The following is a 57,671-nucleotide window of genomic DNA, read 5'->3' as shown; positions in this document are numbered from 1 at the left end:
ATAATCCACGTAAACCGCCAGCGGATAGAGGATTCATAATCATCATTTGTGCAACGGCAGGATGCTCCTCAATCGCCTGAAAAGGAATACCCTTAACATAGTTCTCAATTTTTCTTAATGCCATTGCTAAGGCTTCTGGATCACCACTTATTTCTCCACCGCCTCGGTCTGCTTCGTATTCTCTGGCTCTTGAAATAGTCATTTGTATTAGACTAGCGGCCAAAGGCGCTAAAAACATGACTAATATTCCAGCAATTGGATTCGACCTTCCTTCACTGTCTTTAGGACTAAAAAACATTGCAAAGTTTGCCAAGCTTGAAATGGCTCCCGCCATCGTTGCAGCAATCGTTGAAATGAGAATATCGCGATGTTTAACATGGGAGAGTTCATGTGCCATGACACCGCGAAGCTCCCGTTCTGTCAAAATACTTAAAATCCCCGTAGTTGCCGCTACTGCAGCATTTTCTGGGTTTCTACCAGTGGCAAAAGCATTCGGTGCATCCTCTTCGATAATATACACCTTCGGCATTGGTAAACCAGCCTTTTGTGATAACTCTCTGACCATTTGATAATATTTTGGATAATTTGATTCATCAACTGGGTTCGCTCCCACCATTCGGAGAACCATTTTGTCTGAATTCCAATAACTAAAGAAATTCATGCCAACAGCTAATAGAAAAGCGATGATCAGCCCTTGACCACCTCCTAATACACCCCCAACAAAGATAAACAATGCAGTAATAACTGCCATTAATATCGCCGTTTTAGCTAAATTAAACATTGCCTCTCCTCTCGTTTTTGTAGATCAATATTTAACAATATAACAAATTTTTTTAATTGAATATCTCGCCAATCTGAATTGTATTAGTTAAGATAAATTGCTTTGCGCTCATTCTTTTTGACCCTGCTTTTTGGAGTTCTATTATTCTCAACACACCCGTACCACATGCAATTTCAATTCCGTAATCATTGATTTCTAGAACCTCTCCCGGTTTGCCTGTTTGCCGCTGCGCCCAAGTTTGAGAAACGTCTTCGCACAACCATAGCTTATAAAGCGTCGCCATCAAATGAGTAAATGCTACTGGGCTTGGATTTAAAGCACGAACTTTACGATCGATAATTTGTGCATCCAGATTCCAATCAATTAACGCTTCCTCTTTGAGTATTTTTTGAGCGTAAGTAACGCCTATTTCTGATTGATTCTGTAAAAATAAATCTTGTCCGCTTGCAATGAGGTCCAAAGTTTCATTCAATAACCTTGCTCCCTGCAATGCCAAGCGATCATGCAATGTTTGGGTTGTTTCGAAGTTTTGTATTGCTAAACTTTCTTGTGCAATGATAGGACCAGTATCTAAACCCTCTTCCATTTTCATGATGCATGTACCTGTTTGCTTATCGCCACTCCAAATTGCACGGTGGATCGGTGCTGCACCGCGCCAACGTGGCAATAAAGATGCATGGACATTAATACAACCTAACGTTGATTTTGACTCTACTAAATCTAGTAACCATTTCGGCAAAATCAGACCATAGGCAGCCACAACCATTACATCAAAGTCTAAAGCTTCTAAAACCGTCTTTGCTTGCTCTGCTTCCTCTGGATATTTACCGTCGAGTTTTAAAGAAGTGGGTTGTAATAATGAAATATTCTTATCAAGGGCGACTTCTTTTACTGGACTTGGATGAATCTTTAGGCCTCTACCAGAGGGTCTATCTGGTTGGGTCATAACAAGAACCACTTGGTGCGGCGTATTTAAGATTCTGCTGAGAATGATTTTTGCAAACTCTGGCGTCCCCGCATACACTATTTTTAAAGGCCTCAAGGCTCCTCCGCACTCGGCAAAATTGCCCATTGTACTTTGAGTGGAAGGGCATTGTTATTACTTGTCCAAGGAATAGAAACAACACCCTTAACGGGGGCTTTTGCAAATAGCTCTTTCACCTTAGCGGAGGGGGGGTGTCCACCGCGCCACCACTTACCAGAATGAGTTGGAGCAGAGTCCATCAGGATCAACAATGGGGCGTTTTTATCGGCTTTAGTTAACCATGGTGACTCTAAATCATTGGCATCAATCCAAGCTTTAATATTTCTACCACGAGAAACAGTATCATTAATAATCACATTGCCAATAATCCAAGTATCGCCAGCAATTAGTGTGATTGGTTTGCCTTGGGTAATGGCACTATTTTCTTGCCAACGCAAATGAATTTCTTCGCCAAGTTTTTTACTAGGAAAATTTCCTCGACCTTGTTTTCCTAAATAATCAGCTCCTGGTCCAACGATGAGGCCGTAGCCCATTGCAAATATCAAGTGTAACCATAGTACTTTTTTAATAAACGACTTTAAATCAATCTCTCTCGCAACCAAAGCTCCAATAATACCAAACCCTAAATAAAAAGTGACCGCCCACTTTGCCTCAATTTTCTGCCCAAATAAAATTCCTATTAAAAGGGCTACGACGGTTGGTCCTATCGCAAAAAAAACTAAAAATATTCGATCCTTTTGTGAGAATAATTCCCACCAGGTTGGTTTTAAAACCCGTTCTAGCTGAAGTGTTTGTTGCGTTTTATCCTGATTGTTACTTAATCTAAACAACAGGTAAATGGCTAAGATGACTGGGGCGACTCTTAAAGCCTGCGTCAATAAAAAGCCGTTAAATAGTTCAAAGAGCTTGGCGGCATAAGTTGAGGAGTCGGCCAATGACTCTCTAGCGTAAAATAGAGGTCCCTGATTGAGAGATGTCTGCTCGTAAAGCCAATACAAATGTGGGCACATGATCAATAGGCAAGATGCAATCGCCATCAAAATGCCTATTAGTGCATTCTTTTTTAGAAATCTTTTTTCAAACAAAAAATGTACGAATAAAACAGTAATTTGCACGATGGCACTGTACTTACTTAAAAGTGCAAGACCTGTAAAAAGTCCTAACAATATCCAATAAAAGTAATACGTTTTCTCATGGTGGGTTTCGAATTCAGTCTTGCGATCAATAACCCAGCTTGAATAATAAAAATAAAACATGGCAGCAATTGACCAAAGCTGCATACTATTATGGTTGTAATCTCCACCTCTGACTGTGTAATAGAGAATAAATGATCCAGTTAAAACAAACACAAGAGGTGCCCAAGGTGGTACTAATTCTTTCGTTTGCTTGCAAATTTTTATGAATAAGTTATACACAATCCATTGAGATAAAACGACGCTAGTAAAACCTAAAACAAACGGAAGCCAAATTACCTTCCCAAAAAGCATCGTTAAAGGGTAAATGAGCCAAGAGGGTAATGGGGGATGTTTTTGATACCCCCACTCGTATGAACTTGCCCAAACCAACTCTTCCATATTGTCCCATTCGGGGGCTTTACGGATTAATAGGGTGGTGAAAAACCAAATACAAGAAATTAGCAAAAAAATTTGCCAGGCTTGCATCGTGACTTTTTGATTTTTTACCTTTTCCAACATTAGGAAGGGGGGCTTTCTGTTAATAATGATTTATAGTCTGTAATTATAGGTTTAACTGTAAAATTTGAATATGACTAATAATTCTTCTCGCCTAAAAAACTTTTCTTTAAGCGTTGTTGTTCCTGCTTACAATGAGTCGACGAATTTAATCAAGTTTGTAGAAGCTTTAAGGTCAACGATTACCGCCATTACCTCACGTTATGAGATTATCATTATTAATGACGGGAGTCGGGACAATACTGATGAAGTGGGGATGGAATTAGCCAAAGAATCGGGCATTCGTTATCTCGCTTTTTCAAGAAACTTTGGTAAAGAAGCCGCGTTATCTGCTGGGATTGATTATTCTCGTGGTGATGCGGTTTTATTGATTGACGCAGATTTCCAACATCCAATGGATAAATTATCTGAGATGTGTGCACTTTGGCAAAGTGGTTATGACATGGTTTATGGTGTCATTGTTGACCGCGGTAATGAGTCTTTCTTAAAACGCTTTGGTACCCGTTTCTTCTATTCCTTGATGAGTGCTGGTACAGATGTCGCTATTCCCCAAAATGCTGGAGATTTTCGTTGGCTAGACCGTAAGGTAGTCGAGGCTCTTAAAACCTTGCCCGAACGCAATCGTTTTATGAAGGGTTTGTATGCTTGGGTTGGTTTCAAGTCTGTTGGATTGCCTTTTGTTCCTGCCGATCGCTTTTCCGGAGTTTCTAGTTTTAAAATTACCAGCCTTATTAAACTAGCCCTGTCCGGTATTACAGCATTTAGCACTTTACCTTTAAGACTATGGACTTTTATTGGAAGCTTTATTTCCTTAGTTGCCATTTCTTATGGCATTTTCGTGGCTTTTGACACACTGATTAATGGTAACCCCGTCGGTGGCTGGCCAACCATTACGGTAGCTTTAATGCTGTTTTCTGGTGTGCAACTATTATCAATTGGTATTCTCGGAGAATACATTGGACGTATTTTTGATGAAGTAAAACAAAGGCCTCTTTATTTGGTCGCTAAAGATAATGACAATAGTTCCTTGGATTCGTAGACTCCCTCAAGTAAGTCTTTTTGTTTTAGTCGGAGGGGGGGCTGCAGCAATTCATTTTATGAGCGTCATTTTATTTGTTGAACTGTTTGCAACGCCTGCATTAATTGCCAATATTTTTGCTTTTCTTATTGCCTTTTGCTTTAGTTTTTCAGGGCAACGTTATTTAACTTTTTCTGACTCAAATCAAACTTTTTTTTATTCCCTTAAAAGATATTTTTTAGTTTCTGTATGTTCTTTTCTATTTAATGAGTTTTTTTTCTACATTGCTATTTATCTCTTCCATATTCCGTATTACGTTGCCTTGCCAATTATTGTTTTATTAGTTGCGATTGGAACTTTTGTTGTTTCAAAACGTTGGGCTTTTAAATTAACTTAATGAATACGATTCAACTCTGCGCAGATGATTTTGGCCAGGATCCTTTAATTAATGAAGCGGTCTTTAGTCTGTTCTATCAACAACGCTTATCTGCCACGAGTGTTTTAATTGATGGTCCTCATGTTGCTTCCTCAGTTTTGACTTTACAAAATGCCCATAAGGAAGGTCTTGAAGTCGGTTTACACTTTAATTTAACCCTCGCCTTTCCAAAGGCCACTCAACAAAATATCAAGCCTCTTTATCATTGGATTGTTTTAAGTCAACTTGGTTTATTAAATCCTATTGAAATTAAGCAAGCTTTTCAATTACAACTCACAAGATTTGAAGATACTTACGGTTTTATGCCAGACTATATTGATGGACATCAACATGTTCACCAATTTCCTAAGATTGGGAAAATCGTCCTAGATGAAGTATTAAAACGTTATTCAAGTCGTTCCTTACCTTGGATTCGTAATACATTACGTCCAGATAATAGCAGCAACATACCTCAAGTCTCTAAGGCTTTTGTTCTAGAAGTGCTGGGTGGAAGGAGTTTTTACTCTTTACTTAAAACCTATAAATTGCTTTCAAACTTTGGCTTTTTAGGTGTTTATGGTTTTAATGCAGTGAATGAGGCAGCCTACCGAGAATTAATGCGAGCCTGGCTCATGAATGCTAAAAGTAACACTCTAATTATGTGTCATCCAGCAATAGAAGTAGTCAATAATGATCCGATTGGTAGTCAGAGACCAATTGAGTTTAGCTATTTTTCCTCAGATGCTTTTCAAGAAGATTTAAATCTGCATCATCTGACTATTGCCAAAATGAAGACTTCCGTTGAACAATAGTTTTGTATTGTCTAAAAAAGAATTACTTACCGGAAATCTTCTCTCTTTTTTTCATTTTCCCTTTGATTCGCATCCTCTTTAAAGGGGAAAGATAGTCAACAAATACTTTGCCAACCAAGTGGTCCATTTCATGAAGAATACAAACGGATAAAAGCCCCTCTGCTTCTAATTCGAAATCATCACCATTTTCATCATAGGCTTTGATACGGACTTTATCCGGCCTCTCCACTTCATCAAAATAGTCTGGCACGGACAGACAACCTTCACGCCAAGATTTGACTTCTTCACTTTGCCAAATGACCTCAGGATTAATCAATACTTTTAATTCCGCTCGGCTATCCGATACATCAATTACGATGATTCGTTCGTGGATATCTACTTGTGTTGCTGCAAGTCCAACGCCTGGAGCTTCATACATAGTGTGGGCCATATCCGCCACAATTTTCTTAAGACGATCATCAAACTCTTTCACCGGCTTTGCAATTTTATGGAGCCGTGGGTCTGGATAACAGATGATTGGGAGTAAGGCCATATAAAGAACTTAAGTTAGAATTTCTCATTTTACCTAATTGAATTTAGTATAGTGTAGAAAATTTGATTTTAAAACCTTGTTTTTGATCAAAATAACTCCAAAACTCATCAAATTAAAGTTGTTTAACATCAACAACTTATAATTTTATTTACAAATTTTTAAGGTTGTTAGTGGAAATTTTTACATATTTTTATCATCTTCGGGTAATAATAAAAAAAGAGAAATTAAATTCTAAGGTATGAAATTGGCCAAAAAACCGAGTAGTTCCCCTGTCGATTCTGAGCAGTTAAAAACATTAATCATTGCTGAAAAGCCTTCGGTTGCGGCTGATATCGCCCGTGCTTTAGGTGGTTTTACAAAACATGAAGATTATTTTGAAAGCAAGGACTTTCTTATTTCTTCTGCAGTTGGTCATCTCTTAGAAATTACTGCCCCTGAAGAATTTGAAGTGAAGCGTGGCAAATGGTCTTTTAATAATTTACCCGTCATTCCGCCTAGATTTGAATTAAGGCCCATTGTTAAAACGGAGTCTCGCTTAAAAGCTTTGCAAAAATTAATTAAGCGTAAAGACGTATCAGCACTTATTAACGCCTGTGATGCGGGACGAGAGGGTGAGTTAATATTTCGACTAATTGCGCAACAAACGAAGGCTTCACAACCAATTAAACGTCTGTGGTTGCAATCGATGACACCAAACGCCATTCGCGAGGGGTTTGCTAATTTACGTTCTGATGAAGAAATGTTACCTCTTTCAGATGCGGCAAGATGTCGTTCAGAAGCGGATTGGCTAGTAGGTATTAATGGCACTAGAGCCATGACTGCCTTTAACAGTAAAAGTGGCGGTTTTTTTCTAACGACAGTAGGTCGTGTACAAACTCCTACTCTGTCTATCATGGTCATGCGTGAAGAGAGTATTCGGAAATTTATATCCCGCGACTACTGGGAAGTTAAAGCTCAATTTATTGCTGCTGCTGGAATTTATGAAGGTCGTTGGTTTAATCCCGAATTCAAGAAACAAAGTAAAAATGATATCGTCGACCCTGAATTACGGGACAGTAGATTATGGTCTGAATCCGAAGCTAAAAGTATTGTTGTAGCCTGTAAAAACAAACAGGCTTCGGTTACTGAAGAGTCTAAACCCTCCACTCAACAAGCTCCACAATTATTCGATTTAACGAGTTTACAAAGAGAAGCCAATGCTAGATTTGGGTTTTCAGCTAAAAACACCTTAGGACTTGCACAGGCATTGTATGAGCGCCACAAAGTATTGACTTATCCAAGAACGGACTCACGTGCGCTGCCTGAAGACTATATTCAAACCGTAAAAGATACGATTGAGTCTCTTGGACAGGTCTCTGATAATTATGTTTCGTTCGCCTCGGAAATTCATAAAAATAATTGGGTAAAGCCGAATAAAAAGATTTTTGATAATTCTAAAATATCAGATCACTTTGCTATTATTCCGACCTTGCAAGAAGCTCCAAAAAACCTTTCAGAGCCTGAACAAAAACTTTTCGATTTAGTGGTTCGCAGGTTTCTATCTGTCTTTTATCCTGCTGCTGAATTCCTGATTACAACCCGTATTACAAGTGTAAGTGGTCACTCTTTCAAGACTGAAGGTAAGGTTTTAGTCAACCCTGGTTGGTTGAAAGTCTATGGACGTAGTAGTCAAGATGATAAAGAGTTGGTAATGGTTGAACCCGGTGAAAAAGTCCAAACTGAATCGATTGATCTAGTTGCTTTAAAAACAAAACCTCCCGCGAGGTTTTCAGAAGCAACCTTATTATCAGCAATGGAAGGTGCCGGAAAGCTAGTAGAAGAAGATGAGTTCCGAGAAGCGATGGCTGAAAAAGGCTTAGGCACCCCAGCAACTAGAGCCTCCATTATTGAAGGCTTACTTGCTGAACGTTATATATTTCGTGAGGGCCGAGAGCTCATACCAACTGCGAAGGCTTTCCAGTTGATGACTCTATTAAGAGGTTTAGGCATTGAAGAACTTACCCAACCTGCCTTAACTGGAGGCTGGGAATTTCAATTGTCACAAATGGAAAAAGGTCTGATTCCTAGATCTAGCTTTATGCAAGAGATTTCTCAAATGACTCAACGGATTGTGAAACGCGCAAAAGAGTTTGATAGCGACACAATCCCTGGTGATTACATCACTTTAGAAACTCCATGCCCTAATTGTGGTGGCCCTGTAAAAGAAAATTATCGTCGCTTTTCTTGTGAAAAATGTGGCTTTTCTATCAGTAAAATTCCAGGTGGTAAAGCTTTAGAGTATGTTGAAGCTGAAGAACTGATACGTGAGAAAAAGGTGGGGCCTCTGCAAGGATTTAGAAGCAAAATGGGTAGACCATTTGCTGCAATTATTAAATTATCTGAAATTCCGATGGATGATAAAGATTATCCTAATGCAGGCTATAAGCTAGAGTTTGATTTTGGTCAAAATAGCGCTGACAACGATGAACCCGTCGACTTTACTGGACTTCAAGCCTTAGGGGCTTGTCCAAAATGTTCTGGGGCTATTTACGAACACGGTATGAGTTATATTTGCGAACGCTCTGTCGGTCCTGACCGCACTTGTGATTTTTCTACAGGGAAAGTTATTTTGCAACAGGAGATTTCTCCAGAGCAAATTCAGAAACTTTTAGGTTCTGGAAAAACTGATTTATTAACTAATTTTAAGTCCCAAAGGAATGGTCGAATTTTTAAAGCTTATCTTTCTTTGAATCCTGAAGGGAAAGTTGGTTTTGAATTTGAAGTTCGAGCACCTAAGGCTCCTGCAAAAAAACGTGATGGTGAAACGGCAGATGATAGTTCTACTTCTAAAGTTGTTAAATCTTCACCAGCAAAACCTGCTGTTAAGAAACCAGCCGCTAAGAAATCAGTTCCAGCAAAGAAAGTTGCTAAATAAGCGTTTATTAATTCAGCTCCAAGCGTTGCCCAAATTAATCCTCGGGAGCCATAAGCGGTAGCTAAAAATAGTCCGCTTTGCCCGTTAACTGGCCCAATGAGAGGTAGTCGATCTTTGGAGGCACTGCGTATGCCAACGAAATTCGATTGTTCTAGGAAGTTGTATTCTGGTCTTTCTGCTATGCCTAATAATGCAAAGCCCTTCTTTTGATTTGCGCTTGCACTTTCTTTGGATGGCATTAGGACATCAATGTCTTCATCATAACTTGATCCGACTTCCCAAAGCCAGTTTTCAGGGTCCCATTCCTTAGCAGGAGAACAATAACCGTCGCCTCTTGTTGCGGACCAAGGTAAGTGCTTACCAACATAACTTTCTTTCGGAATAATAAATCTACTTAACTGTCCTCTTACTGGTCGTAATGGAAGTTCAACCTCAATTGAAGCTAGTAATTCTTTAGTCTGATAATTACTCGCTAAAACTAAAGCGTCGCCTTCACAAATTTTTTCATTCTTGTTGTTATAAAGCTGCCATAAGTCATTGTTTTTTTGAATTCGGATTACTTTTTCACCCCAAATGATTTCATGATGCGTTAATGTCTCAATTGCTTGGGTAGATAATTTTTTCAAGTCATAGATACCTGAAGTGTTAAACCAGAGACCGGGGCGATTAATATTTAATTTTTCTAAAGCGGCTTTTGATTCCAATGGCTCAATTTCAGAAAGATTAAATCCAAGTGTGAGTATTAACTCACTTAATGTTTCGCAATTGACCCAATCTTCTTTTAGTATTGGTTGATAAACACCTGCGTATCGAATACTTGGTTGAAAATTTTGCCAAACTATTCGATTTGCAATTTGAGTGAACCTTTGAAGTTTTGTACTTTTTTTACTTACCTGTGGGTGTACTAAAGCGAGTTGATGGTCAGAAGTTTGAGTAGCTGGACCGTCAGCTTGATCAACTACAGTAATTTGATAAGAAGTTGCTCTTGCTAGTTTTTGAGCAATGAGTGATCCTGCAATTCCTGCTCCCAACACGATTACATGCATTTTTAGATTTTTCTAATAACTTTGTGATTAACGATTTATAATTTTAGTTTAGTACATAAAGACTGAGCCATGCTTGATCCAATTAACGATGAGCAATCCAAGCTATTCCTTCATATAAGAAAAAAAAACCTTCTAATAGGTCTTTTATCTGTCATAGGATTCATTGCATGTGCTTTTTTTTATTTGTCTCATATTGGCCTTTACATTGGATTTACACCTCCGGTAAATCAAGCTGAACCCTTAAGCCCAGAGTTAATTGCAAGATTTGAACAAGTCCAATCTAAAATCAATGATGCAATTTCTCAATTTAAAGATCTTTCCACTCTTCAGCAAAAGCTCGAATTACAAACACAACCCAAAATCAAACCAAGCTCAAAAGAACCTGGCAAAGGCGGTTCTTATCCAACAATACAACCTATTTATTTTAAAGATAAGGATTATGAAATTAATTCCTCTTTTGAATCTATCGATATGATTTTGGATATTTTTGAAAATACTATTCCCTCTATCAAAAGTGCAATGACTTTGGCTTTTTATAAAAATACTAATTTGCCCAGCGGCGTTCCTTTGTTGGGCGATTATATTTTTTCAAGTGGTTTTGGAATAAGGCCAGATCCTTTTACTCTTAAGGATGAGTTTCATGCCGGGCTTGATTTTGCTGCTTTAAAAGGGACTTATGTAGTTGCTTCCGACCCTGGCGTAGTGATTAACGTGGTGAATAATACCGATAAAACAGGTCTTGGAAACTATGTTGAAATTAGCCACCCCAATGGTGTAACTTCCAAATATGGTCATTTAGATCGGATTCTTGTAAGTCTTCATCAAAAACTCAACCGTGGGGAAATCTTAGGCACAGTTGGGAGCACTGGAAGGTCCACCGGCCCTCACCTCCATTTTGAAGTAAATATCGCTGGTACTGCAGTTGATCCATTAAGTGGTGTATCTGCCCTCAAAGTCAAGCCAAGTCCAATAGCAATGGCATCCGTTAATGCCGAAGCAAAATCTAGGTGTGCTGAATTATTGTTGATTGTTGTAGATGAAAACGCTGCCTTAATGAAAGAGTGTCTTCTTTCTGGTGGCAAAAAGGCAAAAGACTTATTAATCTCACGTTTTCAAGAGGGTAGAAGTCGAGCGATCAAAGATAAAAGTGTTCTTCTCGATGACTGTACCTATGTGGATCAGGATCGAAAACTACAAAGCAGCACTCGTGAAGAGTGCCGCTCTTTAAGCAACAATTAACAATTAATTTAAAGAATCTTCTAATTTTGCTTTAGTAGTTCTCAATATTTCAGGTAAGTTATAAGAGAGTTGATCGAACAACTCTTCGTGTAACTTGAGCTCCTCTTGCCAAGACCGCTTATCAACTGAAATAACTTGATTAAACTGCGCTTCAGTAAAGTCAACACCATTCCAATTAAGATCTGTAAAGCTAGGAGAGTAACCGAAAATATTCTCATTAGCTTTTGCGCTACCTTCAATGCGGCCAATAATCCAGGCCAACACACGCATATTTTCTCCATATCCAGGCCAAACAAACTTACCATCGTCACCTTTTCTGAACCAATTTACGCAGTAGAATTTCGGTAATGTTGCATTTGTAGCAGTTAAGTTATCACCAATGTTTAACCAATGTTGGAAATACTCACTCATGTTGTAACCTGCAAAAGGTAACATCGCAAACGGATCTCTTCTAACAACACCAGTTTTACCTGTTGCAGCAGCAGTTGTTTCTGAGCCCATAGTTGCGGCCATGTATACGCCTTCAACCCAATTTCTTGCTTCTGTGATCAATGGGACCGTAGTAGATCTTCTGCCACCAAAGATAAATGCATCAATTGGAACGCCTTCTGGATTGTTCCACTCATCATCACATGCTGGATTATTAATGGCAGCAACGGTAAATCGTGCATTTGGATGAGCTGCTTTTTTGCCGGCAGCACCATCAGCAGGAGTCCAATCATTACCTTGCCAGTCAATTAAATGCGCTGGGGCCTCTTTCGTCATGCCTTCCCACCACACATCGCCATCGTCCGTTAATCCGACGTTCGTGAAGATGACATCTTTATCTAGGGAAGCCATACAGTTTGGATTAGTAACAGAGTTTGTGCCTGGTGCAACCCCAAATAATCCAGCTTCTGGGTTAATTGCGTAGAGCTTTGTTTTGCCGGTTACTGGATCAATTCTTGGTTTAATCCATGCAATATCATCGCCAATAGTGGTCACTTTCCAACCATTAAAGCCTGCAGGTGGAATCAACATCGCAAAGTTTGTTTTTCCACAGGCGGATGGGAATGCTGCTGCTACGTGATGCTTCTTCCCCTCAGGGGTTGTTACACCAAGAATCAACATATGTTCAGCCTGCCAACCCTCATCGCGACCCATAATGGATGCAATACGAAGTGCAAAACATTTTTTACCTAATAATGCATTACCACCGTAGCCTGAACCAAATGACCAGATTTCTCTAGTTTCTGGATAGTGCACAATATATTTGGTTTCGTTACAAGGCCATTTAACATCTTCTTCACCAGCAGCTAAAGGCTTACCTACTGAGTGGACACAAGGTACAAACTCACCTTCATTACCCAACACATCAAAAACAGCTTTACCCATTCTTGTCATGATTCTCATGTTTACCACAACAAATGGACTATCCGTCAACTCTACGCCGATATGTGCAATTGGCGATCCGAGAGGACCCATAGAAAAAGGTACAACATACATTGTTCTACCTTTCATGGCACCCGTCATCAAACCATTCATGGTTGAACGCATTTCTACAGGATCAATCCAATTATTTGTAGGTCCTGCTTGCTCTTTCTTTTCCCAACAAATAAACGTTCTGTCTTCAACTCGTGCTACATCAGTTGGATCAGAACAAGCCCAGTAAGAGTTTTTTCTTTTTTCTGGGTTTAGTTTTTTCATTGTTCCCGCATCCACCATTTGTTGGCAAAGGCGATCGTATTCTGCTTCACTACCATCACACCAATAAATTTGATCTGGTTGTGTTATTTTGGCAATTTCATTTACCCAATTAATGAGTTTTTGATGCTGAATATAGTCAGGTACATTCAGTTGTGTTTTTTCCTGCTGGTTGATAATAGTCATAGATAGTTTCTTTGAAGTTAATTAATTTTTTAGTATTTTCTCATTTTTTCTGAATTAATGATGTTGCAGTGCAACGGACACTGTAATTACTTTCCGATGCAAAAAGACCCAAATATTTTTCCTAATAAATCATCTGCCAATAATTTGCCAGTTATTTCACCTAAATTTTCTTGTGTTAGTCGGAGTTCCTCCGCAAATAACTCCAATGCGCTATTGCCTCTAGAAAGGTATTTTCCTGATTCTTCCAGGTGAAATTGTGCTTTCTTAATTGCCTCAATATGTCTAGTTCTAGCAATGAAAGTATTTTCAACTTGGTCGGACCAGCCAAGTTGTTTCAATATTGCTTCTTTGAGTTCTTCAATTCCGATGCCTAATTTGGCACTTATTTTGATACCACTTAAGTTTTCGCCCTGGTTGGAGAGGTCAATTTTGTTCCATACTTCAATAATTGGAATCGAATTATCAAAGTTATTGATTTGCTCCCGTATCTCGCGCTCTAGTTTGTAACCGTTGTCATTACTTTGTTGTGTGGCATCTTTTACATGAATGATAAGGTCTGACTCTTTGATTGCTTCCCAAGATCGTTCAACCCCAATTTTCTCCACTGTATCCAAGGTATCGCGTAGCCCTGCGGTATCAATAATTTGTATAGGTACCCCTTGGATTTGAATCGTTTCTTTGATTCTATCCCGAGTTGTACCCGCAATAGGAGTAACAATAGCAATCTCGTTTCCTGCAAGTTGATTAATGAGGGAGCTTTTGCCAACATTGGGCTGTCCCGCTAAAACGACTAATGCGCCATTTCTTAGGATAGATCCTTGTTTTGACTTTTGGAGTAACTTGTTAATCGCTAAGTTGATTTCTTGCCACTGCTCTTTGGCTTTCGCATTTTCCAAAAAATCAATTTCTTCTTCAGGAAAATCTAAAGTGGCTTCAACCAGGATTCTTAAATGAGTTACTTTTTGAACAACATTATTGATTGCATTTGAAAACTCTCCAGATAGTGTCCGATTAGCACTTTTAACCGCAACCTCTGTAGAAGCTTCAATTAGGTCAGCAATAGCCTCTGCTTGGGCCAAATCAATTTTATTATTTAAAAAAGCTCTTTCGCTAAACTCTCCGGGTCTTGCAACTCGCATTTGAAGTTTTTGACCAACAACCAAGATTCTTTGCAAGACCAAATTCAAAACAACGGTTCCACCATGACCTTGAAATTCGAGTACATCTTCGCCAGTAAAAGAATTTGGGTCTGGAAAAAATAACGCTATACCGCTATCAATTACTTGCTTTTGATCGTCAAGCACTTTGACGAGTTCCGCTTTTCTGGGGTCAAGCAATTTTCCAAATAAATCTCGTGAGAGTTGTGAGAGATCTTTTCCAGATACCCTCACAATACCTATGCCGCCTAGACCTGATGCAGTCGCAATAGCTACAATTGGTTCAGAACTAAAGCCCATCAAAATGATTACGCTTGATTTTTTACTCTATAAAGCCGATTGATTTGCCACTGTTGTGCAATCGATAATAAATTATTCACAATGTAATACAGCACTAATCCTGATGGGAAAAAGAAGAACATTAGAGAGAATGCTAAGGGCATAAATAGCATTACTTTCGCCTGAACTGGATCTGGTGGTGCTGGATTTAATTTTGTCTGAACGAACATTGAAATAGCCATCAGTATAGGCAAAATCCCGATAGGAATACTCAAACCGACTAAGCCACTTAAAGAAGTGTCAGGTGCTGACAAATCATGAATCCACAAGGTCCAAGGCGCACCCCGCATTTCAACACTTAACAATAAAACCCAATATAAAGAAATAAATACAGGAATCTGTATTACTACAGGTAAACAACCACCCAAAGGATTGATTTTTTCCTTTTTGTACATTTCCATCATTTCTTTGTTAAGACGTTGTGGATCGCTTTTATATTGTTCTTTCATTTGAACGAGTCGAGGTTGAACCTCTTTCATACGCGCCATTGATTTGTAACTTGCGGCAGATAGCGGAAAGAATGCCAACTTAATCAAGACCGTTAAGATAATGATTGCCCAACCCCAGTTTCCGACTACGCTATGAATCTGGGTCAAAAACCAAAATATAGGTTTGGCTATGATTGTCAATCGACCATAGTCTTTAATTAACTCAAAGCCTGGTGAAATAGGTCTTAAAATGGTTTCATCATCTGGGCCAATAAACAATTTAACAGTTTGAGTTTGCGCTGTTCCTGGAGCAATCATCTCCAAAGATGAAGTCATTCCTACTCGATATAAATTTTTATCTAAATTATCAAAGTAAAACTCACGCTTCGTATTTATCTCCGGAATCCAAGCGCTTGCGAAATAATGCTGCACCATTGCAATCCATCCTGGCTCATCGGTTCCTAATGGTGCTGGGACGGTTACCTTTTTGTTTTCAATGTCTTTAAAAGAAACTTCTTTGAACTTTTCTTTATCAGTAAAAATTGCAGGTCCAGTAAAAGTACTGTAAAACTGGCTTTCGGAAATACTTGTTCCGTCTCTGACTAGCTCAGAGTAAATTGTTGACGAAATTGGATTAGGGTTTTTGTTAGTAACTGTGTGTTTTACCTCTAAAACGTAGCTGTTTGGCTTAAGTGTGTAGGTTTTTTCATAAAGAACACCACTCTTCTCAGCAACCTGAACAAGTGAATGCCCATCTGTACTGAGTTTCTGGGTAAAAATATCATTATGATTTGGTACATCTAAGCCTTGGGATATTAGTCCGTTTCTAGCAATGTAAATATGGCCATTCTTATTTTCCATTAAAACAACTGGATCACCCGTATTACCCTTATCGAGGTGTTTTTTGAGGGATGATTTAATTATCGTTCCACCCTTTGCACTAATTTCTAAGTCTAATACTTCGTTTTGCAATCGAGTGGTGGTAACTATTCCTTGATCTGGTGAGATCTTTGCAGATTCACTCGGTACGATTTCTTGTTTTTGGTTTAAACCAGCAGTGTTAGGTAATTGTGCAGTTCCTGAGACGTCCTTTACTGTACCTTGATTAGTACTTTCAGAAGCGGGCGGTGGTGGCGCAAGAAATGGTAGAGGCTTATTTCCATGGGCGATTTGCCAATTATTAAATAGCATAATGCCTGAGACAGAGAATACGACCCAAAGTAAGGTTTTTTTAATTTCCATTTTGATGACTTTACAAAATTAGTGTGATGTTAGATTGTAGTGCTTGAATATAAATTTATAACTTAATCTTTTTTTGAGGAACTGGATCATAACCACCGAGACTCCAAGGTGCACATCGACAAATTCTTTTGACTCCTAAATAGCTTCCGTGCGAAGATCCATGCAGTTTTACAGCTTCTTTTAAATAATCTGAACAACTCGGATGAAAACGACAACGATTTCCCAATAGGGGTCTAACCGTAAACTGATACAACTTGACTAGAAAATAAATAATATTATTCAAGATTATTCGTCAGATGCAGTTGAATTTGTTTTCGAATAGAAACTCTTTCTTTTTCTCTTAAACGTCCTCTTGTTTGCATACCAACCGCCCGGTTTAACTTTACGACTATATCGGACAAAGGTGTAATTGCTGCTTTTCTAAAGTTTTCTCGAATTAATCTTTTAATTCTGTTTCTATCTATTGCACGTCTTGCCTTTTTTTTAGGAATAGCCAAGCCAAGTCTAGAATTCATCTGATCAGTAGACTCTTTTATATGAAAGGAAAGATGCGAGGTTTTTGGGCCTGGCATCTTAAGAGTTTCAGCTATTTCTTTAGGCAGTAATAGCTTGTGAGGTTTTGAGTGTTTATGCATACGCGGAGAAGAGTTTTACACTTTCCCGCAACAACTTAACTGTAAAATTTAAACAGCTAAACGTTTACGGCCTTTTGCACGGCGACTGTTCAATACCTTACGTCCGCCTTTAGTTTTCATGCGAACAAGAAAGCCGTGAGTACGTTTACGGCGTGTTACGGAAGGTTGATATGTACGTTTCATTTGATTTCACCACAGTTAAAATACTAGAGAACCGACTATTTTCCATTATTTTATTTGTTCTGTCAATTTAGAATTTATTTAAATCTACACATTAATTATTTTATTTTCCATAATTGTGACTAAATTACTGAATTTTATCAACTTAAAGATGTTATTAACAAGTTATCCACAGGTTTTTCACAGGCTTAAAGGTTGTTGATAAGTACTAAAATTCGATACAATCTAAAACTCTTAAAGTTCTATTTATTACATCTATGATTAACCACTTAGGCAGCAATCTTAATACGGATGCAACATTAAATGTTGAGTCTGTCTCTGAAAGATTTTGGAATACCTTTGTCCTGAGTATGGAAAGGGAGATGCCAAGTTCGCAATTTAGGACTTGGATTAAACCTTTGGCACCTATTGGCCTTGATGTTTCGGGGAGTAGTTTTGTTATTGCCGTTCCAAATCAATTTAAGTTGGATTGGATAAAAAACCAGTTCACTAACAAAATCAATGATATAGCTAAAAATTTTTTACCCGCAGGCACTCAAATTAAATTTATAGTTGACTCACAAGCGTGTTCAATAAAAGAGGCTGACGACTATCAACCTAGTAATTTTATTAACAAAAGTCCTGAAGCTGAAATCCTTATTAGTGATTCTGATGATGATATTGACAGTATTGAAAGTATTAATTTCAAAATTAATGTCGAGGACTTTTCTAAGCTTAATCCTATTTTAACTTTTGATACCTTTGTAAATGGAAAAGCGAATCAATTAGCTCGTGCTGCCGCTATTCAAGTGGCAAATAACCCTGGCACCTCATACAATCCCATGTTTTTGTATGGTGGTGTAGGCTTGGGTAAAACACATTTAATTCAGGCTGTTGGTAATTATCTTTTAAAACAAAAGCCCAATGCCAAAATAAGATATATACATGCAGAACAATATGTCTCAGATGTTGTAAGGGCTTATCAACAAAAAGCTTTTGAAAAATTTAAATCTTATTACCATTCTTTAGATCTGTTACTCATTGATGATATCCAATTTTTTAGCGGGAAAAATCGTACGCAGGAAGAGTTTTTTTATGCTTTCGAAGCATTGACCTCTAATAAATCTCAAGTAATCATTACATCTGATACTTATCCTAAGGAAATTGATGGTATTGATGATCGACTGATATCAAGGTTTGACTCCGGACTTACGGTTGCAATTGAACCGCCAGAGCTTGAAATGCGGGTTGCAATCTTGATGAAGAAGGCACAAGCTGAATTTGTTCCTATGTCTGAAGATGTTGCTTTTTTCATTGCTAAACACCTAAGATCTAATATTCGTGAGTTAGAAGGTGCTTTACGTAAAATTCTTGCTTATGTTAGGTTTCACGGTAAAGAAGTAACCATTGACGTAGCCAAAGAAGCTCTAAAAGACTTATTATCAATACAAAATAGACAAATTTCGGTCGAAAATATTCAAAAAGCCGTTGCGGATTTTTACGGTATTAAAGTTGCTGATATGTATTCGAAAAAAAGACCCGCTAATATTGCTAAACCTCGTCAAATAGCAATGTATATTGCAAAAGAGTTAACTCAAAAGAGCCTACCAGAAATTGGAGAGCTATTTGGTGGACGAGATCATACTACTGTTTTACATGCTGTTAGAAGAATAAATGAGTTACGATCGTTAGATAGTCAACTTAACCATGAATTACACGTACTTGAGCAAACTTTAAAAGCCTAAAATAGCTGTGGATAACCGTGTTAGCAAGTTGTGAGGAAGTATGTTAACAACTAATGTATAAGTTGTTTAAAATTTGTGGATAATTTGTAATGTTCATGCAAAATAGAGTTATAACCGTAGTTATTCATTATTTATTCTTTAGTTATACCGAAGTTATCAACAACTTTTAATTTTATTAAGTTATTGTTTTAAATAGTTTTATTGATTTATCCACAGAAATTTGATTCCCTATTATTACTACTAAACAAAAAATTATCATTCAGGAAAATGAATATGCAACTGGTCAGTACAACAAGAGATAGTCTTTTAAAACCCTTACAGTTCGTAAGTGGAATTGTTGAAAGACGTCACACATTACCAATTCTTGCTAATTTACTTATACGTAAGAATAAAGACTCAATTTCTTTTATCTCTACAGATATTGATATCCAAATAACGACTATTGCTGATTTTGGAGTAGGTGATGACGAATTTAGTACAACTGTTGGTGCCAGAAAACTTTTAGATATTCTTCGTGCGATGCCTGAAGGACCTATCAGCTTAACAATGAAAGACAACCGTATGGTTGTACAAAGTGGAAAAAGTAGATTTTCTCTTCAAACTTTGTCCTCAGGTGAATTTCCAATCATGTTGGAGAACAATCAAAATGTTCGTACATTTGAAATTTCTCAAAAAGAATTCAAACAGTTAATTAGCCAGGTTCATTTTGCAATGGCTCAACAAGATATCCGCTATTATTTAAATGGTATGTTGATTGTTTTAGAAGGTGATAAATTAATTGCTGTTGCTACAGATGGTCACCGCTTAGCTTATGGTCAAATTATTCTTAAAAACCCGCCAGTTGGTGAATCCAATAAGATAGAAGTGATTGTTCCTAGAAAAACGATTTTAGAATGCCAACATCTCTTAGAGGATATTGATGCCCCTTTAAATATTTCTATTAGTCCAACTCAAATTAAATTTGAATTTAGTACGATAGAACTTTTATCTAAACTCGTTGAAGGAAAATTTCCTGATTATCAAAGGGTCATTCCAAAAGGTCATAAAAATTCTTTTGTTGTTCCCCGAGAGATTTTCCAATCCGCCTTGCAAAGAGCTGCAATCTTAACAACGGATAAATTTAAAGGTATTCGTTGTTCACTTAAAGAGAACTTACTTACCATTCAATCTACGAATGCTGAACAAGAAGAAGCTCAAGAAGAAATTGAAACCTCCTATGATGGTGATCATTTAGATATTGGATTTAACGTAACTTATTTACTAGATGTTTTATCAAATGTTAAGAATGAAAGCGTCCAAATTAATTTAGGAGATTCTAATTCTAGTGCCCTCATCACCATACCTGATAATGAAAATTTCAAGTATGTCGTAATGCCAATGCGTATTTAATCTAATAAGAACACATGACCATCGAAAACCAATCTGTAACTGATTTATATAGTGCCTCTTCCATCCAAATTTTAGAGGGGTTAGAAGCAGTTAGAAAAAGACCTGGCATGTACATTGGAGATACTTCCGATGGTACAGGTCTTCATCATTTAGTTTTTGAGGTCTTGGATAACTCAATTGACGAAGCACTTGCTGGTCATTGTTCTGAAATCACCGTAACGATTCATACAGATAATTCAATTTCTATTATTGACAATGGTCGGGGCATCCCGACTGGAATTAAATATGATGATAAGCATGATCCGAAAAGAAGTGCGGCTGAAATTGTCATGACTGAACTACATGCTGGTGGTAAATTTGACCAGAATAGTTATAAAGTATCAGGCGGTCTTCATGGTGTTGGTGTTAGTTGTGTAAATGCATTATCAAAGTGGTTACGATTAACTGTAAGGCGTGACGGTAAAACTCATTTTTTAGAGTTTGCTAGGGGTGTTGTTCAAAATAGAACCATTGTTGAAGAAAACGGATTAATTGTTTCCCCAATACCAGTTACTGGTACAACTGATACGAGAGGTACTGAAGTCCACTTTTCCGCTGATGAAGAGATTTTTGGCAAAGTTGAGTTTCACTATGAAATTCTCGTAAAACGAATTCGTGAATTATCCTTTCTAAATAATGGTGTTCATATTCGTGTTGTTGATGAACGCTCCGGTAAAGAAGAAGATTTTGCTTTTTCTGGTGGTGTGAAGGGCTTCGTTGAATATATCAATAAATCAAAAACCGCATTACATAAAAATATTTTTTACGCGATCGGTGAAAAAGCTGCTGAAGTCGGTGGAATGATTACCTCTGAAGTTGCTATGCAATGGAATGATGGATACAGTGAACAGGTTTTATGTTTTACTAACAATATTCCACAAAGAGACGGCGGTACCCATTTGACTGGTTTACGTGCTGCAATGACGCGGGTTATCAATAAATATATTGATGAAAACGGTATCGCGAAAAAGGTAAAAGTTGAGGTAACTGGTGATGACATGCGGGAAGGACTAACTTGCATCCTATCAGTAAAGGTACCTGAGCCTAAGTTTTCTAGCCAAACAAAAGATAAACTTGTATCTAGTGAAGTAAGAGGTCCTATTGAGGACGTTGTTTCTAGTAGTTTATCCGCTTATCTTCAAGAAAATCCAGTTGATGCTCGAGAAATCTGTGACAAGATCATAGAAGCTGCTCGTGCTAGGGAAGCTGCTCGTAAAGCTCGTGATTTAACGCGTAGAAAAGGTGTTTTAGATGGTTTAGGGCTTCCAGGAAAATTAGCAGATTGCCAAGAAAAAGATCCATCAAAGTCTGAATTATTTATCGTTGAGGGTGACTCAGCGGGTGGTTCAGCTAAACAAGGACGCGATAGAAAGTTTCAAGCAATTCTTCCATTAAAAGGAAAGATATTAAACGTAGAAAAAGCACGTTTTGACAAGATGTTAGCCAGTCAAGAAGTTGTTACGCTAATAACAGCATTAGGCACAGGGATTGGTGCTGACGAATACAACATTGACAAACTTCGTTACCATCGCATTATTATTATGACCGATGCTGACGTGGATGGTAGTCACATTAGAACTTTACTTTTGACGTTCTTTTATCGTCAAATGCCTGAGCTTATTCAACGTGGCCACATCTACATTGCACAACCACCTTTATATAAAGTTAAACATGGTAAGAATGAGCAATACATCAAAGATGATAGTGTTTTAACTGATTATCTTGTAACTATTGCTTTAGATGGAGCTCATATTACTAATCAAAATAATGAGGTTTTTGCTGGAGATGAGTTGAGAGATTTGACTAATCTTTACTACAAAACCCAGAGTGTAATTGAGCGTCTTTCGCGAATTCTTGATTCTGATGTTCTTAGAGTCATTAGTGAAGGCATTACTATTAATTTGGATTCAGAAGAGGAAGCTTTAAATTCTGCTAATAAATTAAAGCAGGGCTTAAATCAACGTTTGGGTGACAATAGTCAAAATCTTGAAATAACCGTTCAACTTGAAGAGAGAACAGAACGCTATCGTTTATTAATTTCAAGAAGGGTTCATGGTAATTTAAAACTTTCTTTTATTAATTCAGATTTTGTTTCTGGTTCTGATTACGAAGCTATTCAGGCTTTTTCTACTTCAGTTGGCGGCAAAATTGGCATTGGCTCTAAAGTTCTACGTGGTGATCCTGAGAAGTCATTTAAAGAGTTATCGGTCGTTAATTTCCAAGAAGCAATCGAATTTTTAATTAGCGAAGCTGAGCGGACCGTTTCTAGACAACGTTATAAGGGTCTCGGTGAAATGAACCCAAGTCAACTTTGGGAAACAACCATGGACACGAATACCCGTACTCTATTAAAAGTTCAAATTGATGACGCCATTTTTGCCGATCAAACCTTCACTACATTAATGGGGGATGATGTTGAGCCACGTAGAGCCTTTATAGAATCTAATGCTTTAATTGCAAAAAATATTGATGTCTAAAAAAATTCCAGAAACTCTTTCTTCAGATTCTATTGAAGTTAGAGATTCTGCTATTCATGGTCGTGGTGTTTATAGTCTTAAAAAGATTAAAAAGAACGAGTGCATTGTTGAATATCTTGGTCAAAGAATCTCTTGGAAAGAAGCTATAAAAAGACACCCTCATGATCCCTTGCAGCCTTTTCATACGTTTTACTTTTCATTATCTAATGCTAAAGTTATAGATGGAAACGTTAACGGTAACGTCGCAAAATGGATCAATCACTCCTGTAAACCCAATTGTGAAACGAAAGAGATTAAAGATAAAAATAATAAACTTAGGGTTTTTATTTTTGCAAAAAAATCGATTAATAAAGATGAAGAATTGTTTTACGATTATGGTTTAGAGTTGGATGCAGAACACACTAAAGAAGAACAATTGAATTATCAATGCCATTGTGGGCAAAAAAATTGCCGTAGGACAATGTTAGCTAAGAAATAAAATACTATGTTATTTATTACTCTTACCGAATTAGAAAACGCTATCAATTTTTGGCGCAATAAATCTCCTTCCGTTGGGGATTCTTTAGTGTTATCTAAAGAAGCATCTGCTTTGGCAAAGCCCTATGCAATTTTGATTTTGCAAGGCGCTCAAAGGATTTCAATCGATAATTTAGAATCAAAAGAACTGGATGCTTGGAACAGATACCTTCTAGAAATTAGTAATACAAAAGGATAGTTTTATGGATCATGGTGCTTTCGATTTCATTATTATCGGTGCTGGGAGTGCTGGTTGCTTATTAGCAAACCAGTTAACAAAAAATCCTGAAAACCGAGTATTGCTTCTTGAAGCTGGAGCAAAAGATGATTACTTATGGATTCATATTCCTGTTGGTTATTTGTACTGTATTGATAATCCTAGAACTGATTGGCAGTTCAAAACTGAACCATCTCCTGGCTTAAATCAACGATCTCTTTTATACCCAAGAGGAAAGGTTCTTGGTGGTAGTTCCTCCATTAATGGGATGATTTATATGAGAGGTCAACAACAAGATTACGATAATTGGGCTTCGTTAACAAATGACAATTCTTGGTCGTGGAAAAACTGTTTAGAACGATTTAAAGCTTTTGAAAATTATCATGGTGGTAGTAATGAATGGCATGGTCATAAAGGTCCTTGGACCGTTAGTCGTCAACGGCTTAATTGGAGAGTCTTAGACGTCTTTAAGCAAGCAGCTAATGAGTTTGGTATTCAGGATACTGACGATTTTAATCGTGGGGATAATTCGGGTATTGGATATTTTGACGTAAATCAAGAAAAGGGATTTAGGTTAAATGCTTCTAAAGCCTTTTTAAAGATGGCTACGAAGAGGCCAAACTTAACCTTGATTACGGGAGCCCTAGTTGACAAAATTAACATTGATCCTATAACAAAAAAAACAAAATCCGTATCCTTTATCGGAGCTAATCATTCGCATACAGCTCAAGTTAATCAAGAGGTTCTTTTGAGTGCTGGCTCAATTGGTTCTGTTCAAATCTTAGAGAGGTCTGGTATAGGTCAAGGTAATCATTTACAGTCTTTGGGTATCGATACTCTCGTTCACGCTCCAGGTGTTGGTGAAAATCTTCAAGACCACCTTCAACTGCGAATGATTTATAAAGTAAAGGGAATTTCTACTTTAAATACTAAATCGAGCTCACTTATTGGTAAAGGTTTAATTGGTTTGGAGTACCTCTTAAATCGTAGTGGTCCCATGTCTATGGCACCATCACAATTAGGCGCTTTTACTAAGAGTGCTGACTATCATCCTAGAGCAAATATTCAATATCATGTCCAGCCTTTATCCCTAGAGCGGTTTGGAGAAGACCTACATGCCTTCGATGCATTTACGGCAAGCGTTTGTAATTTGCGTCCAACTTCACGTGGTTCTGTTCATATCAGTTCAGCCGATGTTTCAGCTAAGCCCAAGATTAATCCCAATTACTTATCTACCTCCTTTGATCAAACAGTTGCGATTGAATCTATTCAAACCACGAGATTGATTGTTCAACAAACTTCATTAAAAAAATACCAGCCTGAAGAATATAAACCTGGAGCTCATTTAACTTCTAATGACGAATTGATTCAAGCTGCTGGGGATATTGGAACCACGATCTTTCATCCTGTTGGTACTTGTAAAATGGGGGCTAATAGTGACGATAGTGCAGTATTAGATTCGGAGCTTCGAGTTCGTGGTGTTCATGGTTTGCGTGTTATTGATGCTTCTGCAATGCCATTTATAACCTCAGGTAATACAGCTGCTCCTACTATGATGATGGCATATAGGGTCGCAGAGTTACTACGAACCGTTTAGTTGGTAAAAACCCCTATTAATTTAGTCTCTAAATACCTCGCGTAATATGTAATATTGTAGATAATATATACCTATGAATAAATCCAATTACATCTTAGAAACCAAAAGCCTATTTAAGACTTTTAAAGGTTTCGTTGCTGTTAATGACGTTAATTTAAAAGTAGAAGAAGGTTCTATTCATGCCTTAATTGGTCCTAATGGTGCTGGAAAAACAACCTGTTTTAATTTACTTACAAAGTTTCATATTCCAAGTAGTGGGACCATTCTTTTCAAGGGTTCCGATATTACCGCTAAAGACCCTGCCCAGATAGCTCGTTTAGGGATTATTCGGTCTTTTCAAATATCTGCAGTTTTTCCTCATTTGTCTGTTTTGGATAACGTCAGGGTTGCCTTATTAAAGGAACTTGGGGTAGAGTTTTCATTTTGGAAATCATCCACAACTCTTGATCAATTAAACGGTAGGGCGATGGAGTTGTTAAGTCTAGTTGGTCTTAATGAGTTTGCTGATGAACTAACGGTCAATTTACCTTATGGTAGAAAACGGGTCTTAGAAATTGCCACTACTTTAGCGATGAGTCCGTCTTTAATGTTACTAGATGAACCAACCCAAGGAATGGGTCATGAGGATGTAATGATGGTTACAGACCTCATCAAAACCGTTGCTAAAGGAAGAACGGTGTTGATGGTTGAACACAATATGAAGGTTGTATCTACGATTGCCGATAAGATTACTGTTTTACAACGTGGGGCTGTACTAGCGGAAGGTTCTTATGCTGAGGTTTCTAAAAACCCACAAGTTCTCGAGGCTTACATGGGCTCATCGGAGGAAAACGCATGAGTTTTGCAATTGAAATAAGCAATCTTAATGCATGGTACGGGGAGTCCCACATATTGCATGGCGTTAACTTATCTGTTCAAGAAGGAGAGGTTGTTACCCTTCTTGGAAGAAATGGTGCTGGGCGCACTAGTACCTTGAGGGCAATTTTAGGGCTTACTGGTAAAAGAACTGGTTCTATAAAGATTTATGACCAAGAAACAATTAACATGGATACCTATACGATCCCTCGTCTAGGAGTTGGTTATTGCCCTGAGGAGCGTGGTATTTTTTCTACCCTTTCTACTGAGGAGAATTTAATGCTTCCTCCAGTAGTGAAGGCTGGAGGTTTGGGCTTAGATGAGATTTACAATATGTTTCCTAACCTGTTTGAGCGTCGTAACAGTCCAGGTATGCGTTTGAGTGGCGGGGAACAACAAATGTTAGCGATGGCTAGGATTCTAAGAACTGGTGCAAAGTTATTGCTGCTGGATGAAATTACGGAAGGTCTTGCACCTGTTATTGTTCAAAAATTGGGTCAAGTTGTTCGAGATTTGCGTGAAAAAGGTTACACCATTATTTTGGTAGAGCAAAATTTTCGATTCGCGGCTCCTCTTGCGGATCGACATTATGTAATAGAACATGGTCAAGTTGTTGAAACCGTTTTAAGTAGTGAATTGGCTCAGAAAACTGAATTACTTAATAGTTATTTGGGTGTTTAATTAATCTAAACAGTAAGGATATTTATGAAAATTAAAAAAATAGTTTCTGCTTTAATATTGCTTTGTGCAACCGATTTAGTTGTTGCAGCTGATACCAAACCAATTAAGATTGGTTTTATTACTGACGGTGCTAGCTTATATTCTGATATTGACGGTATTGGTGGTAAAGAAGCAATGGAAATGGCGATTGCTGACTTTGGTGGCAGCGTTTTAGGTCGTAAGGTAGAAATTTTATATGCTGATCATCAAAATAAAGCAGATATCGCAGCTTCAAAAGCGCGTGAGTGGATTGATCAAGAGGGTGTTAATGTAGTGTTTGGTGGTACGAACTCTGGTACTGCTTTAGCAACCGCTAAAGTAACGTCAGAAAAGAAACGCATATATATTAATAATGGTGCTGGAACTTCTGCTCTTACAAATGAGCAATGCTCACCGTATACTGTTCACTATACTTATGACACGATTGCCTTGGCAAATGTTACTGGCAAAGCCATGGTAGATAAGGGTAATAAAAATTGGTACTTTTTAACAGCAGATTATGCTTTTGGTGAGCAATTACAAAAGGATGCAACGAAGGTTGTGGTTGATAATGGTGGCAAAGTATTAGGCTCTGTTAAACACCCCCTCAACGCAAGCGACTTCTCTTCCTTTTTATTACAAGCACAAAGCTCTAAAGCACAAGTTCTTGGTTTGGCTAATGCCGGTGGAGACACGATTAATTCTGTAAAGGCTGCTGCAGAATTTGGAATTAATAAAACAATGAAACTAGCCGGTTTATTAGTTTTCATCACAGATATTCATAGTATTGGTATTAAAAATGCCGCAGGATTGTTGGCGACTGAAGCTTGGTATTGGGACCTGAATGACGAGAGTCGGGCTTTTGCAGGTCGGTTTATTCAAAAAATGAAGCGTATGCCGACTTCTGTTCATGCCGGGGATTACTCTTCAATGTTAACTTACCTCAAGGCGGTTAAAGCTGCTGGTACGGACAACCCTGACAAAGTTATGGCTGAACTCCAAAAAATGAAAATTAACGATTTATTTACTAAGGGTGGATATATTCGTAAGGATGGAACTATGGTTCATGACATGTATTTGTTCGAAACTAAAAAAGCTGAAGAGGTAACTAAGCCTTGGGACTATTACAAAGTTATTAACAAGGTCCCGGGTGAGAAAGCATTTAATACCCTTGCTGAATCTAAGTGTTCTTTAGTTAAGTAATTGATTTAATGGAAATATTTAGTCTTCCTGTTTCTGCTATTCTTAGCCAGCTCCTGTTGGGGCTGGTGAATGGTAGCTTTTATGCCATGCTAAGTCTTGGTCTCGCTGTGATTTTTGGCCTTTTGAATGTGGTTAACTTCGCTCATGGAGCGATGTTTATGATGGGGGCATTATTCACTTGGATTGGTTTGACTGCCTTTAATATTTCTTACTGGCAGATGTTAATTTTGGCCCCTTTGTCGGTTGGTATTGTTGGTGTATTGATCGAAAAAATATTATTGAAGCATTTATATGCATTAGATCATTTATATGGTCTGCTTTTAACTTTTGGTATGACTCTAATCTTAGAGGGCGTCTTTAGATCTTTTTATGGTGTATCTGGGATGTCTTACAATGTCCCAGAGGCCCTTACCGGCGCTATTAATGTAGGCTTTATGTTCTTACCTATCTACCGAGCTTGGGTTGTATTGATATCCCTGGTTGTCTGTTTTGGAACCTGGTTTGTTATCGAGAGAACAAAATTGGGTGCTTATTTAAGAGCTGGTACAGAGAACCCGAAATTAGTTCAAGCTTTTGGTATTAACTTTCCTTTGATGGTGACATTAACCTATGGCTTTGGTGTTGCTTTAGCTGCTTTATCTGGTGTCTTAGCTGCACCGATTATTCAAGTATCCCCATTAATGGGCTCAAACTTAATTATTGCAATATTTGCGATTGTTGTAATTGGCGGTATGGGTTCGATTTTAGGTTCTATTTTTACAGGCCTTGGGCTTGGACTGATTGAGGCGTTTACAAAAGTTATTTATCCAGAGGCTTCTAGTACTGTTGTTTTTGTGATTATGGCTATCGTTCTTTTAGTGCGTCCAGCGGGTTTATTTGGTCGAGAGAGTTAATGAAAATATCAAGTAAATTACTTTATTTTGTGTTATTTGGGTTTTCTCTTTTAGCACCCTTTATCTTATATCCAATCTTCTTGATGAAGATTTTATGCTTTTCACTGTTTGCTGCCGCCTTCAATTTGTTATTAGGATACACAGGCCTATTATCATTTGGGCATGCTGCTTTTCTTGGTGGAGCTGGTTATATTTGTGGTTATTTCATTCGAGATCTAGGGTTTCCACCTGAGGTGGGTTTGTTTGCAGGAACTTTTTTTGCCGCAATTCTTGGCTTTGTTATGGGTAGCCTTGCTATTCGCCGTCAAGGGATTTATTTTGCGATGATCACGATGGCTTTAGCCCAAATGTTGTATTTCATTTTCTTACAAGCAAAATTTACTGGCGGTGAAGATGGAATGCAAGGAATACCAAGGGGTGTTTTCTTAGGTGTTATTGATTTAAATAATGACTTGAATATGTACTTTGTTTTCTTGTTTTTTACAGTACTTGCTATGCTTCTTATTGCTAGGGTTGTTTCATCTCCTTTTGGTAAGGTCTTATTTGCCATTAAAGAAAATGAGCCCAGAGCGATATCGCTTGGCTATGAGGTTAACCGTTTTAAACTACTTGCTTTTGTTTTGTCTGGCACCTTAGCTGGTCTTGCTGGAAGCTTGCAGGCCCTCATGATGGGCTTTGAAACGTTATCTGATGCTCATTGGTCCATGTCAGGTCTTGTTATTTTGATGACCCTGGTTGGTGGCGTTGGAACTTTAATTGGTCCAGTGGTTGGTGCCGTTGTTATTACCGTTTTAGAACATAAAGTTGGTGATATTGGGCTCTCTATCTTTAACCTTACAAACATTGAATGGTTTAGAACACTTGGTGAGTCAGTTACTATTGTCACTGGTCTAATATTTGTTATCTGCGTTATGTTGTTTCGTAAAGGTATCGTGGGAGAAATTCTTGCGAAGATTAAATAGTCCTTATTTTGTCTTTTATTGATCTTTTCGAATTTTCTATTTTTTTTCTAGGTCTCCTTGCATTTATCGCTGGATTTATTGATTCCATCGTTGGAGGTGGTGGTCTAATTCAAGTCCCCGCTTTGTTTGTGGCATTTCCTAATGAGTCTCCAGCAACCCTTTTTGGAACCAATAAACTTGCTTCTTTAGGAGGAACTGCAACTGCTGCTAAGAAGTATTTAGCTACTGTTAGACTTCCCAAGTTGGTTTTATTATTAGGTGGTGGTTGTGCCTTAGTTGGATCTTTCCTGGGAGCCTGGGCAGTTACCCAGATATCTGCTGATTTCCTTCGTCAATCCTTACCCCCTCTGTTAATTGCTTTATTAATTTTTACTCTTTTTAATAAAAGTATGGGGATTGAGCATCGAGCCTTTACTTTCACAAGTAAAGAGTTCTTGATTTTAATTATTGGCACGTTAACTATTGGTTTTTATGATGGCTTTTTTGGTCCTGGAACAGGTATGTTCCTCATGTTCTTATTTGTACATTTTCTTCGGTTTGACTTTATCAATGGCGCTGCTGCGACAAAGGTAATTAACTGTATCACTAATTTTGCTGCCTTAGCCTTGTTTATACCTACGGGTCATATTAGCTGGGGTGTTGCTATTTGGATGATGTTTTTTAATATATTGGGTAGTTTTTTTGGTAGTCGCCTAGCTATAGCAAAAGGCAGCTTGCTTGTTAGAAAAGTATTCATTTTGGTGGTTGTGCTTTTAATCTTAAAAACATCAAATGACTCCTATCATTGGTTACAATTAGTAACTGATAAAAATTTGTTTCACGTGAAACATTATTAAAGTGTTATCATCTCTTCCCTAAGGGAAATTCATCTATGGAATATAAAGTAAAATTTGCTGTAATCGTTATTGGCGGGGGTCATGCTGGCTGTGAAGCTGCCTTAGCAAGTGCAAGAATGGGCTGTAAAACCTTGCTTTTAACCCACAATATTGAGACACTTGGGACAATGAGTTGTAACCCCTCTATTGGGGGTATTGGCAAGGGACACTTAGTAAAAGAGATAGATGCTCTTGGTGGAGCAATGGCTCATATTACTGATTTATCCGGTATTCAGTTTCGAATCTTAAATTCAAGTAAAGGTCCTGCGGTAAGGGCCACTAGAGCACAGGCTGATCGAGCCCTTTATAAATCTTCAATGAGGACGCTTCTCGAAAACCAAGAAAACTTGACATTATTTCAGGCGGCCGTTGATGATTTAATCATTTTAGGTGATGAAGTTCGCGGTGCTATTACCCAGTTAGGGGTTCATTTTTATGCTGAGCAAGTTGTTATAACTGCAGGTACTTTTCTTGATGGTAAGATCCATGTAGGTCTTGATAATCACTCTGGAGGTAGGGCGGGTGATCCTGCATCTGTGAGGCTTTCAGCTAGGTTAAAAGAGTTGAAGCTTCCACAAGGGCGATTAAAAACAGGTACGCCGCCAAGAATTGACGGCCGAACAATTGATTTTTCTGTAATGACAGAGCAACCTGGGGACTTGGATCCTGTACCGGTATTTTCATTTATGGGGAGGCCTGAGCAACATCCTAAACAAGTTCCTTGTTGGATTACTCATACTAATGAGCAAACGCACGATATTATCCGTGGGGGCCTCGATCGCTCACCGATGTACACCGGGGTTATAGAAGGGGTTGGACCACGATATTGTCCATCAATAGAGGATAAAATTCACCGTTTTGCCAGTAAGAATAGCCATCAGATTTTTTTAGAACCAGAGGGCTTATCAACAAATGAATTTTATCCGAATGGAATTTCAACTAGTTTACCTTTTGATGTTCAGTTAGACCTTGTTCATTCTATTCCTGGCCTTGAAAATGCCCACATCTTACGACCCGGATATGCAATCGAATATGATTATTACGACCCAAGATCATTAACACCTTCGCTTGAGTCAAAGTTGATTAAGGGCCTTTTCTTTGCAGGGCAAATTAATGGAACTACAGGGTATGAAGAGGCAGCAGCACAGGGTTTGTTGGCAGGCATAAATGCAGGGCTGAGAGCAACATCTAAAGACTCTTGGCATCCATTGAGAAGTGATGCTTATTTAGGTGTGCTGGTTGATGACTTAATAACAAAGGGTGTACAAGAACCTTATCGTATGTTTACAAGTCGAGCAGAATATCGTTTGAGTTTGCGTGAAGATAATGCTGATATTCGATTAACAGAAATAGGTAGATCCTTAGGTTTGGTAGGGGATAAGCAATGGGATTTCTTTTGTAGAAAACTTGAAGGTGTTTCACGTGAAACATCGAGACTTTCAACTACTTGGGTATCTCCAAAAAATATAACTCCAGACGAAAGTAAAGCTGTTTTTGGTCAAGTCTTGTCCCATGAATATAGCCTCGCAGAGTTATTAAAGAGGCCGGAGATTACGTATGATCATCTGATGAATGCTCTTGATGGTAGATGGGCGAGTGTGGATCAACAGTATGATGGGCTTTTGTTAAAGCAACTAGAAGAGCAGGTCGAAATTGGAATAAAGTATCAGGGTTATATTGATAGACAAACCATTGAAATTGACCGTCATGCCTATTATGAAAATATGGAATTACCAAATAATTTGAATTATGTAGAAGTTTTAGGCTTATCAAATGAAGTTCAGCAAAAACTAAACAAGGGTAAACCAACTACTTTAGGTCAAGCATCAAGAATCTCTGGGGTAACACCAGCGGCAATTTCTCTTTTGTTAGTTCACTTAAAAAGAGGTGTCGGTAGAAAGGCTCAATCTGATGCAGTTTAATCAATTGGTTTTTGATCAAATAATAGCTGAGGGAGAGCATTGTTTTAAGCAGAAATTAACCGATGCTCAAATTGATCAAGTCCAATTGTTTATTCAAGAGTTCATTAAGTGGAACGCTGTGCATAATTTAAGTGCCGTAAATAACTTTGAAACATTAATGCGTGCACACTATTTGGATTCAATGTCGGTTGTTCCTAGTGTAGGGAACTATCTCAAGGACTTAGATAGGCTAGCTCCAATCAAGGTTGCTGACCTAGGATCAGGCGGAGGTTTTCCAAGTATTGTATTAGCTATTTTATTGCCTGAAATTAACTTTTATGCAATAGAGTCAATAAAGAAAAAAACAGCTTTTTTACAAACAATTAAAATTCGCCTAAAGTTAGAAAATTACTTTGTTGTTGATAAGAGAATTGAAGCCTTTGCGAAAGAAAACCCTAACATCTTTGATGCAACAATTTCTCGTGCATTTACTGAACTAAATAATTTTTTAGATTACTCGAACTCGCTAATAAAAGGGGAGTCATTAGTGTTTGCAATGAAATCGCAAAGGGTTGATGAAGAGTTGAAGAGAGTTATTGGTGATTGGAGATTAATTAAAAACATTGAATTAAATATACCAAAATTAGATGCATATCGCTGTTTATTAGTCATGACTTCCATGAGAAAATAATAGAAAAAGGACTCAGAATGGCACAAGTGTTTTGTATTGCAAACCAAAAAGGGGGAGTGGGAAAAACAACCACTGCCATTAACTTAGCAGCAAGTTTAGCTTCATTAAATCAAAGGGTTTTACTGATTGATTTGGATCCCCAAGGTAACGCGACGATGGGGTCTGGAGTAGATAAACACCAACTAAAAAGCTCAGTCTATCAAGTATTAATTGGTTTAGAGAATGTAAAAAATTCAAAATCTTATTCAGAATCAGGTGGTTATGATGTCTTACCAGCTAATAGAAACTTAGCTGGAGCTGAAGTTGAGCTAGTGGATTTTGATCATCGCGAATCTTTGCTTAGAAAAGCTTTAAAGGTCGAGCATGATAATTATGATTTTGTATTAATTGATTGTCCCCCAGCTTTGTCATTACTAACTTTGAATGGTTTATGTGCTGCAAATGGAGTAATCGTTCCAATGCAGTGCGAATATTTTGCCCTTGAGGGTTTGTCTGATCTTGTCAATAGCATTAAGCAAGTTCATGCAAACTTAAATAGTGACTTAAAGATTATTGGATTGTTAAGGGTCATGTTTGATCCACGTACCGCATTACAACAACAAGTATCTGAACAATTAATAAATCATTTTGGAGATAAAGTATTTAAAACTATTATTCCAAGAAACGTAAGACTTGCTGAAGCCCCGTCTTACGGAATGCCAGGCGTGGTGTACGACAAGGTTTCAAGGGGGGCAAAAGCGTATGTTGAGTTTGCCGCAGAAATGATTGAAAGAACAAAGAAAAATACACAATGATTAAGAAAAAAGGTTTAGGTAGAGGTCTCGAGGCATTGTTAGGAGAATCGTTAGATTCAGGGTTAGCAAGTGGGATAAACACAGATCAAATTAAATTTATAAAGTTAGCAGATTTGCAAAGAGGGAAGTATCAACCTCGTATGCAAATGAAAGAATCAGAGCTTCAAGAATTGTCAGAAAGTATTAAGCAACAAGGAATAATGCAACCTCTTTTAATCAGACAGATTGGTGAGGGAAAGTATGAAATTATTGCTGGGGAAAGACGATTTAGAGCAGCAGGAATGGCTGGATTAGATACAGTACCAGCATTAATTAAAGAAGTCGACGATCAAACGGCAGCAGCGATGGCCTTGATCGAAAATATGCAGCGCCAAGATTTAAATCCACTGGAGGAGGCCGAAGGTTTGGCGAGACTAATCTCAGATTTCGGTTTTACGCATGAACAAGCTGCCCAGGTAGTTGGTAAGTCAAGAAGTGCTGTTAGCAACCTGTTAAGACTAACACAACTATCTAAGCCCGTTCAGGCACTTTTAATGGCCGGTGACATTGATATGGGGCATGCCAGAGCGATGTTGAATGTTCCTACAGCCAGACAGATAGGTTTGGCGCAAAGAGTCGCCGCGCAAGGATTATCGGTTAGAGAAGCAGAGAAATTAGCAAATCAGATCATTCAATCTAGCAAAAAAAATCTTGATGGAATTCAAAAAGTTAAAGTGGTTAAAGTCGATCCGGATATTCAGGGTTTACAAACAAGAATTGCAGATATGATTGGTTTGGAGGTGGAAATAAAAACCAAATCTAAGGGGGGTGAAATTAAAATTAAATTTTCCCATCCTGATGAGCTAGATAGCTTGCTTAAAAAACTAAATTTGTCTTAAAAGGGAAAAATTTTGCACCCTAATAACGATGATTTTGATCGAAAAGATGAGCTATTTAATGAAAATTTTAAAGTGCTTAGTCACGATCAAGCCATACGGTTATTGGGTAAAGATCTTCAGCCAAGGATTAACAGTCCTTGGAAAGTAGTTATTCTTCAGTGCCAATTAACGATTCTTGTTACAATTTTAACTTCGCTAATTAATATAAATTTTCAAGTTAATGATGTTGTAATTTCATTACTATGTGGATCAATTTTAGGGGTTCTCCCTAATATTATGTTTATAATGCGAATGCAGTTTAACAAAAGTAGTCACAAGAGATCTGCCAAAAGTTTTGTTTATACTTTAGTTTTCGCAGAATTCATAAAAATTACATTTTCGTTAATTATAATATTTGTAGTCGTGAGGTATGTACCTCAAATTAAGTGGTTTCCCTTTTTGGGGATGTTTATTATCACCTTGCAAGCCCATTGGTTGCAGGGTCTAAATTTTAAGTTTTTACGATAAGTCATCAGGATATAAGTAATGTCAACAACAGCTGAAGGTTTACAACCGACCGAATACATTATTGAACATTTAACAAACCTAAATAATCTGGGTGAAGTTCAATCTAAAATAGTAGATTTCAGCGTTATCAACTATGACACAATTTTCTGGTCAGTATTAATGGGTGTGTTGGCGGTTGGGTTTTTAATTCTTGCTGCTCGTAAAGCAACATCGGGTGTACCAAATCGTTTTCAAGGTTTGATTGAATTAGTTGTTGAGTTGGTTGAAGCGCAATCTAAAAACATTGTTCATGGAGACAGAACATTTATTGCCCCCTTGGCTTTATTAGTATTCTGCTGGATCATATTCATGAATACCCTGGATTTAATTCCTATTGATTGGATTAATGGCGTTAACGCTTTACTGGGTAACTTTCATTTACATATACCGCATCATAAAATTGTTCCAACAACTGACCTAAATGGAACGATGGGTATGTCTATTTCTGTTCTATTAATCATTTTGTACTACAGTGTCAAAATTAAAGGTATTGGTGGATTTGCACACGAGTTGGTATCAGCTCCTTTCGGTGCAAAGTGGTACTTAGCTCCTTTTAACTTGTTGTTAAATCTCATCGAGTATGTGGCAAAGACAGTTTCTTTGGGTATGCGACTATTTGGAAACATGTATGCTGGCGAATTAATTTTTATGTTAATTGCGCTACTTGGCGGTATTTGGACATTTGGCGTTGATTTGTCCTTTTTGGGCTTCATTGGGCACGTTATCGCTGGAGCTATATGGGCGGTTTTCCATATTTTAGTTATTTTATTACAGGCATTTATTTTTATGATGTTGACTTTGGTTTACATTGGCCAAGCACATAGTCATCATTAATTCAGGTTTTCATTTTTCATTTTTCATTTTTTAACACTAGGAGTCAACAATGCAAGAATTCATCTCTAATATTCAAGGTATGACAGCAGTCGCCATTGGTATCATCATTGGTCTCGGTGCTATCGGTGCTTGTATCGGTATCGGTCTAATGGGTGGTAAGTACATTGAAGCATGTGCACGTCAACCTGAATTAATCGAGCCACTACAAACTAAAATGTTCTTGTTAGCTGGTTTGATTGATGCGGCTTTCTTGATTGGTGTTGGTATTGCAATGTTATTTGCATTCGCAAACCCATTGTTGTCAAAATTAGGTAGCTAATATTAGTTATTTAGGAAACTACCAGAAATTTCTGGTAGTTATTAAAATGAACCGAAAGGAAAAGCCGTGAATCTGAACGCGACCCTATTCGCGCAAATGGTTGTGTTTTTTATTCTTTGGTGGGTTGTGGCTACATTTGTTTGGCCACCGCTTGTAAAAGCCTTAGATGAAAGAGCAACTAAAATTGCAGATGGTCTTGCTGCAGCTGAAAAGAGCAAGACAGATTTAGAAATTGCTACTAAACGTGCTGATCAAGCTTTAGCGGATGCTAAAAGTGAAGGTGCTCAAAGAATTGCTGAGGCAGAGAAAAAAGCTCAACTTAGTGCAGATGAAATCAAAAACAATGCACGAAGTGAAGCAGCTCGTATTATTGCTCAAGCAAAATCTGAAGCAGATCAACAAATTATTAGAGCTAGAGATACTCTCAGAAATGAAGTAGCTACTCTAGCGATAAAAGGTGCTGAGCAAATTTTACGTCGTGAAGTAGATCAAAATGCTCACCAGGCATTACTAGAACAATTGAAAGCAGAGCTCTAAAATGGCAGATATCGCCACAATTGCACGCCCTTACGCGGAAGCTTTGTCAGAACTAGCTAAAGATAGCGATTTGGCTGCTTGGTTAGAGTCATTAACTGAGTTAGCTCAGCTAGCCGCACATCCAGACATTGCTTCCTTGGCCAACAATCCAAATGTATCTTCAAAGCAAATTTGTGATCTTTTGGCAACTGGTACAAAATCAACACCAAGTGAACCGATCAAACAATTTATTAACTTGGTTGCCCAAAATCACCGTATTTCTGTAATTCCTGAAATTGCCCTTCAGTTTGAGCAAATCAAGAATCAAAGAGAGGGTGCGGCAGAAGTCACTATTACTAGTGCCTTTCCAATCGACGGTTTAGCTTTGGAAAGTTTGCTATCCTCAATTTCGAAAAGATTTGACGGAAAAGCTTTACGACCAACATTAATAATCGATCCAGAATTAATCGGTGGCGTGAAAATACAGGTTGGAGATGAGGTTTTAGACTCATCAGTAAAGTCCAGACTAGAAGCAATGCAAGCTGCAATGTCAGCTTAATGAGAATAAACGAAATTAAAAGACCTTAGGAGTTATAAATGCAACTTAACCCATCTGAGATCAGTGAACTGATCAAAAGTAAAATCAGCGGAGTAGGCGTTGATACTGAAGTTCGTAATCAAGGTACCGTGATATCAGTAACTGACGGAATTTGTCGTATTCACGGCTTATCTGGTGTGATGCAAGGTGAAATGTTAGAGTTCCCTAATAACACTTTTGGATTAGCATTGAACCTCGAAAGAGATTCTGTAGGCGCCGTTATATTGGGCGAGTACGAACTAATTTCTGAAGGTGATCCAGTTAAATGTACAGGCCGTATTTTAGAGGTACCGGTTGGACCAGAGCTCCTTGGTCGTGTGGTAAATGCACTCGGTCAACCAATTGATGGTAAAGGTCCGATAAATGCAAAGCTAACTGATATTATCGAGAAAGTCGCTCCTGGAGTTATCGCTCGTCAGTCAGTCAGCCAACCGCTACAAACAGGTTTAAAGTCTATTGATGCCATGGTTCCTGTCGGTCGTGGTCAGCGTGAGTTGATTATTGGTGATAGACAAACTGGAAAAACAGCTGTTGCTGTCGATGCAATTATTAACCAAAAGGGTAAAGGCGTATATTGCGTTTACGTTGCGATTGGCCAAAAAGCATCAACGGTAAATAACGTAGTTCGTAAACTTGAAGAACACGGAGCTTTATCTTACACAGTAGTAGTGGCAGCAACTGCCTCAGAATCTGCGGCGATGCAATATTTATCAGCATACTCAGGTTGTACGATGGGTGAGTATTTCAGGGATCGTGGCGAAGATGCATTAATTGTTTACGATGACTTAACCAAGCAAGCTGTAGCGTACCGTCAGGTATCGTTATTGTTAAGAAGACCTCCAGGACGTGAAGCGTTCCCTGGTGACGTGTTCTATCTACACTCAAGATTATTAGAGCGTGCAGCAAGAGTAAATGCGGACTATGTAGAGAAATTTACAAAGGGAGAAGTAAAGGGTAAAACTGGATCGTTAACAGCATTACCAATTATTGAAACTCAAGCTGGTGACGTATCAGCATTCGTACCAACAAACGTGATTTCTATTACTGACGGTCAGATTTTCTTAGAAACAGATTTATTTAACTCTGGTATTCGTCCTGCAATTAACGCTGGTATTTCTGTATCACGGGTAGGTGGTGCAGCGCAAACCAAAGTAGTTAAAAAAATGTCTGGTGGTATTCGTACCGACTTAGCTCAATACCGTGAATTAGCTGCTTTCGCTCAATTTGCCTCTGACCTTGATGATGCAACACGTAAGCAATTAGAGCGTGGTCGTCGCGTTACAGAGTTATTGAAACAAGCACAGTATTCACCACAACAAGTATGGCAATTATCCGCAGTTTTGTATGCTGCAAATAATGGGTTTTTGGATGATGTTGAAGTAAAAAACATCCTACCATTTGAAAAAGGATTGTTAGAGCATCTCAAGTCTAAATATGCAGATTTAGTTGGCCGTATTGAAGATACTAAAGACTTAAGCAAAGATGACGAAGTTGCTCTAAAAGCAGCCGTTCAGGATTACAAGCGTTCTGCTTCTTTCTAATTTAAGAAGCTAAGGGAGAGCCTCAATGGCTGGAACAAAAGAGATACGAAATAAAATCAAAAGCGTACAAAATACGCGGAAGATTACAAAGGCAATGGAAATGGTTGCCGCATCTAAAATGCGTAAAGCGCAAGAACGGATGCGTGCAGCTAGACCTTATGCTGAAAAAGTAAAAACGATTGCAGCAAATTTGAGTAAGGCCAATCCAGAATACAAACCAGCGTATTTGGAAACTAGAAAAGTTAAGAATGTTGGTGTGATTTTAATTACAACCGATAAAGGTTTGTGTGGCGGTTTAAATACAAACATTTTAAGAACTCTTGTTAACTCGATGAAAGATTGGTCAAGTAAAGATATTAATGTTGTATGTACTGCAATTGGTTCAAAAGGAATACAGTTTTTAAATCGGGTAAAAGGTAATATTTTGTCTCAAGCTTCCCACATTGGAGATTACCCAAGATTTGAAGACTTAATTGGAACAATTAAAGCTCAACTTGATGCATTTGAAAACCAAGAAGTAGATGAAGTTTATATCGCTTATAACAAATTTATCAACACGATGAAGCAAGAAGCGGTTTTGGAGAAAATCTTGCCAATTTCAGCAGATCAATTAGGAACTAATGATCTAAGTAGAGATGACTCTGGCTGGGATTACATCTATGAACCTGATGCTGAAAGTGTGATTAATGATTTAGTAAAGAGATATATTGAATCTTTAATCTATGTAGCCGTTTCAGAGAATATAGCTTCAGAGCAATCAGCAAGAATGGTTGCGATGAAATCTGCATCTGATAATGCTAAGAATGTTATTAGTGAACTACAACTGGTCTATAACAAAACTCGACAAGCAGCGATTACTAAAGAATTGTCGGAAATTGTTGGTGGGGCAGCCGCTGTTTAATTTATAAGAATTGTAAATATTGATTTTATTGGAGAGATGCGATGAGTAACGGAAATATCGTTCAATGTATTGGAGCTGTAGTTGATATCCAGTTCCCACGCGAAGGTATGCCTAAAGTTTATGAAGCTTTAGTTTTAGATGAAAATAATGAAGCATCATTCGCTGAAAAGGGATTGACCTTTGAAGTGCAACAACAATTAGGTGACGGTATTGTAAGAACCATTGCCCTAGGTTCAAGCGATGGTCTACGTAGAGGAATGACTGTAACATCAACAGGCGCACCGATCTCAGTGCCTGTGGGTCAGGCTACATTAGGCCGAATTATGGATGTTTTAGGTAGACCAATTGATGATGCAGGCCCTATTGCAACTGATGAGCGTCGTGCTATCCATCAGCCAGCCCCTAAATTTGACGAACTTTCGCCTTCAGTAGATTTGTTAGAAACCGGTATTAAGGTGATCGATTTAGTTTGCCCATTTGCTAAGGGTGGTAAAGTTGGTTTATTCGGTGGTGCTGGTGTAGGTAAAACCGTAAACATGATGGAATTAATTAACAACATTGCAAAACAACATGCAGGACTTTCTGTTTTTGCGGGTGTTGGTGAGCGTACTCGTGAAGGTAATGACTTCTATCACGAAATGAAAGATTCTAATGTTTTAGATAAAGTTGCGATGGTGTTCGGTCAAATGAACGAGCCGCCTGGAAACCGTTTGCGTGTTGCGTTAACAGGTTTGTCAATGGCAGAACGTTTTAGAGATGAAGGAAGAGATATTCTTTTCTTCGTGGATAATATTTACCGTTATACCTTAGCCGGAACTGAAGTTTCTGCTTTGTTAGGCCGTATGCCATCAGCTGTAGGATATCAACCAACACTAGCTGAAGAAATGGGTCGTTTACAAGAGCGAATTACTTCAACCAAAACTGGATCGATTACATCTATTCAAGCAGTTTATGTTCCTGCAGATGACTTGACTGACCCATCTCCAGCAACAACATTCCAACACTTAGATTCAACAGTTGTTTTATCAAGAGATATTGCAGCTCTAGGTATTTATCCAGCCGTTGATCCACTTGACTCAACTAGTCGTCAGTTAGATCCATTAGTTGTAGGACAAGAGCATTATGATACTGCTCGTAGTGTTCAGATTACTCTTCAACGTTACAAAGAGTTAAGAGACATTATTGCTATTTTAGGTATGGATGAATTATCACCAGAAGATAAGCTATCAGTTGCTCGTGCTCGTAAAATTCAACGCTTCTTATCTCAACCTTTTCACGTTGCAGAAGTCTTTACAGGATCACCTGGAAAATATGTTCCATTAAAAGAAACAATCAGAGGATTCCAAATGATTGTTAATGGTGAATTAGATCATTTACCAGAACAAGCTTTTTATATGGTCGGAACAATTGATGAAGCAATTGAAAAAGCGAAAAAGCTTTAATAAATAAGGGTTTAGTTACACATGTCAACTATACATATTGATGTAGTAAGTGCTGAGGAAATGGTTTTCTCCGGTGAGGCAAAGTTTGTCTCATTACCGGGGGAGTCAGGTGAGCTTGGCATTCTTCCTGGACATATTCCACTCATTACAAGGATACAACCAGGACCCGTCAGAATAGAAAAAGCAGATGGATCTGATGAGTTCGTTTTTGTTGCTGGTGGAATATTAGAAATTCAACCAAAATGTATTACAGTTTTAGCAGACACAGCTATTCGTGGAAAAGATTTAGATGAAGCAAAATCTTTAGAAGCAAAAAGACGTGCTGAAGAAAATATGGCGAGTCGTGAGTCAGATATTGACTTTGCTAGAGCCCAGTCAGAATTTGCAATTGCAGCAGCCGAATTGGCAACAATAGCAAGGCTAAGAAGAAAGAAGTAAGACGGTTATTAAAACGTTCAAAATTTCGTATTGATCGTTTTAAAAGCGGCTGTTTTACAAAAAAAGGATAGATTAACCCCCGTAATTTCACTCAATAAATCGGGGCGTTAATCTCCTCAAAAGGCCAAGAAATATGTTTTTTTGAATAAATATTATCTTGAGTCATGTCTAATCAATAAGTCATTTAGTCTTTTTTTTCATAGATATATAACCTCTCTTTTGAGGAATTCATTAAGGGAAATTTAATTATTTATATAAGAATATAAAGTTTAAGTTTAAAAAGTTATGTTTTTCAACAACATAATAATCAAATAAGAACTAAATTTATAAAAGTTATGCACAGGTTCGGGCAAAATAAAAAATAACAGTGACTTGTATAAAAAACTTAAACTCACATCTCAGAAAAAAAATCTAAACAATTGATTAAAAACAATTTATATGAAAATAAAATAATGAAAATAGTTTCAATATTTAATTATAAAATTTTAACGTATGTAAAATTAAATTTATCCACGAAGTAATCCACAAAGTTATCCACAGATAAAGTGAGTTAACAGAACAAATAAACTAAATGCATAAACACTTTTTGTTTCAAAAATATTGATGAATTTTGTTCAAGTAGCTTTAGAACTACCTTTATATAAACTCTTCGAATACTCGTGGGATACAACACGAATTGGACGTGAACCAGTAATTGGTCAAATTATTGAAATCGAGTTTGGTAAAAAAAAATGTGCTGGCATCATCATAGAAATAAAAAAAACCAGTAGCGAAAAATCAGAAGAAAAAACTTATAGCGTAAAGGAAGTATTAAGTATTGCTCCATGTGATCCACTGCCTGAAAGAGAAATAAAACTTTATCAGTTTGCTTCAAAGTATTATTTAAGACCAATCGGAGAAGTGATATTTTCATCAATACCTAGAGACTGGAAAATACCAGCCAATTGGACGAGGATTGAGAAATCAATACAGAAAAAAGAAAATAAAAAAACAAGTGAAGATAAAGTAAAAGAACTCAATTTATTCTTCAATGATGAGCAATTAAAAGCAATCAGCACCCTTAACCAAATAACAAACAATAGAATTTACGAAATTTCTTTACTAAAGGGAATAACCGGAAGCGGAAAGACGGCTGTCTATTTAGAGTGGATTAAAAACATTACTAAAGACCAAAACAAACAGTGTTTACTTTTAGTACCCGAAATTAATCTAACACCACAACTTGAACAAACTGTTAAGACAATCTGTACAGAACGAGATGTTGTCATATTACATAGTAATTTAACACCAAGTGAAAGAAATTATGCTTGGTTAAAAATACAAAAAGGAGAAGGACAAATAATTGTCGGAACTCGTCTTAGTGTTTTGACACCAATTAAAAATCTCTCTGCAATAGTTATTGATGAAGAGCATGATAATTCATACAAACAACAAGACGGAATGAGATATTCCGCAAGAGATGTAGCGATATGGCGAGCTGCCCACTTAAAAATACCAGTCTTATTGTGTTCTGCGACTCCTTCTCTTGAAACTTGGCAAAAAGTAATAGAGAAAAAAATTAAACTTTTAGAATTAACTAAACGGGCAAAATTAGGCTCGACGATACCGGAAATAATAATTTCAGATATAAAAATCGAAAATAAGACAACTCACTTTAAAGAAATTGGATTAACAAATTATGTAATAGAACAAATAAGGCAAACAAGTAAGAGAGATAAACAAGTTCTAATCTTTATCAATAGAAGAGGATTCGCCCCAATATTAGCTTGTGAAGCATGCACCTGGAAGTCAGGCTGTAAAAAATGTAGTGCTTGGCAGGTATTGCATAAAAAGAATGGGAATCAAAAAACAGCGATGTTACATTGCCATCATTGTGGATTGATAGAAAGAACACCAGAAGCATGTCCAGAATGCGGTAATCAAGATATAAAACCAGTCGGCCTCGGTACACAAAAAATTGAAGAGAATATCGAGAAATTATTTAGCGATCTAAGAATATTAAGAATCGATACTGATGCAACAAGGAAAAAAGGACAAGCTGAAGAGTTATTCCAAAAGGTTCATAGAAATGAAGTAGATGTCATCATTGGTACTCAGATGTTATCAAAGGGACATGATTTCAGTAATGTGGAAACAGTAATAGTAATAGATATAGACAAAAGTTTATATTCATCAGATTTTCGAGCAACAGAAAAAATGTTTGCTCAATTAGTTCAGGTCGCTGGCAGAGGAGGAAGAGGGGAGAATTCAATTAACTCAAAAATAATAATTCAAACTGAATTTCCGGATCATGAAATCTTTCGAGCCTTAAAGGATGAAAATTTAGATTCATTTTATAAAGAACTATTGGAAGAAAGAAAAACAGCAAAATTACCACCCTTTACTTATCAAGCCTTGATATTAGCCGAATCAAAAAACCAAGAAAAAAATGAAGAAGTTTTGATCCAGTTAAAAAAATACCTTGAAAAAGTGGTAAACCCAACTGAAGCCTGCATTATTTATGATCCTATTCCTAGAGGAATACAAAGAGTGGGGGGTATTGAAAGAACACAAATATTAATGGAGTCTAATGATCGCATTAAACTCCAAAAAAGCCTTGAAAAAGGACTCGACTATAGTGAATACCTAAAATCAAAAAATCACTCAATGAGAATAATTATTGAGCGAGATCCAATTACCTTCTAAGCTGAGGCATATTCGCTCATAGGTATACATGCACAGAAAAGATTTCTGTCACCATAAACATTATCAACACGACCAACTGGAGGCCAATATTTATAATCTTTCAAACCATTAACTGGATAAGCAGCAATTTCCCTTGAGTACGGATGAGTCCAATTGGTTTGAACAAGGGATAGAGCAGTATGGGGGGCGTTTTTTAATGGATTATCAGAAGAATCATAAACACCAGAAATAACTTGATCAATTTCCATTTTAATAACCACCATGGCTTCAATAAACCGATCAATCTCAGTCTTCGATTCACTTTCTGTCGGCTCAATCATAAGAGTACCAGGTACTGGAAAGCTCATGGTTGGGGCATGAAAACCAAAATCTATAAGTCTTTTTGCGATATCTTCATTCGAGATGCCAGATATTTTCTGAATAGGACGGATATCTAAAATACACTCATGGGCAACTAATCCATTAGAGCCAGAATATAAGACAGGAAAGTAAGGTGATAGTTTTTTAGCAATGTAATTAGCATTAAGAATCGCAACTTCAGATGACCTTCTAAGCCCTACTGAACCTACCATAGCAATATACATCCACGAAATTGGTAAAACAGAAGCTGAACCAAAGGGAGCTGAAGTTATTCGCGAAACTTCAGGAAAAGACTTATTTACAGTCTTTCCGGTAAAAGATGAAGGGAGAAAAGGAGCCAGATGAGATTTAACAGCAACTGGACCAACCCCGGGACCACCACCACCATGAGGTATGCAAAAGGTTTTATGTAAGTTTAAGTGACTAACATCACCACCAAAAAGTCCAGGGGGAGCGGTACCAACAAGAGCATTCATATTAGCCCCATCTATATAAACTTGACCACCATGCTCGTGAATGATTGCACAGATATCTTTAACACCTGTTTCAAAAACACCGTGAGTACTTGGATAAGTAATCATAATCGCAGCTAAATTATTACTATGCTGTGATGCCTTACTAGTGAGATCAGCAATATCCACATTACCAAACTCATCACAAAGTACGACAACAACTTCTAAGCCAACCATTTGAGCTGATGCAGGATTAGTACCATGAGCAGAAGATGGGATTAAACAAATATTGCGATGACCCTGACCAATAGAATCTAAATACGATTTAATAATAAGAAGGCCTGCATATTCACCTTGAGAACCTGCATTCGGTTGCAAAGAGATTGCATCATACCCAGTCGCACCACATAACATTTTTTCCAACTGTTCAATTAGAGTGTAGTAACCTTTACATTGATCTATCGGTGCAAAAGGATGAATTGAGTTAAAGTGAGGCCATGATACGGGAATCATTTCACTCGTTGCATTGAGCTTCATCGTACAAGAACCCAAAGGAATCATCGTGCGATCTAATGCAAGATCTTTATCAGATAGCTTTTTCATATATCTGAGCATTTCATGTTCAGAGTGATATTTATTAAAGGTTGGATGAGTTAAAAATGGAGAAGTGCGGAGAATTGATTGAGGAATAAAAATATTTGTAAGTTCAGATTGAACAATTGCCGAGGAATTAAATATAGAAGCTAAAGTTTTAACATCCTCAATAGTTGTCGTCTCATCAAATGAAATACCTAAATGATTAGGGTCAATTAAACGTACATTAATGCATAGTTTTTGTGCTTCCTGGAATAGTTCGAGAGACTTTGGAGATTGAATACATAGGGTGTCGAACCAAGCGTCATTCACTAGAACGTATCCAGAACTTAATAGTGATGTTGCTAATAGAGAGGTAAGTTCGTGAGTCTTTGATGCAATTTGTTTTAGTCCAACGGGTCCATGATAAGTAGCAAACATGCCAGCCATAATTGCTAACAATGCTTGAGCAGTACAGATATTGGAAGTTGCTTTTTCACGTCGAATATGTTGTTCACGAGTTTGCAAAGCTAAGCGATAAGCAGGGTTACCAAAACTATCTACACTAACACCAACTAATCGCCCCGGCATACTTCTTTTAAATTTATCTTTAGTTGCCAAATATGCAGCATGAGGACCACCAAAACCTAAAGGTACGCCAAAGCGTTGAGAATTACCTACGACTATATCCGCATCAAAGGATGCTGGTGATTCAATCAAGGTTAAAGCTAAGAGATCAGCAGCAACTACTAAAAGCGCATTTTGATCATGTACATGTTTACTTACAGCGATGTACTGATTTAGTGAGTAAAGTGCACCAGTTCCCCCTGGATATTGGATAAAAGCCCCGAAGAATTGATATTGATGAATATTATTGAAATCATCAACAATAATGTTGATACCAAGGGGTTTTGCCCGAGTTTTAATTACATCAATTGTTTGAGGAAAAGCACTTGCTTCGACAAAAAAATTAACAGAATTTGAGGTGCAAGATCTTTTGGCTAAGGTCATGGCCTCGGCGGCAGAAGTACCTTCATCCAACATGGATGCATTAGCAATATCCATGCCAGTTAGATCAATAATCACTTGTTGAAAATTAATAATTGCTTCCAATCGTCCCTGAGAGATTTCCGGTTGATAAGGAGTATAAGAAGTGTACCAAGAGGGATTTTCCAGGATATTACGTTGAATAACTGCAGGAGTAAAAGTATTGTAATAACCTTGACCAATCCAGTTTTTATAAATTAGATTGTCCTTGGAAATTTTAGATAAGTAAGCAATTGCTTCCGCTTCTGACAATGGATTATCAAACCCCTGTAAATTAATCTCGGAATGAACACGGATGTTTTCTGGAACGACTTCCCCCATAAACTTCGTAAAGGAATCATAACCTAGGATATTCAACATTGCAGATTGATCCTCTTCAGAGGGACCCAAATGCCTAGATAAAAAACCACCGATTACTCCATTTGCCAGAGAGTTTGACATGGAATTTAACCCCCAATTAAAGTGTTATAGGCGTTAGCATCTAGTAAAGACTTTAAATCATCAACATTATTAGGAGAAATTTTAAAAAACCATGACTCATAAGGATTTGAATTAATGAGTTCTGGCTGAGATGTTAACGCTTCATTAATCGCAACAACTTTTCCTGAAATCGGAGCATAAATATCACTAGCTGCTTTAACCGATTCAACGACAGCGCATGACATCTTCGCTTCTAAGTTAGCGCCTAAAGATGGCAACTCTAAAAAAACAATATCACCTAAAGCATCTTGTGCATGGTGGGTAATACCGACCGAAATAGTCCCATCATCATTGAGTGAACTCCACTCATGCGATTCAGCGTAATACAGGTTTTCTGGTAACGACATAAATATCTCCTAAATTAAATTAAACTTTTACCCTTACGAACAAAAGTGGGTTTGACTACTTTTGCCGATATCAATTGATCACGGATAACAACTTGAACAAGTGAGCCGAGTTGCACTTGTAAAGGAACTCTTGCAAAGGCAATGGATTGTTGAAGACTAGGACTAAAAGTACCACTAGTAATTTCACCATCACCAAACTCAGTTTTAACCACTTGGTGACTTCTTAAAATACCTTTGCCGATTAAGATTAAACCAACAAAAGAATAACTTCTAGAGTAATGATGAAGGGCTTGCGAACCAATAAATTGTCGATTGTTACTTAAATCAACGGTCCAGGCCAAACCACAGTCAAAGGGATTAAATCTTGGTTCCATATCTTGACCATATAAATTATATCCAGCCTCGATACGAAGGGTGTCACGAGCACCGAGACCAGCTGGTAAGACACCATGCTGTATAAATAAGTCCCATATTTTATTTCCAAACTTTAAAGGTAAGAACAATTCAAAACCGTCTTCACCAGTGTACCCAGTTCGGGAAAACATTACTTCACCAAATTCAGTGTCAAAAACTTTAGAACCAAAATAGGGGATCGCAGCAAGTTCTTCAGACAATAACGGAAAAACTTTACTGATAGCTATAAGACATTCAGGACCTTGCAAAGCTAAAAGAACTAAAGGGTTTTGCATACCCATAATATTTGAACGTCGGGGAAGGACTTTTAATTCCGTGTAATCTCGAGCAACTGCCCCCATCCACTCTAAATCATTTACAGCGGTACTCGCATTAATAACTAATCGATAAAAGTTATCAATTTTATAAACAATCAAATCATCTAAAATCCCACCATCATGATTCAACATACAGCTATATAGAGCCTGACCTTCATCAGTCAATTTATTAATATTATTTGCTAAAAGATTTTCTAGGAAAGAGTGAGCATCTTTACCACTTACATCAACAACGGCCATATGTGAAACATCAAAAATAGAAACAGAATTTCTAGTATGTAAATGTTCACCTATCTGAGAGCCATAGTGAATAGGCATATCCCAACCACCAAAGTTAAACATCTTGGCATTGAGATCAATGTGTTGTTGATGAAAAATTGTATTGGCAACCATAGGGAATCCTAAAAAAGGCCCCCCTGTCCTTTTACCTGAGAGATTGCATCACGAATGATGTTAGCCCCTTCGGTGTGCAAATGAATGCAGCTCTCCAGAGTTTTAAAAAATGACAGTCCTTTTGCCTGAGCGTTTACGGGCGTATTGCGCCTTCGGCGGTAAAAATTACACTCTCCTATCAATGAGTTTATTTTAACCTAAATAAAGTCGAAATTATTCTCAAAGTTGAAAAAATCAGTATGATAAAGAGATGAGTTTAAAAATAGCAATTGTCCCCGTAACACCATTTGAGCAAAATTGCTCCATATTGGTTTGTGATGAAACCAATCAAGCTGCCATCGTAGATCCTGGCGGTGATTTAGAAAAAATACTAAAGGTAGTTAACGACAATCAGTTGAATGTTGTAAAGATATTAATTACGCACGGTCACTTAGATCACTGTTCGGGAGCGAGCGAATTATCCAAACAATTAAATGTTCCAATCGAAGGACCGCATAAAGAGGATTTATTCTGGATTGAGCAATTGTCAATTCAAGCTCAAAGATTTGGATTTAACCATCAAGCCGAGTCTTTTATTCCAAATCGATGGCTAGTGGGAGGTGACACCGTGAAACTAGGAAATCAATCATTTAAAGTTGAGCACTGCCCTGGACATACACCAGGTCATATAGCTTTCATCAACGAAGAAGCTCAAATTGCGATTGTAGGAGATTTACTATTTGCAGGTTCAATCGGGAGAACTGATTTCCCGAGAGGAAATCATCAAGATTTAATAACATCAATTAAAAAGAATCTTTTTAAATATGGAGATGAGATTCGGTTTGTGCCAGGACATGGACCAAACTCAAGTTTTGGTGAAGAAAGGTTAAACAATCCCTTCCTTCAGTAAGATGAAAGCATTATTCCTTGGCAGAACCCGTTCTATGAGTTCTATTGTATAAACAACTTGCACAGATCCAACGCTGTTTTTTATTACTAGTTGGAATCCAAGTACCACCTTCTAAACGTTTTTCACGACTGCAAGAAGAACAAAATTTAAGTGATTGAGAAGCAGTGTCAGTCGTTTGTATACTTGTTTCTGTAGTTGTAGTTGTAATTGTTGTTGTAGTCATAGTAACCTCGAGCAGCAAAACCCCTATTTTAACACCGATTCAAAACCCCTACATTAGGGGCTCGGAATCACTTGTATAGATTCAGCAGTTTTATTGCCGTTGAAATCAAGCCAATACTTGTTTTTAAAGTCATATAACTTACATAACTTGGCGGTTTCGAAATACCATTTCCAAGAAAACGGTTGGACAATGATTCTACCTGGTAGCAAATGCTCTAATTGAGCTTGAGCATCTTTAAGGTTGTACAAAGGAACACCCATATCTACGTGATGCGCAGTATGCTCCATGATGTGATGCATCGTGGCACCAAAGTTACGCTTGAAAGTCAAATGGACTGTCGTTGAAACAAAAGGTTGAGCCTTCATCCACTCTGTCTTGTTATCGTACCAAGATACGCTAGTATGCGTGTGGTGAACATAAACAACCCATCCTATCATGCCATTCCAGAATAAATACGGAATTACAAAACCACATATTAGAGTTGTGAAATAAGACTGATTTGTCAAATAAGCACCATAAACTAATGCACCAATCCAAAGAACCCCAAAGGCAGATACTAAGCAACTATCCTTAAAGAATATCTTGCGAGTAGATGGCATATTCTTTTTCGTTGGGAAATACATCTTATTCCACCAAATTTCAATGAGGTAATAAAAAACAGGACCCCATCCGCTGCGATATAAGCGTTCTAAATTTTGACGCCAAACAGGCATTTTATTAAACTCTTCGAGGCTGGGTGGTGCCCAAACAAAATCAAAACCTTTTAAATTGGTTTGGCCATGATGGACAACGTTATGTCCAACTTCCCATAGACTAAAAGGTGTGAGCGAAGGGAAAAATGCTATACGGCCTAGCCATTTATTTAACTCTCTATGTGGAGTAAAACTTTGATGACAAGCATCGTGACCTAAGATGAATAACCTACCAATCCAAAACCCAGCAATATTGCCAAGGACTATTTTGACCAATAAATTTTCTATCAATACCGTACCTGCAATTAATGCAAACCAAATCACAATATCAGCAACAAGCAGTGAAACAGCTTTGACAGTCTGCTTATTAGCAAAAGGCTCAATCATACCTCTGATGATTTTTCTATTCGGAATAGGTAAACCTTCAGGGATCGGAGTATCGAAAGTTGTTTGATTAGTAGTTGTAGTAGACATAGATAAATCAAATTAAATTAAATAATTCATTATTTTAAGGTTCTTTTAAGAAGAGCGTATGTTGACTTCAAAAGAATTAAAAAGCCACTTTCTAAATCAAAATTAATTACTTGGAATCTGGTCGGAAAACTAACATCAAAATTACATTTTCAAACACTTGAAAAAAAGAAATATCAGAAGAAAAAAGGCTTGATGTTAATAAAACCCTTAAAAATCAATACATTGGAAATTATTAAAAAACAACAAACATAGGATATGCAAGAAACAAAGTACAAAAAACATCCCAAATGAACAATTACTCTAGAAATAAAATATAGTATCGCAAAATAGAAGATCAAATAAAAGCCATTCTTCGCAGAGGCCTATTGTTACTAATAAGATTAGAAGCTTTGTGTTAAGTAAGCACTAAATTACCAATTCTTCAGTGAAAATAGGAGAATTACAATAAGAAAAGAAAATGGCGCGCCCGGCTGGAATCGAACCAGCGACCCTTGGCTTCGGAGGCCAATACTCTATCCACTGAGCTACGGGCGCCTTTTAATAGCCATATTGTAAGTGACTAACAGTTCAATAAGAACAAATAATTTCTAAACCGCAAATAGGATGTCAAGTTATTGTTATGAACTCTCGTTATAATTAGTAAATTCAATAATTTATATCAAAACAGTTTCAAAGGAAAAGTAATGAGCGAAGAACATGGCAACTTAATTAAATCACCTAAACAATTGATTTTAATGGTGATAGCGGCATTTTTTATTCCATTAGTTGTAATTCTTTTGCTTTTGACTTATGCCAATAGTCAGAATAAACCTTCAGCCTCTGAAGATCAAGAAATAGCAAATAGGTTAATTAAACCTGTCGCAAACTTAGACTTCAAAGATGCAAGTGCACCAAAAGTGTTAAAAACAGGAGAAGAGGTTTATAAAAATGTTTGCACATCATGCCACACTTCGGGAGCTGCAGGTGCGCCAGTCATGGGTCAAAATGCTGCCTGGGCTTCCAGAATTAGCAAAGGTTATCCGACCCTGTTAACGCATGCTCTTAAAGGCTACAATGCCATGCCCGCAAGGGGAGGCTCATCGCCTGATGACGTAAGCGATTTCGAAATCGGCCGGGCGATTGTCTATATTGCAAATAACTCTGGTGGAAAATTAGCTGAACCTTCTGAAGCTTCTGCTGACAAAGAGTCTACTAGCAAGAAAAAGTAAAATAAAGAACAATCAAGCATTGGCCAAGTATTTTGGTCAATGCTAAATTCTTTATGACCAATATTAGCAAACGGGTCTAATCTTCTAAGGTCTGTGAATCTTTCTTTGCATCTGAATTTTTCAACTCTAAAGCCAACTGATAAGCTTGGTTTTTAGAGAGTACACCGGACTGTGAAAGTACCTCAGCAATTTGCTTACTACCCAAGTGCTGTGAAAGTAAATTAATCAAATGATGAGAGTTAACCGTAACTTCTTGAGAATCCTGGGATAAGTCAGAAGAAGTTCTGAATCCCTCAACGATAATACAAAATTCCCCTTTTAAAATATGTTCATCCTCTAACCAATTAAGCATTTGGCTGGAAAGAACGTAGTGAAGGGTTTCAAATTTTTTAGTCAGTTCACGCCCCACCAAAATTGTTCTAGTTTCATCTTTTAATGCAGAGCCAATTTCAGTTAGTGTTTCTTTAATTCTTTGAGGGGACTCAAAAAAAACACTGGCTAAGGACGAAGTATAAATTTTTTGCAGTAATGCTTTTCGATCTCGACCTTTTGTCGGTAAGAAACCCAAAAACTGAAATCGACCTTCAGAGTGAATGGTGGTAATACCAGATACCGACAATGCAGTACTGATGGCACTAACACCAGGAATGGGAATAACCCTTTTTCCGGCTTGAATCAAGGTATTAACAAGCTTTGCGCCGGGATCTGAAATACCGGGAGTCCCAGCATCTGAAACATAAGCCCATCGTTGACCAAGAGAAATTAGACCAAGTAATTTTTGTGATGCAACAACTTCATTATGGTCATGGATAGCCATCAATGGTTTTTGTATACCCAAATAATTAAGTAAATGAAGAGTATGCCTAGTGTCTTCACAAGCGATACCATCAACGTGCTGCAAAACATAAGCAGCTCGGAAGGTTATGTCTGCCATATTACCAATTGGCGTACTTACAATATACAGACAAGAATCAGGTAAATCCTGCGTTCTTAAAGATTCAGTAATTAATTGGCTCATTAAAATATTTGTTGCGTAACAATTTCGAATTGAATGTTCGATAATATGATGACATCATATACACATTCAAATAATATTAACTAAAGTCACTGCAAATGGATACAAACTTAATAACTAGAGTCGGAAATCACTTCGAAGACAGCATCGCAACTAAGCAAAAGAGTAAAGATGTTTTAGCTGTTGACCTCGCAAGAGCCATAGAACTAATGTTCCAATGCGTCAACGCAGGTGCAAAAATTTTGGCTTGCGGAAATGGTGGTTCTGCAGCAGATGCACAACACTTTGCGGCCGAGTTGGTTGGTCGTTTCGAGCGTGAAAGAAAAGAATTGGGTGCAATAGCTCTAACGACTGATTCATCCATACTGACTGCGGTTGGAAATGATTATGGATATGATGAAATATTTAGTAAGCAAGTAAGCGCCTTAGGAAAGGCAGGGGATATCTTACTGGCAATATCAACTTCAGGTAATTCAAAAAACGTCATAAAAGCAATTGAAGTTGCTAAGAGTAAAGGTATTGCAGTAATTGCATTAACTGGAAAAGATGGTGGGGCTATGGGCAAAATGATTGGGGCCGGAGATATCCACCTCTGCGTTCCAGCTGATAGAACAGCTCGAATTCAAGAAACACATTTATTGATTCTGCATTGTTTGTGCGATGGCATTGATTACTTATTACTAGGATAAAAACATGAAGTTATTTGCGAAGGTTAGAAACGCAGCATTATTATTAAGTGTCGCGTCAATTTTACCCGGGTGCTTCCCTATTATTGCTGGCACGGGAATCTATAGTGCAATGGTTCTAGCAGATAGAAGACCTATATCGGTTACCACCATCGATCGGGGTATTCAACTTGAGTTAGATGCGAGTTTAAAAAATAAAGTGGGTACAGATGCGCATATTAACGTGAGTGTCTTTAATCAAAAGGTATTATTAACTGGAGAGGTTCCTAACCAAAGTTATAAAGACCTAGCTGTAAAAGAAGTAAGTCAGCAAGTAAATGTCAAAAAAGTATTTGATGAGTTGAAAATAACGGGATCAAGTTCGACAGAGGATCGATTACTTGATTCCTCTTTGTATAGCTTAATTAAAGCAAAATTTGTCGCAACCTCCGACATCCCCTCAAACTCAATGAAAATCGTCGTAGAGGCAAAAAGGGTGTATCTGATGGGGGTTGTTACTGAGCTAGAGGCAAAAGCCGCAGCAACGGTCGCTAGTAAAGCTAGTGATAGTGTTAAAGAGGTTGTTAAGTTGATGGATATTATTTCTGAAGAGGAAAAGAAAAAATTAGATTCAATGGGCGTGGTTGAAACTAAGAAATAATTAATATGGTTCGACTTGCTTATATCTGGCAGTGTATTGTAGGAATTGGTGTAGGCTTAAACATAGCTAGCGCTTCAGAAGTTTCCGAGGGGCGAGATATTGCAAGAAAAAACCTTTGCCTTGGTTGTCATGCCGAAACAAAAAAAGTCGTTGGCCCGGCCTTTATGGAGATTGCTAAGAGATATGACAGCTCGCCCGCATCCTATACTTATTTATCAAGTAGGATCAAAGAAGGTGGAGTAGGTGCTTGGGGGGCAATCCCAATGCCAGCAAATAAAAATAACATCACAGACAAAGAAGTAAATCTCGTAATTCAATGGATATTTAGCTTGCGTAGATAAAGCAAACATTTTTAATCATGTGAAGATCAGACCAATTTCGGAAATCGATATATCCGCTTAGTAATCTTCAAAGTTTGTTTAACAGAGCGTTTAATTGTGTAATCAACAATTGCAGCTTGGGCTTCAAGCGCTTCTTTTAAAACGGATGCATGATTACCTGGAGTAATTCTTAAAAATGCATCAGCCTCGCCATGAGACTTTTCTACTAGCATGCCAGCCTTCTTCGCAATATGCATCATTCCCGCGTTAGTAGATAAACAATGAACGTACAAAATATCAATGTTACTGTTACGACAATGAATGGCGGCTCGCATAAAAAGGGCTGTACCAATTCCAATACCCCTGCCAGTGGCCGAAACAGAAACGCCAAATTCAGCATCTTTTGAGGGTGCCTTAACACTGTGGCAATAAGCAAGGTGGGCAAAACCTACCAACTTGAGATCTAAGTTAAACACTCCAAAAAAAACATCACGAGAAAAATCAAATGAATTGACGTAATTGTCTAAAAAAAGATCCGATGCAAACATTCCGAACCTTAATAACCGATCTTCTTCATCTAGTTCCTTCAAATGAAACCTAATTTTATCGAGATGAATAGAAGATAACTCCAATACTGAGACAGGATTTGAATTATTAGAGAAGATGTTTGAGTTTTTTTGCATAAATAGAATAGTGTTAACAAGTCCATTCTATAGTAATTAAGGAAAGTTATCAGGGTTAACCCGTATAAAAGGATGGTAATCTTGAAAATTAAGTAAATTATTTTCAATTATTTTTAAAAACTTTAAACCCTTATAAATAAAGGCTGTAGAGATAAAAAGAAGTAAATTATGCAAATTATTTGTAAATTATTTAAAGTTTTTCTGCAGAAAGTGTTGACAAGGGCAATTGGTTCAGATAAAGTCTTATTTCTCCGCTGCATGTATGTAATAAAAAACAAACAAACAGCCACTCTTTAAAAATTAGTTAACCGATAATTGTGGGTACTACAGGAAAGCATTTAGTCCTTTTGGACAATGAAATAAAAGTAGTACTCACTTAACAGTAAATTGATTCAAATAGTAATATCTGAGTCATTTCTTTGAGTGAGCGACATGCCTTAATTGGCATACAGGAATTAAACTGAAGAGTTTGATCCTGGCTCAGATTGAACGCTGGCGGCATGCTTTACACATGCAAGTCGAACGGCAGCACGGGAGCAATCCTGGTGGCGAGTGGCGAACGGGTGAGTAATATATCGGAACGTGCCTATTAGTGGGGGATAACGCAGCGAAAGTTGCGCTAATACCGCATACGCCCTGAGGGGGAAAGTGGGGGACCGCAAGGCCTCACGCTAATAGAGCGGCCGATATCTGATTAGCTAGTTGGTGAGGTAAAGGCTCACCAAGGCTTCGATCAGTAGCTGGTCTGAGAGGACGATCAGCCACACTGGGACTGAGACACGGCCCAGACTCCTACGGGAGGCAGCAGTGGGGAATTTTGGACAATGGGGGCAACCCTGATCCAGCAATGCCGCGTGAGTGAAGAAGGCCTTCGGGTTGTAAAGCTCTTTTGTCAGGGAAGAAACAGCAGCTCTAACACAGCTGTGAATGACGGTACCTGAAGAATAAGCACCGGCTAACTACGTGCCAGCAGCCGCGGTAATACGTAGGGTGCAAGCGTTAATCGGAATTACTGGGCGTAAAGCGTGCGCAGGCGGTTATATAAGACAGGTGTGAAATCCCCGGGCTTAACCTGGGAATTGCATCTGTGACTGTATAGCTAGAGTGTGTCAGAGGGGGGTAGAATTCCACGTGTAGCAGTGAAATGCGTAGATATGTGGAGGAATACCAATGGCGAAGGCAGCCCCCTGGGATAACACTGACGCTCATGCACGAAAGCGTGGGGAGCAAACAGGATTAGATACCCTGGTAGTCCACGCCCTAAACGATGCTGACTAGTTGTTCGGGATTTTATCCGGAGTAACGTAGCTAACGCGTGAAGTCAGCCGCCTGGGGAGTACGGTCGCAAGATTAAAACTCAAAGGAATTGACGCGGACCCGCACAAGCGGTGGATGATGTGGATTAATTCGATGCAACGCGAAAAACCTTACCTACCCTTGACATGTAACTAACGAAGTAGAGATACATTAGGTGCTCGTAAGAGAAAGTTAACACAGGTGCTGCATGGCTGTCGTCAGCTCGTGTCGTGAGATGTTGGGTTAAGTCCCGCAACGAGCGCAACCCTTGTCTTTAGTTGCTACGCAAGAGCACTCTAAAGAGACTGCCGGTGACAAACCGGAGGAAGGTGGGGATGACGTCAAGTCC

General features: G+C 37.9%; 53 protein-coding genes, 1 tRNA gene, 1 rRNA gene, 1 pseudogene and 1 riboswitch (2 of these 57 only partly in view). Of the genes and pseudogenes, 37 read left to right on the top strand and 19 right to left on the bottom strand.

Going from position 1 to position 57,671, the window contains the following annotated elements:
* The 3 genes in view from htpX to AOC35_RS12815 are tightly spaced (at most 52 nt apart) and all read right to left on the bottom strand, a layout consistent with a single transcriptional unit that may run on beyond the window.
* A protein-coding gene (htpX, locus tag AOC35_RS12825; protein WP_108647594.1) for a zinc metalloprotease HtpX crosses the window boundary here: on the bottom strand, positions 1-781 show its 5' portion. 77 nt of this gene lie to the left of the window's left edge; 781 of the gene's 858 nt are visible here — the first part of the coding sequence; the start codon lies at positions 779-781; its stop codon lies off the left edge, out of view.
* A gap of 52 nt (positions 782-833) precedes the next feature.
* Positions 834-1,823 carry a methionyl-tRNA formyltransferase gene (gene fmt, locus AOC35_RS12820; protein WP_245898512.1) on the bottom strand — a complete coding sequence of 330 codons (990 nt, stop codon included), beginning with the start codon at positions 1,821-1,823 and terminating at the stop codon, positions 834-836.
* Positions 1,820-3,427: a glycosyltransferase family 39 protein gene (locus AOC35_RS12815; protein ID WP_159077582.1), complete on the bottom strand. Its 1,608-nt coding sequence runs from the start codon at positions 3,425-3,427 to the stop codon at positions 1,820-1,822. Before AOC35_RS12815 ends, fmt begins: the two co-directional genes overlap by 4 nt.
* Before the next feature lie 103 nt (positions 3,428-3,530).
* Between AOC35_RS12815 and AOC35_RS12810 the strand changes: the two genes are divergently transcribed.
* From AOC35_RS12810 to AOC35_RS12800, 3 genes are read left to right on the top strand one after another with little or no spacing between them, the layout of a single operon-like run.
* On the top strand, positions 3,531-4,496 hold the full coding sequence (locus AOC35_RS12810; RefSeq protein WP_108647587.1) for a glycosyltransferase family 2 protein: 966 nt from the start codon (positions 3,531-3,533) through the stop codon (positions 4,494-4,496).
* The gene (locus AOC35_RS12805; protein ID WP_108647585.1) at positions 4,471-4,872 is read left to right on the top strand and encodes a GtrA family protein; all 402 of its coding nucleotides are present in this window, start codon (positions 4,471-4,473) and stop codon (positions 4,870-4,872) included. Before AOC35_RS12810 ends, AOC35_RS12805 begins: the two co-directional genes overlap by 26 nt.
* Positions 4,872-5,702, top strand: coding sequence for a ChbG/HpnK family deacetylase (locus AOC35_RS12800; protein WP_108647583.1), 831 nt, complete (start codon positions 4,872-4,874; stop codon positions 5,700-5,702). The genes AOC35_RS12805 and AOC35_RS12800 overlap by 1 nt, the downstream gene beginning before the upstream one ends.
* A 22-nt stretch (positions 5,703-5,724) precedes the next feature.
* Here AOC35_RS12800 and def read toward each other — a convergent pair whose 3' ends face one another.
* Positions 5,725-6,234 carry a peptide deformylase gene (def, locus tag AOC35_RS12795; RefSeq protein WP_108647581.1) on the bottom strand — a complete coding sequence of 170 codons (510 nt, stop codon included), beginning with the start codon at positions 6,232-6,234 and terminating at the stop codon, positions 5,725-5,727.
* A gap of 244 nt (positions 6,235-6,478) precedes the next feature.
* Here def and AOC35_RS12790 point away from each other — a divergent pair, with 244 nt between their 5' ends.
* Positions 6,479-9,148: a DNA topoisomerase III gene (locus AOC35_RS12790; RefSeq protein WP_245898511.1), complete on the top strand. Its 2,670-nt coding sequence runs from the start codon at positions 6,479-6,481 to the stop codon at positions 9,146-9,148.
* A 17-nt stretch (positions 9,149-9,165) separates the two neighbouring features.
* Here the strand turns inward: AOC35_RS12790 and AOC35_RS15780 are convergent.
* Positions 9,166-10,194, bottom strand: a pseudogene (locus AOC35_RS15780) (FAD-dependent oxidoreductase); the annotation flags it as partial.
* 69 nt (positions 10,195-10,263) lie between these two features.
* Here AOC35_RS15780 and AOC35_RS12780 point away from each other — a divergent pair.
* Entirely contained in the window at positions 10,264-11,433 is a 1,170-nt protein-coding gene (locus AOC35_RS12780) for a M23 family metallopeptidase (RefSeq protein WP_108647574.1), read from the top strand.
* Between the two features lie 3 nt (positions 11,434-11,436).
* Here the strand turns inward: AOC35_RS12780 and AOC35_RS12775 are convergent, their stop codons facing one another.
* The 6 genes from AOC35_RS12775 to rpmH form a co-directional block, all read right to left on the bottom strand.
* Positions 11,437-13,302 carry a phosphoenolpyruvate carboxykinase (GTP) gene (locus AOC35_RS12775; RefSeq protein ID WP_108647572.1) on the bottom strand — a complete coding sequence of 622 codons (1,866 nt, stop codon included), beginning with the start codon at positions 13,300-13,302 and terminating at the stop codon, positions 11,437-11,439.
* A gap of 86 nt (positions 13,303-13,388) precedes the next feature.
* Positions 13,389-14,759, bottom strand: a complete 1,371-nt coding sequence (gene mnmE, locus AOC35_RS12770) for a tRNA uridine-5-carboxymethylaminomethyl(34) synthesis GTPase MnmE (protein ID WP_108647570.1) — start codon at positions 14,757-14,759, stop codon at positions 13,389-13,391.
* Between the two features lie 8 nt (positions 14,760-14,767).
* On the bottom strand, positions 14,768-16,468 hold the full coding sequence (yidC, locus tag AOC35_RS12765; protein ID WP_108647568.1) for a membrane protein insertase YidC: 1,701 nt from the start codon (positions 16,466-16,468) through the stop codon (positions 14,768-14,770).
* Between the two features lie 55 nt (positions 16,469-16,523).
* A complete protein-coding gene (gene yidD, locus AOC35_RS12760; protein ID WP_108647566.1) occupies positions 16,524-16,751 on the bottom strand; it encodes a membrane protein insertion efficiency factor YidD in 228 nt (75 codons plus the stop codon).
* Positions 16,744-17,103 (bottom strand): ribonuclease P protein component, encoded by a 360-nt coding sequence (rnpA, locus tag AOC35_RS12755; protein ID WP_108647564.1) that lies wholly within the window; start codon positions 17,101-17,103, stop codon positions 16,744-16,746. Before rnpA ends, yidD begins: the two co-directional genes overlap by 8 nt.
* A gap of 48 nt (positions 17,104-17,151) precedes the next feature.
* The gene (gene rpmH / locus AOC35_RS12750; RefSeq protein WP_108647562.1) at positions 17,152-17,286 is read right to left on the bottom strand and encodes a 50S ribosomal protein L34; all 135 of its coding nucleotides are present in this window, start codon (positions 17,284-17,286) and stop codon (positions 17,152-17,154) included.
* 254 nt (positions 17,287-17,540) lie between these two features.
* Between rpmH and dnaA the strand changes: the two genes are divergently transcribed.
* The 26 genes from dnaA (at position 17,541) to priA (ending at position 44,813) form a co-directional block, all read left to right on the top strand.
* Positions 17,541-19,007, top strand: coding sequence for a chromosomal replication initiator protein DnaA (gene dnaA / locus AOC35_RS12745; RefSeq protein ID WP_108647560.1), 1,467 nt, complete (start codon positions 17,541-17,543; stop codon positions 19,005-19,007).
* Between the two features lie 273 nt (positions 19,008-19,280).
* Positions 19,281-20,396 (top strand): DNA polymerase III subunit beta, encoded by a 1,116-nt coding sequence (dnaN, locus tag AOC35_RS12740; RefSeq protein ID WP_108647558.1) that lies wholly within the window; start codon positions 19,281-19,283, stop codon positions 20,394-20,396.
* Positions 20,397-20,410: 14 nt separating this feature from the next.
* On the top strand, positions 20,411-22,912 hold the full coding sequence (gene gyrB / locus AOC35_RS12735) for a DNA topoisomerase (ATP-hydrolyzing) subunit B (protein ID WP_108647556.1): 2,502 nt from the start codon (positions 20,411-20,413) through the stop codon (positions 22,910-22,912).
* On the top strand, positions 22,905-23,390 hold the full coding sequence (locus tag AOC35_RS12730; RefSeq protein WP_108647554.1) for an SET domain-containing protein: 486 nt from the start codon (positions 22,905-22,907) through the stop codon (positions 23,388-23,390). Before gyrB ends, AOC35_RS12730 begins: the two co-directional genes overlap by 8 nt.
* Positions 23,391-23,396: 6 nt before the next feature.
* A complete protein-coding gene (locus AOC35_RS12725) occupies positions 23,397-23,627 on the top strand; it encodes a DUF3717 domain-containing protein (RefSeq protein ID WP_108647552.1) in 231 nt (76 codons plus the stop codon).
* Positions 23,628-23,631: 4 nt separating this feature from the next.
* The gene (locus AOC35_RS12720) at positions 23,632-25,242 is read left to right on the top strand and encodes a GMC family oxidoreductase (RefSeq protein ID WP_108647550.1); all 1,611 of its coding nucleotides are present in this window, start codon (positions 23,632-23,634) and stop codon (positions 25,240-25,242) included.
* Positions 25,243-25,315: 73 nt separating this feature from the next.
* Positions 25,316-26,080, top strand: coding sequence for an ABC transporter ATP-binding protein (locus tag AOC35_RS12715; protein WP_108647548.1), 765 nt, complete (start codon positions 25,316-25,318; stop codon positions 26,078-26,080).
* Positions 26,077-26,778 (top strand): ABC transporter ATP-binding protein, encoded by a 702-nt coding sequence (locus AOC35_RS12710; RefSeq protein ID WP_108647546.1) that lies wholly within the window; start codon positions 26,077-26,079, stop codon positions 26,776-26,778. Before AOC35_RS12715 ends, AOC35_RS12710 begins: the two co-directional genes overlap by 4 nt.
* A gap of 24 nt (positions 26,779-26,802) precedes the next feature.
* Positions 26,803-27,999 (top strand): ABC transporter substrate-binding protein, encoded by a 1,197-nt coding sequence (locus tag AOC35_RS12705; RefSeq protein WP_108647544.1) that lies wholly within the window; start codon positions 26,803-26,805, stop codon positions 27,997-27,999.
* A gap of 8 nt (positions 28,000-28,007) precedes the next feature.
* Positions 28,008-28,892: a branched-chain amino acid ABC transporter permease gene (locus tag AOC35_RS12700; RefSeq protein WP_108647542.1), complete on the top strand. Its 885-nt coding sequence runs from the start codon at positions 28,008-28,010 to the stop codon at positions 28,890-28,892.
* The gene (locus AOC35_RS12695; protein WP_108647540.1) at positions 28,892-29,854 is read left to right on the top strand and encodes a branched-chain amino acid ABC transporter permease; all 963 of its coding nucleotides are present in this window, start codon (positions 28,892-28,894) and stop codon (positions 29,852-29,854) included. The genes AOC35_RS12700 and AOC35_RS12695 overlap by 1 nt, the downstream gene beginning before the upstream one ends.
* A gap of 8 nt (positions 29,855-29,862) precedes the next feature.
* Positions 29,863-30,690, top strand: coding sequence for a TSUP family transporter (locus tag AOC35_RS12690; protein WP_245898509.1), 828 nt, complete (start codon positions 29,863-29,865; stop codon positions 30,688-30,690).
* Between the two features lie 35 nt (positions 30,691-30,725).
* The gene (gene mnmG, locus AOC35_RS12685) at positions 30,726-32,651 is read left to right on the top strand and encodes a tRNA uridine-5-carboxymethylaminomethyl(34) synthesis enzyme MnmG (RefSeq protein ID WP_108647538.1); all 1,926 of its coding nucleotides are present in this window, start codon (positions 30,726-30,728) and stop codon (positions 32,649-32,651) included.
* Positions 32,641-33,321 carry a 16S rRNA (guanine(527)-N(7))-methyltransferase RsmG gene (gene rsmG, locus AOC35_RS12680; protein ID WP_108647535.1) on the top strand — a complete coding sequence of 227 codons (681 nt, stop codon included), beginning with the start codon at positions 32,641-32,643 and terminating at the stop codon, positions 33,319-33,321. The genes mnmG and rsmG overlap by 11 nt, the downstream gene beginning before the upstream one ends.
* Before the next feature lie 17 nt (positions 33,322-33,338).
* Positions 33,339-34,115: a ParA family protein gene (locus AOC35_RS12675; protein ID WP_108647533.1), complete on the top strand. Its 777-nt coding sequence runs from the start codon at positions 33,339-33,341 to the stop codon at positions 34,113-34,115.
* Complete coding sequence (locus AOC35_RS12670) at positions 34,112-34,993, top strand: ParB/RepB/Spo0J family partition protein (protein ID WP_108647531.1); 882 nt, start codon at positions 34,112-34,114, stop codon at positions 34,991-34,993. The genes AOC35_RS12675 and AOC35_RS12670 overlap by 4 nt, the downstream gene beginning before the upstream one ends.
* A 72-nt stretch (positions 34,994-35,065) precedes the next feature.
* Positions 35,066-35,500: an ATP synthase subunit I gene (locus AOC35_RS15940; RefSeq protein WP_425440647.1), complete on the top strand. Its 435-nt coding sequence runs from the start codon at positions 35,066-35,068 to the stop codon at positions 35,498-35,500.
* Between the two features lie 18 nt (positions 35,501-35,518).
* On the top strand, positions 35,519-36,373 hold the full coding sequence (gene atpB / locus AOC35_RS12660; RefSeq protein ID WP_108647526.1) for a F0F1 ATP synthase subunit A: 855 nt from the start codon (positions 35,519-35,521) through the stop codon (positions 36,371-36,373).
* Positions 36,374-36,422: 49 nt separating this feature from the next.
* Complete coding sequence (atpE, locus tag AOC35_RS12655; RefSeq protein WP_108647524.1) at positions 36,423-36,692, top strand: F0F1 ATP synthase subunit C; 270 nt, start codon at positions 36,423-36,425, stop codon at positions 36,690-36,692.
* A gap of 66 nt (positions 36,693-36,758) precedes the next feature.
* Complete coding sequence (locus tag AOC35_RS12650) at positions 36,759-37,229, top strand: F0F1 ATP synthase subunit B (protein WP_108647522.1); 471 nt, start codon at positions 36,759-36,761, stop codon at positions 37,227-37,229.
* A 1-nt stretch (position 37,230) separates the two neighbouring features.
* Positions 37,231-37,767 (top strand): F0F1 ATP synthase subunit delta, encoded by a 537-nt coding sequence (locus AOC35_RS12645; protein ID WP_108647520.1) that lies wholly within the window; start codon positions 37,231-37,233, stop codon positions 37,765-37,767.
* 38 nt (positions 37,768-37,805) lie between these two features.
* The gene (atpA, locus tag AOC35_RS12640; protein WP_108647518.1) at positions 37,806-39,347 is read left to right on the top strand and encodes a F0F1 ATP synthase subunit alpha; all 1,542 of its coding nucleotides are present in this window, start codon (positions 37,806-37,808) and stop codon (positions 39,345-39,347) included.
* Between the two features lie 25 nt (positions 39,348-39,372).
* Entirely contained in the window at positions 39,373-40,248 is an 876-nt protein-coding gene (atpG, locus tag AOC35_RS12635; RefSeq protein WP_108647516.1) for a F0F1 ATP synthase subunit gamma, read from the top strand.
* Positions 40,249-40,289: 41 nt separating this feature from the next.
* On the top strand, positions 40,290-41,690 hold the full coding sequence (gene atpD, locus AOC35_RS12630) for a F0F1 ATP synthase subunit beta (RefSeq protein ID WP_108647513.1): 1,401 nt from the start codon (positions 40,290-40,292) through the stop codon (positions 41,688-41,690).
* 21 nt (positions 41,691-41,711) lie between these two features.
* A complete protein-coding gene (locus tag AOC35_RS12625) occupies positions 41,712-42,128 on the top strand; it encodes a F0F1 ATP synthase subunit epsilon (protein ID WP_108647511.1) in 417 nt (138 codons plus the stop codon).
* A 603-nt stretch (positions 42,129-42,731) separates the two neighbouring features.
* Positions 42,732-44,813, top strand: coding sequence for a replication restart helicase PriA (priA, locus tag AOC35_RS12620; RefSeq protein WP_108647509.1), 2,082 nt, complete (start codon positions 42,732-42,734; stop codon positions 44,811-44,813).
* On the opposite strand, the gene gcvP is transcribed toward priA, so the two are convergent.
* From gcvP to gcvT, 3 genes are read right to left on the bottom strand one after another with little or no spacing between them, the layout of a single operon-like run.
* On the bottom strand, positions 44,810-47,686 hold the full coding sequence (gcvP, locus tag AOC35_RS12615) for an aminomethyl-transferring glycine dehydrogenase (RefSeq protein WP_108647506.1): 2,877 nt from the start codon (positions 47,684-47,686) through the stop codon (positions 44,810-44,812). The genes priA and gcvP overlap by 4 nt on opposite strands.
* A gap of 5 nt (positions 47,687-47,691) precedes the next feature.
* On the bottom strand, positions 47,692-48,072 hold the full coding sequence (gcvH, locus tag AOC35_RS12610) for a glycine cleavage system protein GcvH (protein WP_108647504.1): 381 nt from the start codon (positions 48,070-48,072) through the stop codon (positions 47,692-47,694).
* 14 nt (positions 48,073-48,086) lie between these two features.
* Positions 48,087-49,196: a glycine cleavage system aminomethyltransferase GcvT gene (gene gcvT, locus AOC35_RS12605; RefSeq protein WP_108647501.1), complete on the bottom strand. Its 1,110-nt coding sequence runs from the start codon at positions 49,194-49,196 to the stop codon at positions 48,087-48,089.
* 103 nt (positions 49,197-49,299) lie between these two features.
* Positions 49,300-49,384, bottom strand: a riboswitch (glycine riboswitch).
* Between the two features lie 62 nt (positions 49,385-49,446).
* Here gcvT and AOC35_RS12600 point away from each other — a divergent pair.
* Entirely contained in the window at positions 49,447-50,085 is a 639-nt protein-coding gene (locus tag AOC35_RS12600) for an MBL fold metallo-hydrolase (RefSeq protein ID WP_108647498.1), read from the top strand.
* Positions 50,086-50,095: 10 nt separating this feature from the next.
* On the opposite strand, the gene AOC35_RS12595 is transcribed toward AOC35_RS12600, so the two are convergent.
* The 3 genes from AOC35_RS12595 to AOC35_RS12585 form a co-directional block, all read right to left on the bottom strand.
* On the bottom strand, positions 50,096-50,308 hold the full coding sequence (locus tag AOC35_RS12595) for a hypothetical protein (protein ID WP_108647496.1): 213 nt from the start codon (positions 50,306-50,308) through the stop codon (positions 50,096-50,098).
* A gap of 53 nt (positions 50,309-50,361) precedes the next feature.
* On the bottom strand, positions 50,362-51,474 hold the full coding sequence (locus AOC35_RS12590) for a fatty acid desaturase (protein ID WP_108647493.1): 1,113 nt from the start codon (positions 51,472-51,474) through the stop codon (positions 50,362-50,364).
* A 458-nt stretch (positions 51,475-51,932) separates the two neighbouring features.
* Positions 51,933-52,008: transfer RNA gene (locus AOC35_RS12585), tRNA-Arg, on the bottom strand.
* Between the two features lie 149 nt (positions 52,009-52,157).
* Between AOC35_RS12585 and AOC35_RS12580 the strand changes: the two genes are divergently transcribed.
* A complete protein-coding gene (locus AOC35_RS12580; RefSeq protein WP_108647491.1) occupies positions 52,158-52,682 on the top strand; it encodes a c-type cytochrome in 525 nt (174 codons plus the stop codon).
* A 76-nt stretch (positions 52,683-52,758) separates the two neighbouring features.
* On the opposite strand, the gene rsmI is transcribed toward AOC35_RS12580, so the two are convergent.
* On the bottom strand, positions 52,759-53,700 hold the full coding sequence (gene rsmI, locus AOC35_RS12575; RefSeq protein ID WP_108647488.1) for a 16S rRNA (cytidine(1402)-2'-O)-methyltransferase: 942 nt from the start codon (positions 53,698-53,700) through the stop codon (positions 52,759-52,761).
* A 95-nt stretch (positions 53,701-53,795) separates the two neighbouring features.
* Here rsmI and AOC35_RS12570 point away from each other — a divergent pair, with 95 nt between their 5' ends.
* Genes AOC35_RS12570 through AOC35_RS12560 form a run of 3 tightly spaced genes read left to right on the top strand, consistent with a single transcriptional unit; the run spans position 53,796 to position 55,364 of the window.
* Positions 53,796-54,386, top strand: a complete 591-nt coding sequence (locus AOC35_RS12570) for a phosphoheptose isomerase (protein ID WP_108647485.1) — start codon at positions 53,796-53,798, stop codon at positions 54,384-54,386.
* Between the two features lie 4 nt (positions 54,387-54,390).
* Positions 54,391-55,023, top strand: a complete 633-nt coding sequence (locus AOC35_RS12565; protein WP_108647482.1) for a BON domain-containing protein — start codon at positions 54,391-54,393, stop codon at positions 55,021-55,023.
* A 5-nt stretch (positions 55,024-55,028) separates the two neighbouring features.
* Entirely contained in the window at positions 55,029-55,364 is a 336-nt protein-coding gene (locus AOC35_RS12560; protein ID WP_108647480.1) for a c-type cytochrome, read from the top strand.
* 26 nt (positions 55,365-55,390) lie between these two features.
* Here the strand turns inward: AOC35_RS12560 and AOC35_RS12555 are convergent, their stop codons facing one another.
* Positions 55,391-56,026, bottom strand: coding sequence for a GNAT family N-acetyltransferase (locus tag AOC35_RS12555; RefSeq protein WP_108647477.1), 636 nt, complete (start codon positions 56,024-56,026; stop codon positions 55,391-55,393).
* 457 nt (positions 56,027-56,483) lie between these two features.
* On the opposite strand from AOC35_RS12555, the gene AOC35_RS12550 reads away from it, so the two are divergent.
* Positions 56,484-57,671 (top strand): 16S ribosomal RNA (locus AOC35_RS12550) (it continues 341 nt past the right edge of the window).

The organism is Polynucleobacter rarus (assembly GCF_003072505.1).
Classification (GTDB): Bacteria; Pseudomonadota; Gammaproteobacteria; order Burkholderiales; family Burkholderiaceae; genus Polynucleobacter; species Polynucleobacter rarus.
Note: the sequence above shows the minus strand (reverse complement) of the source record. Positions and strands in the feature narration are given on the sequence as shown.

Excerpts from the sequence above, each read along its gene's own strand:
- AOC35_RS12815 (WP_159077582.1), bottom strand. The coding sequence starts at position 3,427 with ATGCAAGCCTGGCAAATTTTTTTGCTAATTTCTTGTATTTGGTTTTTC.
- AOC35_RS12810 (WP_108647587.1), top strand. The coding sequence starts at position 3,531 with ATGACTAATAATTCTTCTCGCCTAAAAAACTTTTCTTTAAGCGTTGTT.
- AOC35_RS12805 (WP_108647585.1), top strand. The coding sequence starts at position 4,471 with ATGACAATAGTTCCTTGGATTCGTAGACTCCCTCAAGTAAGTCTTTTT.
- AOC35_RS12800 (WP_108647583.1), top strand. The coding sequence starts at position 4,872 with ATGAATACGATTCAACTCTGCGCAGATGATTTTGGCCAGGATCCTTTA.
- def (WP_108647581.1), bottom strand. The coding sequence starts at position 6,234 with ATGGCCTTACTCCCAATCATCTGTTATCCAGACCCACGGCTCCATAAA.
- AOC35_RS12780 (WP_108647574.1), top strand. The coding sequence starts at position 10,264 with ATGCTTGATCCAATTAACGATGAGCAATCCAAGCTATTCCTTCATATA.
- AOC35_RS12775 (WP_108647572.1), bottom strand. The coding sequence starts at position 13,302 with ATGACTATTATCAACCAGCAGGAAAAAACACAACTGAATGTACCTGAC.
- mnmE (WP_108647570.1), bottom strand. The coding sequence starts at position 14,759 with ATGGGCTTTAGTTCTGAACCAATTGTAGCTATTGCGACTGCATCAGGT.
- yidC (WP_108647568.1), bottom strand. The coding sequence starts at position 16,468 with ATGGAAATTAAAAAAACCTTACTTTGGGTCGTATTCTCTGTCTCAGGC.
- rnpA (WP_108647564.1), bottom strand. The coding sequence starts at position 17,103 with ATGCATAAACACTCAAAACCTCACAAGCTATTACTGCCTAAAGAAATA.
- rpmH (WP_108647562.1), bottom strand. The coding sequence starts at position 17,286 with ATGAAACGTACATATCAACCTTCCGTAACACGCCGTAAACGTACTCAC.
- dnaA (WP_108647560.1), top strand. The coding sequence starts at position 17,541 with ATGATTAACCACTTAGGCAGCAATCTTAATACGGATGCAACATTAAAT.
- dnaN (WP_108647558.1), top strand. The coding sequence starts at position 19,281 with ATGCAACTGGTCAGTACAACAAGAGATAGTCTTTTAAAACCCTTACAG.
- gyrB (WP_108647556.1), top strand. The coding sequence starts at position 20,411 with ATGACCATCGAAAACCAATCTGTAACTGATTTATATAGTGCCTCTTCC.
- AOC35_RS12730 (WP_108647554.1), top strand. The coding sequence starts at position 22,905 with ATGTCTAAAAAAATTCCAGAAACTCTTTCTTCAGATTCTATTGAAGTT.
- AOC35_RS12725 (WP_108647552.1), top strand. The coding sequence starts at position 23,397 with ATGTTATTTATTACTCTTACCGAATTAGAAAACGCTATCAATTTTTGG.
- AOC35_RS12720 (WP_108647550.1), top strand. The coding sequence starts at position 23,632 with ATGGATCATGGTGCTTTCGATTTCATTATTATCGGTGCTGGGAGTGCT.
- AOC35_RS12715 (WP_108647548.1), top strand. The coding sequence starts at position 25,316 with ATGAATAAATCCAATTACATCTTAGAAACCAAAAGCCTATTTAAGACT.
- AOC35_RS12710 (WP_108647546.1), top strand. The coding sequence starts at position 26,077 with ATGAGTTTTGCAATTGAAATAAGCAATCTTAATGCATGGTACGGGGAG.
- AOC35_RS12705 (WP_108647544.1), top strand. The coding sequence starts at position 26,803 with ATGAAAATTAAAAAAATAGTTTCTGCTTTAATATTGCTTTGTGCAACC.
- AOC35_RS12700 (WP_108647542.1), top strand. The coding sequence starts at position 28,008 with ATGGAAATATTTAGTCTTCCTGTTTCTGCTATTCTTAGCCAGCTCCTG.
- AOC35_RS12695 (WP_108647540.1), top strand. The coding sequence starts at position 28,892 with ATGAAAATATCAAGTAAATTACTTTATTTTGTGTTATTTGGGTTTTCT.
- mnmG (WP_108647538.1), top strand. The coding sequence starts at position 30,726 with ATGGAATATAAAGTAAAATTTGCTGTAATCGTTATTGGCGGGGGTCAT.
- rsmG (WP_108647535.1), top strand. The coding sequence starts at position 32,641 with ATGCAGTTTAATCAATTGGTTTTTGATCAAATAATAGCTGAGGGAGAG.
- AOC35_RS12675 (WP_108647533.1), top strand. The coding sequence starts at position 33,339 with ATGGCACAAGTGTTTTGTATTGCAAACCAAAAAGGGGGAGTGGGAAAA.
- AOC35_RS12670 (WP_108647531.1), top strand. The coding sequence starts at position 34,112 with ATGATTAAGAAAAAAGGTTTAGGTAGAGGTCTCGAGGCATTGTTAGGA.
- atpB (WP_108647526.1), top strand. The coding sequence starts at position 35,519 with ATGTCAACAACAGCTGAAGGTTTACAACCGACCGAATACATTATTGAA.
- atpE (WP_108647524.1), top strand. The coding sequence starts at position 36,423 with ATGCAAGAATTCATCTCTAATATTCAAGGTATGACAGCAGTCGCCATT.
- AOC35_RS12645 (WP_108647520.1), top strand. The coding sequence starts at position 37,231 with ATGGCAGATATCGCCACAATTGCACGCCCTTACGCGGAAGCTTTGTCA.
- atpA (WP_108647518.1), top strand. The coding sequence starts at position 37,806 with ATGCAACTTAACCCATCTGAGATCAGTGAACTGATCAAAAGTAAAATC.
- atpG (WP_108647516.1), top strand. The coding sequence starts at position 39,373 with ATGGCTGGAACAAAAGAGATACGAAATAAAATCAAAAGCGTACAAAAT.
- atpD (WP_108647513.1), top strand. The coding sequence starts at position 40,290 with ATGAGTAACGGAAATATCGTTCAATGTATTGGAGCTGTAGTTGATATC.
- AOC35_RS12625 (WP_108647511.1), top strand. The coding sequence starts at position 41,712 with ATGTCAACTATACATATTGATGTAGTAAGTGCTGAGGAAATGGTTTTC.
- priA (WP_108647509.1), top strand. The coding sequence starts at position 42,732 with ATGAATTTTGTTCAAGTAGCTTTAGAACTACCTTTATATAAACTCTTC.
- gcvP (WP_108647506.1), bottom strand. The coding sequence starts at position 47,686 with ATGTCAAACTCTCTGGCAAATGGAGTAATCGGTGGTTTTTTATCTAGG.
- gcvH (WP_108647504.1), bottom strand. The coding sequence starts at position 48,072 with ATGTCGTTACCAGAAAACCTGTATTACGCTGAATCGCATGAGTGGAGT.
- gcvT (WP_108647501.1), bottom strand. The coding sequence starts at position 49,196 with ATGGTTGCCAATACAATTTTTCATCAACAACACATTGATCTCAATGCC.
- AOC35_RS12600 (WP_108647498.1), top strand. The coding sequence starts at position 49,447 with ATGAGTTTAAAAATAGCAATTGTCCCCGTAACACCATTTGAGCAAAAT.
- AOC35_RS12595 (WP_108647496.1), bottom strand. The coding sequence starts at position 50,308 with ATGACTACAACAACAATTACAACTACAACTACAGAAACAAGTATACAA.
- AOC35_RS12590 (WP_108647493.1), bottom strand. The coding sequence starts at position 51,474 with ATGTCTACTACAACTACTAATCAAACAACTTTCGATACTCCGATCCCT.
- AOC35_RS12580 (WP_108647491.1), top strand. The coding sequence starts at position 52,158 with ATGAGCGAAGAACATGGCAACTTAATTAAATCACCTAAACAATTGATT.
- rsmI (WP_108647488.1), bottom strand. The coding sequence starts at position 53,700 with ATGAGCCAATTAATTACTGAATCTTTAAGAACGCAGGATTTACCTGAT.
- AOC35_RS12570 (WP_108647485.1), top strand. The coding sequence starts at position 53,796 with ATGGATACAAACTTAATAACTAGAGTCGGAAATCACTTCGAAGACAGC.
- AOC35_RS12565 (WP_108647482.1), top strand. The coding sequence starts at position 54,391 with ATGAAGTTATTTGCGAAGGTTAGAAACGCAGCATTATTATTAAGTGTC.
- AOC35_RS12560 (WP_108647480.1), top strand. The coding sequence starts at position 55,029 with ATGGTTCGACTTGCTTATATCTGGCAGTGTATTGTAGGAATTGGTGTA.
- AOC35_RS12555 (WP_108647477.1), bottom strand. The coding sequence starts at position 56,026 with ATGCAAAAAAACTCAAACATCTTCTCTAATAATTCAAATCCTGTCTCA.